The sequence below is a fragment of the Acidianus brierleyi genome, from assembly GCF_003201835.2.
Classification (GTDB): domain Archaea; phylum Thermoproteota; class Thermoprotei_A; order Sulfolobales; family Sulfolobaceae; genus Aramenus; species Aramenus brierleyi.
Map to the genome: position 1 here is coordinate 1,153,430 of NZ_CP029289.2, position 57,671 is coordinate 1,211,100.

General features: G+C 32.5%; 60 protein-coding genes and 2 pseudogenes (2 of these 62 running past the window's edge). 35 read left to right on the forward strand and 27 right to left on the reverse strand.

Features of this window, described 5'->3' with window-relative positions:
• Positions 1–966, forward strand: partial view of a peptide chain release factor aRF-1 gene (gene prf1 / locus DFR85_RS21845; RefSeq protein WP_110270089.1) — the 3' portion only. 120 nt of this gene lie to the left of the window's left edge; the window shows 966 of its 1,086 coding nt (coding positions 121–1,086); its start codon lies off the left edge, out of view; the stop codon is at positions 964–966.
• A gap of 4 nt (positions 967–970) precedes the next feature.
• On the opposite strand, the gene DFR85_RS21850 is transcribed toward prf1, so the two are convergent.
• Positions 971–1,591: a phosphoribosyltransferase gene (locus DFR85_RS21850; protein WP_110270090.1), complete on the reverse strand. Its 621-nt coding sequence runs from the start codon at positions 1,589–1,591 to the stop codon at positions 971–973.
• A gap of 83 nt (positions 1,592–1,674) precedes the next feature.
• Here DFR85_RS21850 and DFR85_RS21855 point away from each other — a divergent pair, with 83 nt between their 5' ends.
• From DFR85_RS21855 to DFR85_RS21870, 4 genes are read left to right on the forward strand one after another with little or no spacing between them, the layout of a single operon-like run.
• The gene (locus tag DFR85_RS21855; RefSeq protein WP_110270091.1) at positions 1,675–2,478 is read left to right on the forward strand and encodes an S-methyl-5'-thioadenosine phosphorylase; all 804 of its coding nucleotides are present in this window, start codon (positions 1,675–1,677) and stop codon (positions 2,476–2,478) included.
• Positions 2,445–3,224 (forward strand): hypothetical protein, encoded by a 780-nt coding sequence (locus tag DFR85_RS21860; RefSeq protein ID WP_110270092.1) that lies wholly within the window; start codon positions 2,445–2,447, stop codon positions 3,222–3,224. Before DFR85_RS21855 ends, DFR85_RS21860 begins: the two co-directional genes overlap by 34 nt.
• 12 nt (positions 3,225–3,236) lie before the next feature.
• On the forward strand, positions 3,237–4,085 hold the full coding sequence (gene gdS-2, locus DFR85_RS21865; protein WP_110270093.1) for a hexaprenyl pyrophosphate synthase: 849 nt from the start codon (positions 3,237–3,239) through the stop codon (positions 4,083–4,085).
• Positions 4,086–4,126: 41 nt separating this feature from the next.
• Positions 4,127–4,996, forward strand: coding sequence for an ATP-grasp domain-containing protein (locus tag DFR85_RS21870; RefSeq protein WP_349290777.1), 870 nt, complete (start codon positions 4,127–4,129; stop codon positions 4,994–4,996).
• A gap of 48 nt (positions 4,997–5,044) precedes the next feature.
• On the opposite strand, the gene DFR85_RS21875 is transcribed toward DFR85_RS21870, so the two are convergent.
• The 3 genes from DFR85_RS21875 to DFR85_RS21885 are packed head-to-tail and all read right to left on the reverse strand — an operon-like array spanning position 5,045 to position 7,006.
• On the reverse strand, positions 5,045–5,509 hold the full coding sequence (locus DFR85_RS21875) for an Lrp/AsnC family transcriptional regulator (protein WP_110270095.1): 465 nt from the start codon (positions 5,507–5,509) through the stop codon (positions 5,045–5,047).
• Positions 5,509–6,498: an NAD(P)/FAD-dependent oxidoreductase gene (locus DFR85_RS21880; protein ID WP_110270096.1), complete on the reverse strand. Its 990-nt coding sequence runs from the start codon at positions 6,496–6,498 to the stop codon at positions 5,509–5,511. The genes DFR85_RS21875 and DFR85_RS21880 overlap by 1 nt, the downstream gene beginning before the upstream one ends.
• A gap of 7 nt (positions 6,499–6,505) precedes the next feature.
• Positions 6,506–7,006 (reverse strand): hypothetical protein, encoded by a 501-nt coding sequence (locus DFR85_RS21885; protein WP_110270097.1) that lies wholly within the window; start codon positions 7,004–7,006, stop codon positions 6,506–6,508.
• 57 nt (positions 7,007–7,063) lie between these two features.
• Here DFR85_RS21885 and DFR85_RS21890 point away from each other — a divergent pair, with 57 nt between their 5' ends.
• From DFR85_RS21890 to DFR85_RS21905, 4 genes are all read left to right on the forward strand, one after another.
• Positions 7,064–7,876 carry an isoaspartyl peptidase/L-asparaginase gene (locus DFR85_RS21890; RefSeq protein ID WP_110271802.1) on the forward strand — a complete coding sequence of 271 codons (813 nt, stop codon included), beginning with the start codon at positions 7,064–7,066 and terminating at the stop codon, positions 7,874–7,876.
• Positions 7,876–8,412, forward strand: coding sequence for a metallophosphoesterase family protein (locus DFR85_RS21895; RefSeq protein ID WP_110270098.1), 537 nt, complete (start codon positions 7,876–7,878; stop codon positions 8,410–8,412). The genes DFR85_RS21890 and DFR85_RS21895 overlap by 1 nt, the downstream gene beginning before the upstream one ends.
• A gap of 69 nt (positions 8,413–8,481) precedes the next feature.
• Entirely contained in the window at positions 8,482–8,862 is a 381-nt protein-coding gene (locus DFR85_RS21900; protein WP_110270099.1) for a DUF5751 family protein, read from the forward strand.
• A 38-nt stretch (positions 8,863–8,900) separates the two neighbouring features.
• Positions 8,901–10,259 carry a digeranylgeranylglycerophospholipid reductase gene (locus DFR85_RS21905; protein WP_110270100.1) on the forward strand — a complete coding sequence of 453 codons (1,359 nt, stop codon included), beginning with the start codon at positions 8,901–8,903 and terminating at the stop codon, positions 10,257–10,259.
• On the opposite strand, the gene DFR85_RS21910 is transcribed toward DFR85_RS21905, so the two are convergent.
• Positions 10,233–11,822: a DUF2070 family protein gene (locus DFR85_RS21910; RefSeq protein WP_162582695.1), complete on the reverse strand. Its 1,590-nt coding sequence runs from the start codon at positions 11,820–11,822 to the stop codon at positions 10,233–10,235. The two genes, DFR85_RS21905 and DFR85_RS21910, sit on opposite strands and share 27 nt — an antisense overlap.
• A gap of 29 nt (positions 11,823–11,851) precedes the next feature.
• Between DFR85_RS21910 and DFR85_RS21915 the strand changes: the two genes are divergently transcribed.
• From DFR85_RS21915 to DFR85_RS21940, 6 genes are read left to right on the forward strand one after another with little or no spacing between them, the layout of a single operon-like run.
• Complete coding sequence (locus tag DFR85_RS21915) at positions 11,852–12,142, forward strand: hypothetical protein (protein WP_110270102.1); 291 nt, start codon at positions 11,852–11,854, stop codon at positions 12,140–12,142.
• A complete protein-coding gene (locus DFR85_RS21920; protein WP_110270103.1) occupies positions 12,126–12,917 on the forward strand; it encodes an HAD-IIA family hydrolase in 792 nt (263 codons plus the stop codon). Before DFR85_RS21915 ends, DFR85_RS21920 begins: the two co-directional genes overlap by 17 nt.
• 31 nt (positions 12,918–12,948) lie before the next feature.
• On the forward strand, positions 12,949–14,646 hold the full coding sequence (locus tag DFR85_RS21925; protein WP_110270104.1) for a succinate dehydrogenase flavoprotein subunit: 1,698 nt from the start codon (positions 12,949–12,951) through the stop codon (positions 14,644–14,646).
• Between the two features lies 1 nt (position 14,647).
• Positions 14,648–15,595: a succinate dehydrogenase/fumarate reductase iron-sulfur subunit gene (locus DFR85_RS21930; protein WP_110270105.1), complete on the forward strand. Its 948-nt coding sequence runs from the start codon at positions 14,648–14,650 to the stop codon at positions 15,593–15,595.
• A gap of 1 nt (position 15,596) precedes the next feature.
• Entirely contained in the window at positions 15,597–16,469 is an 873-nt protein-coding gene (locus DFR85_RS21935; protein WP_110270106.1) for a CoB--CoM heterodisulfide reductase iron-sulfur subunit B family protein, read from the forward strand.
• A gap of 9 nt (positions 16,470–16,478) precedes the next feature.
• Positions 16,479–16,823, forward strand: a complete 345-nt coding sequence (locus tag DFR85_RS21940; RefSeq protein ID WP_110270107.1) for a succinate dehydrogenase — start codon at positions 16,479–16,481, stop codon at positions 16,821–16,823.
• Between the two features lie 92 nt (positions 16,824–16,915).
• On the opposite strand, the gene DFR85_RS21945 is transcribed toward DFR85_RS21940, so the two are convergent.
• Both DFR85_RS21945 and DFR85_RS21950 read right to left on the reverse strand, forming a co-directional pair.
• Entirely contained in the window at positions 16,916–18,274 is a 1,359-nt protein-coding gene (locus DFR85_RS21945; protein ID WP_110270108.1) for a vWA domain-containing protein, read from the reverse strand.
• Complete coding sequence (locus tag DFR85_RS21950) at positions 18,271–19,428, reverse strand: AAA family ATPase (RefSeq protein WP_110270109.1); 1,158 nt, start codon at positions 19,426–19,428, stop codon at positions 18,271–18,273. The genes DFR85_RS21945 and DFR85_RS21950 overlap by 4 nt, the downstream gene beginning before the upstream one ends.
• Before the next feature lie 257 nt (positions 19,429–19,685).
• Here DFR85_RS21950 and DFR85_RS21955 point away from each other — a divergent pair, with 257 nt between their 5' ends.
• From DFR85_RS21955 to DFR85_RS21985, 7 genes are all read left to right on the forward strand, one after another.
• Positions 19,686–20,141: a single stranded DNA-binding domain-containing protein gene (locus DFR85_RS21955; protein ID WP_110270110.1), complete on the forward strand. Its 456-nt coding sequence runs from the start codon at positions 19,686–19,688 to the stop codon at positions 20,139–20,141.
• 32 nt (positions 20,142–20,173) lie between these two features.
• Complete coding sequence (locus DFR85_RS21960; RefSeq protein WP_110271803.1) at positions 20,174–20,455, forward strand: PqqD family protein; 282 nt, start codon at positions 20,174–20,176, stop codon at positions 20,453–20,455.
• A gap of 29 nt (positions 20,456–20,484) precedes the next feature.
• On the forward strand, positions 20,485–22,098 hold the full coding sequence (locus tag DFR85_RS21965) for a molybdenum cofactor synthesis domain-containing protein (protein WP_110270111.1): 1,614 nt from the start codon (positions 20,485–20,487) through the stop codon (positions 22,096–22,098).
• Between the two features lie 48 nt (positions 22,099–22,146).
• On the forward strand, positions 22,147–23,076 hold the full coding sequence (locus tag DFR85_RS21970; RefSeq protein ID WP_110270112.1) for a homoserine kinase: 930 nt from the start codon (positions 22,147–22,149) through the stop codon (positions 23,074–23,076).
• Positions 23,060–24,184, forward strand: a complete 1,125-nt coding sequence (locus tag DFR85_RS21975) for an aminotransferase class I/II-fold pyridoxal phosphate-dependent enzyme (protein ID WP_110270113.1) — start codon at positions 23,060–23,062, stop codon at positions 24,182–24,184. The genes DFR85_RS21970 and DFR85_RS21975 overlap by 17 nt, the downstream gene beginning before the upstream one ends.
• A gap of 130 nt (positions 24,185–24,314) precedes the next feature.
• Positions 24,315–24,959, forward strand: coding sequence for a hypothetical protein (locus DFR85_RS21980; RefSeq protein WP_110270114.1), 645 nt, complete (start codon positions 24,315–24,317; stop codon positions 24,957–24,959).
• On the forward strand, positions 24,956–27,220 hold the full coding sequence (locus tag DFR85_RS21985; RefSeq protein ID WP_110270115.1) for a hypothetical protein: 2,265 nt from the start codon (positions 24,956–24,958) through the stop codon (positions 27,218–27,220). The genes DFR85_RS21980 and DFR85_RS21985 overlap by 4 nt, the downstream gene beginning before the upstream one ends.
• Here the strand turns inward: DFR85_RS21985 and DFR85_RS21990 are convergent.
• The 3 genes from DFR85_RS21990 to DFR85_RS22000 form a co-directional block, all read right to left on the reverse strand.
• On the reverse strand, positions 27,191–27,505 hold the full coding sequence (locus DFR85_RS21990; RefSeq protein WP_110270116.1) for a hypothetical protein: 315 nt from the start codon (positions 27,503–27,505) through the stop codon (positions 27,191–27,193). The two genes, DFR85_RS21985 and DFR85_RS21990, sit on opposite strands and share 30 nt — an antisense overlap.
• Positions 27,484–28,014, reverse strand: coding sequence for a hypothetical protein (locus DFR85_RS21995; RefSeq protein WP_110270117.1), 531 nt, complete (start codon positions 28,012–28,014; stop codon positions 27,484–27,486). Before DFR85_RS21995 ends, DFR85_RS21990 begins: the two co-directional genes overlap by 22 nt.
• A 370-nt stretch (positions 28,015–28,384) precedes the next feature.
• Complete coding sequence (locus tag DFR85_RS22000; RefSeq protein WP_110270118.1) at positions 28,385–28,813, reverse strand: DUF973 family protein; 429 nt, start codon at positions 28,811–28,813, stop codon at positions 28,385–28,387.
• A 119-nt stretch (positions 28,814–28,932) separates the two neighbouring features.
• Between DFR85_RS22000 and DFR85_RS32135 the strand changes: the two genes are divergently transcribed.
• Both DFR85_RS32135 and DFR85_RS22010 read left to right on the forward strand, forming a co-directional pair.
• Positions 28,933–29,067 carry a hypothetical protein gene (locus tag DFR85_RS32135; protein ID WP_281351073.1) on the forward strand — a complete coding sequence of 45 codons (135 nt, stop codon included), beginning with the start codon at positions 28,933–28,935 and terminating at the stop codon, positions 29,065–29,067.
• Positions 29,068–29,271: 204 nt separating this feature from the next.
• Entirely contained in the window at positions 29,272–29,652 is a 381-nt protein-coding gene (locus DFR85_RS22010; RefSeq protein ID WP_162582697.1) for a hypothetical protein, read from the forward strand.
• Between the two features lie 28 nt (positions 29,653–29,680).
• Here the strand turns inward: DFR85_RS22010 and DFR85_RS22015 are convergent.
• Positions 29,681–30,915, reverse strand: a pseudogene (locus DFR85_RS22015) (IS256 family transposase).
• A 47-nt stretch (positions 30,916–30,962) separates the two neighbouring features.
• Here DFR85_RS22015 and DFR85_RS22020 point away from each other — a divergent pair.
• Entirely contained in the window at positions 30,963–31,211 is a 249-nt protein-coding gene (locus DFR85_RS22020; protein WP_168367139.1) for a hypothetical protein, read from the forward strand.
• A gap of 100 nt (positions 31,212–31,311) precedes the next feature.
• On the forward strand, positions 31,312–31,707 hold the full coding sequence (locus DFR85_RS22025; RefSeq protein WP_110270119.1) for a hypothetical protein: 396 nt from the start codon (positions 31,312–31,314) through the stop codon (positions 31,705–31,707).
• On the opposite strand, the gene DFR85_RS22030 is transcribed toward DFR85_RS22025, so the two are convergent.
• The 4 genes from DFR85_RS22030 to DFR85_RS22045 form a co-directional block, all read right to left on the reverse strand.
• Positions 31,690–32,385, reverse strand: a complete 696-nt coding sequence (locus DFR85_RS22030) for a hypothetical protein (protein ID WP_110270120.1) — start codon at positions 32,383–32,385, stop codon at positions 31,690–31,692. The two genes, DFR85_RS22025 and DFR85_RS22030, sit on opposite strands and share 18 nt — an antisense overlap.
• A 188-nt stretch (positions 32,386–32,573) precedes the next feature.
• On the reverse strand, positions 32,574–33,167 hold the full coding sequence (locus DFR85_RS22035; protein ID WP_110270121.1) for a DUF1641 domain-containing protein: 594 nt from the start codon (positions 33,165–33,167) through the stop codon (positions 32,574–32,576).
• Positions 33,164–34,294, reverse strand: a complete 1,131-nt coding sequence (locus DFR85_RS22040; protein WP_110270122.1) for an NAD(P)/FAD-dependent oxidoreductase — start codon at positions 34,292–34,294, stop codon at positions 33,164–33,166. The genes DFR85_RS22035 and DFR85_RS22040 overlap by 4 nt, the downstream gene beginning before the upstream one ends.
• Positions 34,295–34,931: 637 nt before the next feature.
• Entirely contained in the window at positions 34,932–35,168 is a 237-nt protein-coding gene (locus tag DFR85_RS22045) for a sulfurtransferase TusA family protein (protein ID WP_110270123.1), read from the reverse strand.
• A gap of 319 nt (positions 35,169–35,487) precedes the next feature.
• Here DFR85_RS22045 and DFR85_RS22050 point away from each other — a divergent pair, with 319 nt between their 5' ends.
• The gene (locus DFR85_RS22050) at positions 35,488–36,207 is read left to right on the forward strand and encodes an ATP-binding protein (RefSeq protein ID WP_110270124.1); all 720 of its coding nucleotides are present in this window, start codon (positions 35,488–35,490) and stop codon (positions 36,205–36,207) included.
• Positions 36,208–36,752: 545 nt separating this feature from the next.
• Here the strand turns inward: DFR85_RS22050 and DFR85_RS22055 are convergent.
• The 5 genes from DFR85_RS22055 to DFR85_RS22075 all read right to left on the reverse strand — a co-directional run bounded on the left by DFR85_RS22055 (position 36,753) and on the right by DFR85_RS22075 (position 42,562).
• Positions 36,753–37,751 (reverse strand): hypothetical protein, encoded by a 999-nt coding sequence (locus tag DFR85_RS22055; protein ID WP_168367140.1) that lies wholly within the window; start codon positions 37,749–37,751, stop codon positions 36,753–36,755.
• A 31-nt stretch (positions 37,752–37,782) separates the two neighbouring features.
• Positions 37,783–38,232 (reverse strand): hypothetical protein, encoded by a 450-nt coding sequence (locus DFR85_RS22060; protein ID WP_110270126.1) that lies wholly within the window; start codon positions 38,230–38,232, stop codon positions 37,783–37,785.
• 6 nt (positions 38,233–38,238) lie between these two features.
• Complete coding sequence (locus DFR85_RS22065; protein WP_168367141.1) at positions 38,239–41,283, reverse strand: hypothetical protein; 3,045 nt, start codon at positions 41,281–41,283, stop codon at positions 38,239–38,241.
• Positions 41,280–41,837: a hypothetical protein gene (locus DFR85_RS22070; protein WP_110270128.1), complete on the reverse strand. Its 558-nt coding sequence runs from the start codon at positions 41,835–41,837 to the stop codon at positions 41,280–41,282. Before DFR85_RS22070 ends, DFR85_RS22065 begins: the two co-directional genes overlap by 4 nt.
• Before the next feature lie 158 nt (positions 41,838–41,995).
• Positions 41,996–42,562, reverse strand: a complete 567-nt coding sequence (locus DFR85_RS22075) for an acetate uptake transporter (RefSeq protein WP_110270129.1) — start codon at positions 42,560–42,562, stop codon at positions 41,996–41,998.
• 90 nt (positions 42,563–42,652) lie between these two features.
• Between DFR85_RS22075 and acs the strand changes: the two genes are divergently transcribed.
• The 4 genes from acs (at position 42,653) to DFR85_RS22095 (ending at position 46,369) form a co-directional block, all read left to right on the forward strand.
• Entirely contained in the window at positions 42,653–44,584 is a 1,932-nt protein-coding gene (acs, locus tag DFR85_RS22080; RefSeq protein ID WP_110270130.1) for an acetate--CoA ligase, read from the forward strand.
• Positions 44,585–44,754: 170 nt separating this feature from the next.
• Positions 44,755–45,366, forward strand: a complete 612-nt coding sequence (locus tag DFR85_RS22085) for a hypothetical protein (RefSeq protein WP_168367142.1) — start codon at positions 44,755–44,757, stop codon at positions 45,364–45,366.
• Positions 45,367–45,536: 170 nt separating this feature from the next.
• Positions 45,537–45,911 (forward strand): hypothetical protein, encoded by a 375-nt coding sequence (locus tag DFR85_RS22090; protein WP_110270133.1) that lies wholly within the window; start codon positions 45,537–45,539, stop codon positions 45,909–45,911.
• Positions 45,911–46,369 carry a hypothetical protein gene (locus DFR85_RS22095; RefSeq protein ID WP_110270134.1) on the forward strand — a complete coding sequence of 153 codons (459 nt, stop codon included), beginning with the start codon at positions 45,911–45,913 and terminating at the stop codon, positions 46,367–46,369. The genes DFR85_RS22090 and DFR85_RS22095 overlap by 1 nt, the downstream gene beginning before the upstream one ends.
• On the opposite strand, the gene DFR85_RS22100 is transcribed toward DFR85_RS22095, so the two are convergent.
• The 4 genes from DFR85_RS22100 to DFR85_RS22115 form a co-directional block, all read right to left on the reverse strand.
• A complete protein-coding gene (locus DFR85_RS22100; RefSeq protein WP_110270135.1) occupies positions 46,361–47,515 on the reverse strand; it encodes an MFS transporter in 1,155 nt (384 codons plus the stop codon). The genes DFR85_RS22095 and DFR85_RS22100 overlap by 9 nt on opposite strands.
• Positions 47,516–47,652: 137 nt before the next feature.
• Entirely contained in the window at positions 47,653–48,579 is a 927-nt protein-coding gene (gene sor, locus DFR85_RS22105; RefSeq protein WP_110270136.1) for a sulfur oxygenase/reductase, read from the reverse strand.
• 138 nt (positions 48,580–48,717) lie between these two features.
• Complete coding sequence (locus DFR85_RS22110; RefSeq protein WP_168367143.1) at positions 48,718–50,910, reverse strand: tRNA(Met) cytidine acetyltransferase TmcA; 2,193 nt, start codon at positions 50,908–50,910, stop codon at positions 48,718–48,720.
• A complete protein-coding gene (locus DFR85_RS22115) occupies positions 50,897–51,838 on the reverse strand; it encodes a 2-hydroxyacid dehydrogenase (protein WP_110270138.1) in 942 nt (313 codons plus the stop codon). The genes DFR85_RS22110 and DFR85_RS22115 overlap by 14 nt, the downstream gene beginning before the upstream one ends.
• A 222-nt stretch (positions 51,839–52,060) precedes the next feature.
• On the opposite strand from DFR85_RS22115, the gene DFR85_RS22120 reads away from it, so the two are divergent.
• The 4 genes from DFR85_RS22120 (at position 52,061) to DFR85_RS22135 (ending at position 55,514) form a co-directional block, all read left to right on the forward strand.
• Positions 52,061–53,248 (forward strand): MFS transporter, encoded by a 1,188-nt coding sequence (locus tag DFR85_RS22120; RefSeq protein WP_110270139.1) that lies wholly within the window; start codon positions 52,061–52,063, stop codon positions 53,246–53,248.
• 108 nt (positions 53,249–53,356) lie between these two features.
• Positions 53,357–53,749 carry a universal stress protein gene (locus DFR85_RS22125; RefSeq protein WP_110270140.1) on the forward strand — a complete coding sequence of 131 codons (393 nt, stop codon included), beginning with the start codon at positions 53,357–53,359 and terminating at the stop codon, positions 53,747–53,749.
• Between the two features lie 41 nt (positions 53,750–53,790).
• Positions 53,791–54,741, forward strand: coding sequence for an ATP-binding cassette domain-containing protein (locus DFR85_RS22130; RefSeq protein ID WP_110270141.1), 951 nt, complete (start codon positions 53,791–53,793; stop codon positions 54,739–54,741).
• A 5-nt stretch (positions 54,742–54,746) separates the two neighbouring features.
• Positions 54,747–55,514 (forward strand): ABC transporter permease, encoded by a 768-nt coding sequence (locus DFR85_RS22135; RefSeq protein ID WP_110271804.1) that lies wholly within the window; start codon positions 54,747–54,749, stop codon positions 55,512–55,514.
• An 80-nt stretch (positions 55,515–55,594) separates the two neighbouring features.
• Here DFR85_RS22135 and DFR85_RS22140 read toward each other — a convergent pair whose 3' ends face one another.
• The 3 genes and pseudogenes from DFR85_RS22140 to DFR85_RS22150 form a co-directional block, all read right to left on the reverse strand.
• A complete protein-coding gene (locus DFR85_RS22140) occupies positions 55,595–57,001 on the reverse strand; it encodes an APC family permease (protein WP_110270142.1) in 1,407 nt (468 codons plus the stop codon).
• 189 nt (positions 57,002–57,190) lie between these two features.
• Positions 57,191–57,499 carry a hypothetical protein gene (locus DFR85_RS22145; RefSeq protein WP_110270143.1) on the reverse strand — a complete coding sequence of 103 codons (309 nt, stop codon included), beginning with the start codon at positions 57,497–57,499 and terminating at the stop codon, positions 57,191–57,193.
• A gap of 156 nt (positions 57,500–57,655) precedes the next feature.
• Positions 57,656–57,671: pseudogene (locus tag DFR85_RS22150) on the reverse strand (IS110 family RNA-guided transposase); it runs 1,041 nt beyond the window's last position.

A 57,671-nucleotide genomic window follows, 5' to 3' on the forward strand; every position in this document is an offset into this window, starting at 1 on the left:
TTAAGGCAAGAAGCGTCAATTTCTCAGAACATTAAACTGAAACGAACAAGAGACGCAGTAGAATCTGCTATTAGTTCAGCTATAGATAGACTGATGTCCTTTAATAAAGTACCAGATAATGGACTTGCTATATTCTGTGGAGAGAATTTTGATACTGAGGAGTTTAAATGTTATGTCTTCTCTCCTCCAGAAAAAATAACAATTTACTTCTATAGAACTGATAAATATTTCCATACTGAATTTCTTGAAGATATGGTGGAAGAAAGCGAGATTTATGGTCTGATAATTGTTGAAAGAGACCAAGCTACTATAGGTATATTAAGAGGATCTAAAATAGAGGTTTTAGAAGAGGCTGAAGGATTTGTACCTGGTAAACATATGATGGGAGGTCAGTCACAGAGAAGAATTGATAGAATAATTGAAGAAATGTATGACAATTTCCTTAAAGAGACTGGGGAGAAGGTTAATCATTATCTCTTACCTTATCTAGAGGAAGGTAAACTTAAGGGCATATTATTAGGAGGTCCAGGTTACGCTAAGAAAGATTTCTACGATGGTGAATATATTGACTATAGACTGAAAAAATTAATAATGGAACCTTTAGTGGATATAGGAGATCAAGGAGAAGCAGGATTAAGAGAGATGGTAATGAAATCTAGAGAACTGTTAAAGAGCCAGAAATATGTTGAAGTGCAGGATCTAATGGAGGAACTTAAATTCCATCTTGCTAAAGACGATGGTCTAATAATATATGGATTGGAAGAAATAAGAAAAGCTATTGAATTAGGGGCAGTAGACAGTTTAATAGTATATGATGAAGATAATCCAGAATTACAAAAAATTACTCAAGAAGCAGAAAAATATGGTACTAAAGTATATGTTGTTGGCGACGAACTACCAGAAGCAGAATGGGTAAAGAAAACTTTTGGTGGAGCTGTAGGTAAATTAAGGTATAGAATATCGTAAAAAATTATAAGATTTTTCTTCTTTTCATTTCTTCCATTATTTTGCTTAAAGGTATTGGAGGTAAGATACCATAACTATCCTTAAATTCTTTTTCTAATTCTGAAATTTCCATGTGTCCTTTTTCGTCCAATATTTTTTTAGTTAAGTTAATTTCGTCTTCCCAATAATTCCATGGGTACATAAACCACGTCCAATCTGTTACGGTTTCTGCATAAAAATCTGGTTCATACTTGGAAGCAGTTTTTATATGCTGCATAGTAGCTGTTTTAATTTCAGAAGGGTTAAAATTCTCCTTAACATATTTTTCTGCTATTATAAGGCTATCTCCTGTATCGGTTATATCATCTATTATAATAACTTTTTTTCCACCTAAATCCACCTTAAATGGATACTTTATTTTTGCCTCTGGAGTGTGGGAAGCAGTAACTACCCAATGCTCAACCTTAATCGAAATTAAGTCGAGAATTCCTAAAACGTCAGCTACTATCCTAGCCGGTACTAATCCACCTCTAGCTATAGCTATTATCATATCTGGCGAATAAGAATCTCTAATTTTATCTGCTAATCTTGTAGACCATTCTACTGCTTCTTCCCATTTTACAACCTTTACGGGAATTTTTGGCAAATTCCTTACCCAAATATTATATTAATAAACATTAATCAAACTTTTGGTTTAGAGTTTAATAATCCATTCAATAACATTTCTTTATGCTAGAATACGAAAAAGTTCCAATAGCGATAATCGGAGGTTCCGGTGTATACGATCCTAAAATTTTTTCAGATACAAAGGAAATAAAAGTGTATACTCCTTACGGTGAAACGAGTGACCTTATAACAATAGGTACAGTAGAAGGAAAAAAAGTAGCCTTTCTACCTAGACATGGAAAGAGGCACAGAATACCGCCTCATAAAATAAATTATAGGGCAAATCTTTGGGCTCTTCATGAACTAGGGGTAAAATGGGTCATTGGCGTCTCTGCGGTAGGAAGCTTAAGAATGGATTATAAACCTGGAGATTTTGTAATTCCTGACCAGTTCATTGATATGACCAAAGGAAGACAATACACTTTCTTTGATGGACCAGTAGTAGCTCACGTATCAATGGCAGATCCTTTTTGTAACCATTTAAGAAAGATTATTATAGATTCTTCAAAAAGTCTAGGAATACCTACTCATGATGTTGGTACGTATATATGTATTGAAGGGCCAAGATTTTCTACAAGAGCAGAAAGCAGAGTATGGAGGGAGGTTTTTAAAGCTGATATAATAGGAATGACGCTAGTTCCAGAAATTAATTTGGCATGCGAACTTCAAATGTGTTATTCCACTATAGGTATGGTTACAGATTACGACGTTTTTGCAGATATTCCAGTGACTGCAGAAGAAGTAGGTAAAGTAATGAACGAAAATTCAGAAAAGGCTAGGAAACTTTTATACGAAGTAATAAAAAGAATTCCAGAAAAACCAGAGGAGTGTTCATGTTGCAATTCTCTAAAGACAGCTCTAGTATAATTTCAAAGTTAAAGATTAAAGATATTAATCTTGGAAATTATTCCCTAGTAGCTTATGGTAAAGGTATGGAATTACCTGCGTTTACTTATCAGAGAGCTAAAATTAATCTTGAAGGAAAGATTATAAAAACTATACCTATATATGAATTACTTTTTCTTGAGGACGCTTATGCTGATGAAAAAAATCTCTTAATTTTTTTAAACGACGTTTCAGAGTCAAAAGAAGTATTGGATAATTTATGGTCTTTAGGTATAAACGCAGACATTTTTACATGTCAAAAATTAAAGGAAAAAGGTAATACTAAAATTACTGAATTTGAAGGTGAACTATGTGAAACAAATCTTTCCTTATCTATATTAAATAATATAGCAAAATCATTAAATTCACCTAGATCTAAAAGAATCCTTGAAGAACTAGATTTTTCAGATTTGAAAGATTGGATAGAAAAAAAATCTTCTGAAGTGGATTTAAATTTACCAGAAATAATAATTTCTCCAGTATTATTGCCATCTAAATACTATATAGAGGAAAATTTGGGCAAAATAGTTAAAACTTATTATGATACAAATTTTTCTAATTCCACACTTATATATACTGGGATAGATACATTGGTTATGAGAAGAATTTCGTTTGAGCTCAAAAAGAATAATTATAATGTCAAAGAGCTTCTTCTAGATACTGAGCCTCTTATGGCACCTATTTATTTAACAATAATATCTTATATTTTAAAAAACAAAATTAAGTGAGAAGGGATATTTGTGGATCTATTAGAGTTTTGGACAAAAAGTAAGGAAACAATAGACGATCTAGTAGGGAAGTTTATGAATGACCTTAAAGATTGGGAAGTTCTCGAGATGAGTAAATACATTATGCGAGATGGAAAGAGATTTAGAGGTACGCTTTTGTTTCTTTTAAATAACGCTCTGGGTGGAGATGAAAAAGACGCTTATCCAGGAGCTTTAGCTACTGAAATTTTGCATTCTGCTTCGCTTGCTTTAGATGATATAGTTGATTACGATGATTATAGGCGAGGAAAAAAAGCTGCTTGGGCTATATACACTAATAGAAGAGTAATTTTTGTATCAAATTTTCTAATTCCTACAGCTTTGAACATAATTTCGCAGTATGGTGATAGGGCCCTTAATATTAGCATAGAATTATGGAAAGACACCGCTGTAGGAGCTTTAAAAGATATGTATGGAGAAAGTAAAGATTATTTTAAAACTATAGAGTTGAAAACTGCAAGTCTGTTTAAGCTTCCTACGATGCTAGCATCTTTCTCATCTGGTAAAAGCAACGCAGTAGATTTAACTATGGATTTAGGAAAATATTTAGGAATAATCTATCAATTAGTAGATGATTATGTTGATTGTGTAAAATTGGAAAGAGAAAAACTCGTAGGTAGTGCAAAACAACTCTTCCAAATAACTGAGGGAAGAGTTGATTCTTTAGTAGCAGTAGAATTTGATAGGAATAAATCAGAGTATTTAAAAATACTAGATTCGTTACCTATTGAAGAAAATTATAAAGATTCTTTATCCTCGTTACCTGATTTTTTAGCATATGGTTTACTGTCAGAAGCGGGAATAAAAAATAAAATGTTTTAGGTTGCGTTAAATCTTGGTGAAGATTTATAAAAATTGCAGTTATTCACGAATCTCAAAAAGTTACTGAAGCTTCTAAACAACTACTTCTCGAGATAAAGAATAGAGGTCATAATGCTTACTATATAAGACCATCAAAATTAAACGGAATAATAGATAAACAAGGAATAAGATTTACATACGTAGGAAAAGAAGTAAATATAGATGGAGGAATTCTAAGAAATCTAGGGTTTATTCTAACCACAGAGCAATTAATGAAAAGAGTTGACGTTTTAGAGGAGATGGAAAAAAGTGGTATAAACATAATAAATAAGCCCTCTTCAATGCTATTGGCAAGAGACAAATTCGAGAGCCTAATAAAATTAAGAAAGCATGGAATTCCTGTTCCAGAGACAGCAATAGTAGAGGATCCTTTTGAGGCAATGAGACTTACACAAGAATGGGGAGAAGTTGTAATAAAACCAGTAGTAGGAAGCCTAGGATTAGGATCTGTAAAAGCCAGCGATCCAGATATAGTATTTAGAATAGCTAAGTCTATTCTTTCAGTGAATCAACCAGTTTACATTCAGAAATACGTGAAAAAGCCCGATAGAGACATTAGATCGTTCGTAGTAGGTGATAAAGTTATAGGAACAGTGTACAGGATTTCTCAGGGAAGTTGGAAAACTAACGTAGCCCAAGGAGCAATAACGCAAGTATTAGCTCCTAGTAAGGAAATAATAGAAATGAGCATAAAGGCTACTCAGATTTTAGGGCTTGATTACTCAGGGATCGATATAGTTGAAGATATAGATGGAGGTTATAAGATTTTAGAAGTTAATGGCGCACCATTATGGAAGGGCTTTATGAGTGCCACTTCAATAAATCCAGCTAAATATATAGTGGATCATGTAATAGAAAAAGCTAAGAAATGAGGAAAAAAGCAAACCGTCTGAAAAAATGATGTAGAGCTCTCGCCCTGATCACTTTTCGTCTTCATCAAACATTCTTTTTTCCTTTATTGTTCTTAAAACAAACATAGTATAGGTAGATGTAATTCCTGGCATATTACCTAACTTGTCTAGTACTTTAGCGAGTTCTTCCTTACTTGAAACTCTTACTTTTAGTAAAGCATAATATTCCCCAGTAACATCATAAATTTCATATATTTCTTTCATATCATATATTTCTTTCAGTATTTCTTCATATCTCTTGGGATCTGCTTTTATAAGAACGAAAGCTAATACGTTTAAACCTACTTTCTCTAAATTGACTTCTATTGAAAAATTCTTTATTACGCCAGATTCTCTTAATCGCTTTAATCTCATATGAATAGTTGATTCACTTAAATTCAGCATCTTAGCTAACTTTGAATATGATATTCTTGAATCCTGTTGTAAGATGGAAAGTATTTTCTTATCTACATCATCAAGATAATAGAAATCCATTAAAAAATCATCCTCCCGAATAATTTAAGCAAATCTATTTTAGTGAAATCCCCCATGGCGAATTTTATTACCAAATCTGGATCTGCCTTCAATAATACCCTCTCTAAACCTTTTATAGAATTAGATTTCTTTGCGGACTTAATAACGCTAGAGTGAGTCTTAAGACTAGAATATAGCCTGCTTTTTTTGAATTCTTCTTTAAAATCTTTATTTTCTAATAAAGAATCGGCTAAGATTTTAGACGATATTATAGAAGGTCTTATTCCCTCACCGGTAACTGCATATACTGTACCCAATGCCTCACCCACATATTCACCATTTAATCTTTCTTCTAATACCCCATAATCGTTAACCCTAGCTCCTTGAAACCTCTTTATTTTGCCTTTAACTAAGGAGTTTAGCTTTTCTTTTAAGAAATCCACTTTTGCGTAACCGCCTATGCCTATTTTTGAGCCTCCTTCTTCTGGAAATACCCATCCATAGCCTAGTAAGTCACTATAAAAATACATTTCTACAATTTCAGGATCTATGTTATAATCTGTAATATACTGAATAGCTGGTATGGTTGTTTCACTGGGCAAAGAATAATGTCCATTTGCAAATATTACCTTATCCGCATATTCTTCTTTTCCATTTATAAGAATTTTTCCTTCTTTTGAAACTACCTTAGAATTTAATCTTAAATCTATATTTTCGGATAGTATTTTTAGAAATAAAGGTTTATTTATTATATATCCTAATTTTTCTTTTTTTCTTATATCGTATAATAACTTGTTATCTAAATAAATCTTAAACCCCTTAATTTCACTTATAATACTTTCCTTTGGAACATGTATAATTTTTTCAATATCAGAAAGAACTCCCCAAGCACATGGTTTTAAACCTAAAGATCCTAGACCTTCATAGACTGTCGCATCAATTCTAGTACCCTTTAAAAATAGGGCTAGAGAAATGCCTGCTGGGCCTCCACCTACTATTGCAAGCTTCATTTCCTAATCACTCTTTAAAATAAAGATAGGCTATTATTCCTAAGGCAACAAATCCTGAATATATTATTATAAGCTCGTAGAAGTTATGGAAAAATCTTCCTACTATTGCTCCTATTATTACAACTATTAGAAAAGCTACATATCCATTAGCGAACTTTAATACGTTCTTTTGGAAGAACTTTCCTAAGAATAATCTTGCAACGAAATAAAAGCTTACAAAGAAAGGTATAGATTCTACTAATGCTACGCCGGCATAAGCTCTAGGTTTAAGAGGAAGAGTTAAGAAGACTGCCATTGCTAAACCAAAGGCAAAAATTCCCGTAAAATATAAGGCTATTATAGCATTATTTGAGTTTTCCCAAGGTCTATATTGAGCAAACAAGTAAATTACTATAGCAAGACCTACTATTGATGCTCCCAAATAACCATAAAAAGAGTGAAGAAAAGCCGGAATAGTTGGCAACAGTATAAGTAAAATTGAAATTCCTGCTGTTTCGGACTGTTTCATTTTTTGCTCTTGCTTATTAGTTAACAAAAATAAAAATAACTAATGGTAATATATCTTGTGAAGTACAAGCAACCAATACTTTTAATTCATGGTGGAGCTGGAAGTTGGGAAACAAAGGATGCTAACATAGTAAATAGAGAAATTGAAAAAGCGTTAGATTATGGTTATGATCAATTCTCTACTGGAAGTTCTATTGAGGCAGTAGTTGAAAGTATATCGTATATGGAGGATTCTGGATACTTTGACGCTGGTAAAGGGAGCTATAAAAACGCAAAAGGAGAAATAGAAATGGATGCGGGTATTATGCATGGAAATAATTATAGTGTTGGTGCTGTAGCTGCGGTAAAGGTAAAGAATCCAATAAAAGAAGCATTAAAGGTCATGTTAGATGGTAGACATGTTCTTATGACTGGTAAAGTCGAAGAGGTAATTCCTTCAGAAAAGGCAATTCACTACGGTGATACCGTAGGCGCAGTAGCATTAGATAAAGATGGAAATATAGTAGCTGGAACTAGCACTGGAGGTATCAACGGCAAACTTCCAGGGAGAATAGGGGATTCACCAATTCCTGGTGCAGGATATTACGCTACAAATAACGTTGCGGTTTCAAGCACTGGTATTGGGGAAATAATACTCAAAATACTCCCTGCTAAAGAAGTAGATATGTTAGTTTCGATGGGATTTCCTATATGCGATGTTGTAAAAAGTGTTATAGATAAAATAACATCGATATTTGGGAAAAATAATATTGGCATGATAGCTATAGATAAAAGAGGATTCGCTACAGCATACTATAACACCAGAGGAATGCCTCGCGGAATCAAAAATCCAGAGGGGAAGAAAATATTGATGTTTGAAGGTGAAATATAATGAAAATACTTGTAATGAGTAATATAAGATTCCCAGAGCCTCATATTGAAAGCACCTTGTCAACCATAATAAAGAAAGAAGAACCTGAGGCAATAGTATTAGATGGAGATACTACACAATGTTATTGGGATTACGAATGTCCAAGAGTAATTGACGTTCTATATGTTATAAGAAGCATAGCACCTTGGGCTCAAATAGTTTATATCCAAGGAGATATGGATCCCCACGCAATAAAATGCATAATGGCGGAACCAAGATATAGAGAAGAAATTATAGGAACTACGATGTATATAGCTGACGTATCTTCAGTAAAATATTACATAATTCATGGACATCAAGGTGATGTCGATCAATTAAGGAAAGACGTAGGAGCTGGACCATGGGATTGGATAGTTACTGGACAATACAAAAAACTTGAAATAGACAAATTAGCTAGAGTAATATACACTGGAGGTATTACAAGAGAGTTTCCTCCAGAAAGTAGAGGCTACCTAGTAATCACCGATTCTAATCATTACATTAGAACGTTAAGTTAAACCAAAGTTTTATAGCGTATTCCTGTTTAGAAAGGTCAACGTTTTTAATTTAATTTCATTTTATCCTTTATGGAAACAGACTTTAGACCAATAATAGTCTTATTTTCTGCTAAAAATGAAGAAACTACTGAACTATTCAGAAAAGTATTAAGAGAAGCGAAAGTTTTAGGAGGTAAAAAATTGATAATTCATGTGATAGAAGATGTAAATTATTGGGATTTCTTTTCAAACTCTAGAGAGGCAATTTTAGATAATCTTGATTTGGGAATTGAAATATATACGTGGAAAACAACAGATACGGAAAATATGATCAAGAAAATAGAAGAAATAAATAACCCTAAAGGAATTGTAACTTTTTGCAGTGACGATTATAAATATATGATGAGAAAAATAATAGATAATCTTCCCACATCACTTAAGGCTAATATAATAAAAGACTACTGTAAGTAATTTTTTAATGTTTAAAAGAAAAGGAAAGGCGAAATAACTTGAAAGAACTAAACTACGATATTCTAATTATAGGTGGAGGTTTTGGAGGAGCCACTACAGCGTGGCATCTTGCAAACAAGGGTCTAAAAATTCTCCTTATAGATAGTAAACCTTGGAATAGAATAGGAGATAAACCTTGTGGTGATGCTGTAAGCAAAGAGCATTTTGATAATTTAGGTATGCCTTATCCTGAAGGAGAACAACTAGAGCAAAAGATAGAAGGAATAAAAATTTACAGTCCAGATAACGAAACATCATGGAAAGTTGAAGGAGAAGGTTTCGAAATAAATGCTCCGGCATATACTCAAAGGCTACTTAAAGAAGCCCAAAACAGAGGAGTAGAAGTATTAGATTTGACAACAGCAATGAAACCAATATTCGAAGATGGATACGTTAAAGGAGCAGTTCTTTTTGATAGAAGAAGCAATCAACAATTAGAAGTAAGAACAAAACTTGTTATTGAAGCAACTGGTTATTCTATGAGTTTTAGAAGTAAATTACCTAAAGAATTACCAATTACAGAAGAGTTGGATGAAAAAGATTCAGATATAGCATATAGAGAGGTAGGATTTACAAAAGATGATATAGAGGATGCTGGATATTTAAAAATATTTATAAATCAGAAAGCATCACCAGGAGGATACTGGTGGTATTTCCCAAAAGGAAAGAATAAGGTTAATGTGGGCTTAGGTATACAAGGAGGAATGGGGTATCCTAGTATTTATACTTTTTATCAAAAATTCTTAAATGATTATGCTCCAGATTTAGAAAAGGAAAAATTAATTGTAAAAGGTGGAGCATTAGTCCCTACTAGGAGACCCTTACCGACACTAGCATGGAATGGAATAATTGTTGTAGGAGATTCCGCATATACTGCAAATCCAGTTCATGGAGGTGGAAAAGGTTCAGCTATGATATCTGGATTCTGCGCCGCCAAATCAGCATTAAACGCTTTTGAAACAGGTGATTTTTCAGCAAACTCCTTATGGGGAACTAATTTATGCTATATAGAAAGATATGGAGCTAAACAAGCAAGTTTAGAGTTGTTCAGAAGATTTCTCCAAAAATTATCTGATGATGAAATAAATTATGGAATGAAAAGGAGGGTTATTAGAGAAGAAGATCTACTTGAGACTAGTCTTAAAGGAGATTTCCAATTATCCGTAGTAAATAAAGCAATGAGAGTAATATCAGCATTAGGTAAACCATCACTTCTCTTTAAATTAAAAACTGTTGCAGAATACATGAAAAAGATAAAAGAAATATATAACGAATATCCATCTTCACCAGAAGATCTAAATAAGTGGAAAGCCAGAGTTAACGATACTCTACTAAATTTTGATCAAGCTATAAAATAAAATGAATATTAACAATAACAGATATGGAGATATTATTGGTATCCAGAATGTCCTAAGAGTATAACTTCCAACTTTTTCCAGTCCTTCGACCATCGAAGATATTATTTTACCTATAACTTTAGTTCTTATTTTCATTATTTTTTGTTCTGATTTAACTTCCTTCATGTTTTCTATAGCCTTGATCCCTAATTCTCTGGAAATGTTTATTAGATTTACACAAGGCTGTGAAGGAACATAAAGGCTATATAATGAAGTACCCGTACAAGTATGGTCATCAGGTGTTACTAAAATTACTCTATCCGCCAAATCTTTTAGCTTATCCTTTAATTGTTCACCAAGTTCAACTGATGCATTATTACCAAAAACATATATAATCAATATTTTCTTTTCTCCATCGCCTATAGCCATAACTTTTACCTTATTACAACATATTCCTTCACACTTCTCGCTTAAAGTGCCCTCAGCATAACCAAAGTATAGAGGTTTTTTAAAGCCTGTTTTTTTCTCTCTTATAAATTCCCTAATTGTAGAGATTTCTTCTCTAGAAAATTCCTCTTTTAAGTTTTCATTATGACAATCGATCAAGAAATTATTATTTTCGACCATATCTTTCCACAGGGAAGTTGGCATATCATCTATTCCTTTCCCTGGCCTTTCTACGAATGTTAAAGAAGATTTATCAAAAACAAGAGTAGTAAGCTTGAAACTTCCTCTATCATTAAATTCTATTCCATAAAATGAATTAGGTTCCATGCCCTTATCAGTTTCGGCCTTAATATAACTTGCAATTATATTTGAATAAGATCTGGAAGGAAGATCTATATCATGACTACCAGGCCCATGAAAAACTACTACATTTTTCATTTTTTCTTCTATAATGTATGGTAATTTAGAACTTCCTACACTGCCATAAAGACCGTAATGTATTTGGGGTAAAATAAGTAATCTATCGGAAATTTTTAATGTATAGATATTAACATAATACGGTATAGATAATTTATCGAGAAACTTCTCTAACTCATCTTCCCTCTTATAATTTATTGCTCTTAGGAATGGTCTTACTACGGTAAGTGAAGAGATTCCAAGAAGTTTTGTTCCCTTTCTATCGATGGAGTATATATAAAGATATGTTATTAAGGCTACAAGAAATATGTAAAGAAAGACTCTAATGTCATTAGGTACAGATATAATTACTGGTATAATAGAAGCTCCAAAAGATATCAGAGAGGAATATAGAGCTTTGTAATCTATAAGTAGAGAGTAATCTAGAAACGGAAGGAAGATCCCGTAGGAATAAAGATAAAATTCTGGAAATAATGAAAAAATAAGATATATTATTGAAGAAAATGAAAAGATTGTAAGTCCTGTCTTAATTTTTGATCTAAATATTACAAATAAAATAATACCATAACTAATAAAAGAATAAATAAAAGCCAAACCAATTTCTAAACCTCTAAATAGAATCAAAGCAGACTCTATGCCATCCACTCCAATTAGTAACCTTAGACTAGGAAGACTAATTATCTTCGAGTAATACTTTCTGGTAATTTTTTCAGAATCCACTTGTAAAAGAAAGTAAAGGGGGTTAAAAATTGATTGAACTTGATAAAGAATATTTAGGCGTTAAAAAAATCATTTATAATAAATTAGATGAATGCGATCTTTACGTCTTAGAGAACGATAATGAAACTTTTTTGCTTTTCTTTTTTAATGGTAAAATTCCTTATTTTAAAATCATGCCAATATTCTCAGGGAGATGGGAGTGTGAAGAAGCAATATATAATCCAGTAGGATTATATGGCTTTATTATAGATAATGAAGATGTTAATGCTAAGATAAAACAAAAACTGGAGGAATTGAAAGAAAATGTTAAGAAATTATGATCTAATAATAAGCGATGTTGACGGAGTAATAATAAGGGAAGGCGAACCTATATGGGAAAATATAGAAGCTTTAAGATTCCTACAGGAACTTGGTAAAAAAGTAATATTTGTAACCAATAATTCTGGATTTAGTAGAGTAGTTTTATCTAGGCAATTAAATTATTTAGGTCTTTCAGCAAATCCTTCACAGATAATAACAAGCGGATTAGCTGCGGCTATCTATATGAGAAGAAAAATGAAAATAAATTCAGTTTTTATTATAGGAGAAGAAGGACTAATTGAAGAAATGAAAAATTTCAATTTTAAAGTAATATCTATGAGTGAAGTTGATATTAATAATCCCGACGCTGTTGTTTTAGGTTTAGATAGACTAAGTACATACGATAAGCTTTCTGCCGGAATGCGTTGCGTAGCCAGAGGATCAAAATTTATAGTTACGAACATGGATAGGCTATGGCCATCGAAAGACGGCTTAAAATTAGGTGCAGGAGCATTAGCTAGCGTAATAATTTATGCACTAAAAAGAGAACCTGATTTCATAGCAGGAAAACCTAACAAATGGATAATAGATGTGGCTATGGAGATCTCAGGAATACGAGATTTAAAAAAAGTTGTGGTAATAGGAGATCAAATAGATACTGATGTTAGAATGGGATTCAATATAGGAGCTGATACTGTCTTAGTATTAACAGGAATTTCTACAAAAGACGATGTAGAGAAGTCAGAAATTAAACCAAAATACATTGTAAACAACCTTTCAGAAATTGCTAATTAAAGTTTATTTTTTTAACTGATAATAGTTTAGCATGGACAAAACTTCTTATGATGCAATCGTCGTTGGAGGAGGACTAGCCGGTTTAATGGCAGCACATGAAATAGCAGTCTCTGGATATAAAGTAGCAGTAATCTCAAAGGTATTTCCTACTAGATCTCATTCTTCATCCGCAGAAGGAGGAATAGCCGCATATATACAAGGAAATTCAGATCCCAATGATGACCCACAGTATATGACATACGATACTGTCAAAGGAGGAGACTATCTTGTTGATCAAGACGCAGCAGAATTACTTTCAATGAAATCTGGGGAAATAGTAAGAATAATGGAAAGTTGGGGTACTCTATTTAATAGACAGCCGGATGGCAGAGTAGCCGTAAGATATTTTGGCGGACAAACATATCCAAGAACAAGATTCGTTGGAGACAAAACTGGTATGGCATTACTTCACGCATTATTTCAGAGAGTATCTGGACTTAATATAGATTTTTACAACGAATGGTTTGCTCTAGATCTAATCAGAAATGATAAAAAAATTGTAGGATTAGTAGCAATGGAGATGAAGTCAATGGAACCGACTTTCTTCAAAACTAAGGCAGTAGTCATGGCTACTGGAGGAATGGGTATGCTATATGCACATTCAACTAATGCATACATAAATACTGGAGACGGGTATGGCATGGCTTTAAGGGCTGGAGCAGCCCTTAAAGATCCAGAATTTGTACAATTCCATCCTACGGCGCTATATCCGTCAGACATTCTCATAAGCGAAGCTGCTAGAGGAGAAGGAGCCATACTCAAAAACAACAAAGGAGAAAGATTCATGACTAAATACGCACCCAAAAAATTAGATCTTGCACCTAGAGATATAGTATCGAGATCTATAATCACAGAAGTCAAAGAAGGTAGAGGATTCCCGGGAGGATATGTAGGATTAGACCTAACTCATTTAGGTGAGGAATATATAAAGGAAAGACTTGCGTTAGCATACGAGGCAGCATTAAACTTTGCTGGAGTCGATGCAACAAAAGAGCCAATACCCGTAAGGCCTGCGCAACATTACTATATGGGAGGAATAGACGTAGATATTACAGGGACTAATTATGATTTGATAGGTTTATTTGCGGCAGGAGAAGCTGCATGTGTATCAGTTCATGGAGCAAACAGATTAGGATCTAACTCCCTTTTAGAAACTTTGGTATTCGGAAGAGAAACAGGAAAAACTGTAGTAAAATTCCTTTCTTCAGCTAATGAATCTTCAGAAAGTCTTGATAAAGAAGCTGAAAAAATTGTGGATGAAGCGTATTCTTTTACAAAGAGCGAGAGTGGAGTTCACTTTGGTGTAGTCTTGAATAAACTCAGAGAAACTATGTGGGAAAATATCGGAATCTTTAGAGATGAAAATGGAATGAAAACTGGACTCTCAGAGATAATTAAGCTTAGAGAAATGGCTAAAAACATGTATGTTACGGACAAGAGTAAAACTTACAATACTGAATTTTTCAATGCCCTAGAATTAAGAAATATGCTTGATTTAGCCCTAGTTATAGCTAACGCAGCTATTAACAGAACTGAATCAAGAGGTGCTCATTATAGAACAGACTATCCAGAAAGAGATGATAAAAATTGGCTAAAACATACTATAGCTTACCTAAGAGGAAATACAGTCGAAATAGGATATAAACCAGTAAAAATTACAAAATGGCAACCAGAAGCCAGGGTGTATTAAAATGAGCGAAAAAGAACAAGAAATAGTTGTTAAAATAAAAAGGTTTAGTCAAGATAAGGGAAACTATTGGCAGGAGTATAAGGTTAACGTAGACAGATTCACTCAAATGACAGAAGTTTTAAGAAGAATTAAAACTGAACAAGATCCTTCACTCTCGTATAGGGCTTCATGCCATATGGCTGTATGTGGAAGCTGTGGAATGAAAATAAATGGAGAGCCTAGATTAGCATGTAAAACCTTGGCTTTAGATATAGTAAAGAAATACAACTCCAATGTAATAACCCTAGAACCTATGGATTATTTCCAGCCTATAAAAGATCTAGTAGTAGACTTGGACGATTTCTACGATAGAATGTTTAAAGTAAAACCTAGATTATATCCTGATAAGGAAGTACTAGAAGGAAAGGCTGAACAAAGACTAAAGCCTGAAGATCAGAGAGAATTATGGAAATTTGAACAGTGCATATGGTGCGGCTTATGTGTATCAGGATGTCCATCTGTTCGTAATGATCCAGAGTTTTTAGGACCTGCCGCCCATGCTAAAGGTTACAGATTCTTGGCAGATCCAAGAGATACGATTTATGAAGAAAGATTAAAAATACTTATAGATAGTTCATGGAGATGTACTTATTGTTATCAGTGCTTTAATGTATGCCCGAGAGATGTAGAACCAGTAACTACTATAAAGAAAACTAGAGCTCACACTAGATTTCTTAAGGATAGAAGTGCCGTAGCTGAAATTGGAGAAAAACACATTGAGGCCATAGAAGAGTCAATAAAAGATTCAGGAATGATTAAAGAAGCTGAAGTTTACTTAAAAACATACGGAGTGATAGCGTCATTAACTGATCTTATTTATGCATTCCAGAATGGAAAGCTTAAGTATGCATTTGTAAAAGAGATGAAAGTGAAAAACATGGATCAAATAAGGAAAATTATGGGTGATTAGAATGAAAGTAGCTTATTATCCTGGATGTGCTACTCATGGATTATCTAAAGATGTTGACATAGCAACTAAAAAAGTAGCTGATGTTTTAGGTTTAGAGTTAGTAGAGGTTGAAGATTGGAATTGTTGCGGAGGAGGATTCTTAGATGAGAGAGATGAAAAAGTTCATACAGCCTTAAATCTTAGAAACCTTTCTAACGTCGAAAAAATGGGTTTAGAAAAAATGGTAACTCCTTGTAGTGTTTGCTTGCAAAGCCATAGATTAGCTTCGACCAAATATAAAGAAAATAGAGACCTTAGAAAAGAGGTAGATAAGAAATTGAAAGAAGCTAATATTAATTATTCTGGAAAAGCTACAGCAGAACATATAGTTTGGATTCTTGTAAGAGATGTCGGTTTAGAAAAAATTAAATCAAATGTTAAAAAACCTTTAACTGGATTAAAAGTAGGAGCGTATTACGGGTGTCAAATGCTGAGACCAGAACAAGTAATGGGCTTTGAGCCATCTTTCCATCCTCATAGCATGGAAGATCTTATTTCTGTTACAGGCGCTACTCCAGTATCTTTTCCTATGCAAACAGCATGTTGCGGATTTCCATTAATGGGTAGCAATCCAAAGATCGGTTTAAAACTAGCATATAATGTAATGAATTCTGCAAAAAGCAAAGAAGCCGATATAATGGTTCACCCGTGCAGTCTATGTCATCTGCAATTAGATGTAACTCAACTTAAAGTTAAAGCAGAATTTAACTTACCGTGGACTATGCCAGCAATTTACATTACTCAATTACTAGGATTATCTTTCGGATTTTCTGCAGAAGAATTAGGTATAAGTAAAATAGCACAACAAATCCTTAAAGAAAAAGGTGTAATTTAGGTGAGTAAAATGATAGAGGATGAAATAGTTGAAAGCCTAAAAAAGGCAGGAGCAGAAGTAGGTAACTGGTACGATGTTTCAGAAAGACCTGGAAAGAAACCTTTTGGTAAAGAAATAGAATATAAAATAGATGAAATAATGTGGGGTAAAGTTCATTTAAGGATAGAAGGAGATGTTTATATTCATATTATCTCTAAGATTCCGTTTAACTGGAAGGAGAGAGTAAAAGATTTGAAAATATCCGGAGAAATAGAAGATTCTGCAGGCGGATTATTATGGATAAAGGAAGATCCAAAAAATATTGAAAAGGATATGAATATCATTAAACAATATCTTTTAAGTATTAAAAAATAAGGAGAGGAGGCCCCAACATCACTCTGCCACGGTTACGTGGAATGTCAGCTGGGTATGGCTATTTAAATTTAAGAAATTTTATTTAAAAAAGTTTATGCTTCGACTACTTTAAGTAAATCGTTCTGGTCTAGCTTATAGACAACAAAATAATTGTCAGATATCCTCCTAAGATCTGCATTATCTCCTCTTATCATTACACTAATTAACGTAGCGTTTGCCTCCTTTAAAGACCTTCTAACAGTTGTTTCTGCTATTTTATCTTCACCGTCTGTTAAGATTATAAGTTCACTAACTCCTTTAACATGACCTTCCTTAACGTCTTCACATGCGGATATTACTGACCTACTTATATCAGTCCCTCCGCCTCCTCTTATCTTTCCTATGTATTCAATCATTTTTATAACGTCCTTACTTTTAGCGCTTTTAATTACCTTTATTAAGGGATATGGTATATTATCGAAGAATCTTAAGTAAAAGTCTCTATTTTCTCTTTTTGCCCTACTGTACAGTGCTAAAGCTACTGCCTTAGCCCAAAGTATTTTTTCTCCATCCATGCTTCCAGATTTATCTAAAAGCAAATATATTGGGCCTAAAGTCTCCTTAATCTGTTTCTGATATAGCAATAGCTGCCCTTCAGCTAATCTAACATAAAATAATTCCTCTGGCATAGCCAATTCTGATGGAACTAATCTTTCCAAATCTGTACCTTCCTCATATCCAAATAATTCACCTTTAGCATACCTCGTAGTTTTCTTTTTAGTTAAACTACCTAATTTTGGTATACCGCTTAGGAATTCAAGAATCTTCTTTATTTCAGTGTTTCTAGCTAATCTTAAAACTTCATGTATTTCTCCCTCAAAATTAAGCACACTACCAGTACCTGCCCCATTTCCACCTACTATTCTTTGCATACTTCTTACAGCATTTGCGTCCTCAGACGCTTTTGATAAGGCTTTTTCATGAGCCTGTTTCATTAATTTCTGCATTGATTGCTGATTCTGTTGAGTCTGCTGTTGTTTTTCTCCTCCTTCCTTTCCCATACTTCCTTTCATTAAACCATTCAATATCTGTTCAGCAGCTTCTCTTTCTTCAGGAGATTGAGAAGTTCTCCTTATTCTTTCTAGCTCTTCGATTAAATTTTGTATATAGCTAACAGACAATGCCATGCTTACTGCAGAATTAGCTACAGAATAATTCCTATTCCTCATTACGACTTCTGAAGATAAGGTCATATCTAATAATGAATATTTTATATTATCTTCCTGATTAACATCTGATTTTGGTTTCAATAATGGTAACGGTAAATAATGTACATAATACGTATCAATTAAAAACATGGAATCTATATTTGACTCTTTCCCAGAAATTTTCCTTAAAGTATACGATATTCTATCTCCCCTATATTTAACTATAGGATCCTCATAATCTATTCCAATTAATAAACCACTCATGTATATATCCCCAGCTTTTTAGCCACTTTTTCTAATAGCTTATCTATCTCAACTCCTACCTCTTTGGAAAACTCCTCCACTTTTTCTTCTCCGCTCTCTTTGCCTAACGCTATTACTCTATCTCTTGTAGCCCTTAAAGTTCTAATTAGATCTATTAGTCTAGGATCGGATTCTGTAGCAGCGTCTACATACTTACTAGCTTCTTTAATATTATTATAAATCTCATTCAATTCCCTCATATACTTTATTGGAGTCTTTAGTTCCTCAGATAATAAAGCGGAAACTTTTTCGAAATCATCTATTTCCTTTGGCGCAATATATTTCAAAACTATCAAATCTTCTTCAGTAGCTTTAGTTCTCGAATTCAATATTGAATGAGCCGCAACGATTTTTAGCACTTTCCCTTTTCTTCTATCACTTAAATGTATTCCTTTTTCTTCGAGCATAGCATATAATTTCAATAACTTTCCTTTTATTGGAGTTAAATCCACTTCTGATAGATACTCATATAAATTATCTAAATCTTGAATTGACATAATAGGAGAACTTACCTTCCACTTATCTGTAAATTCTAAATCCCATGACGCATCTATTAAATTTTTCCACATGTCTTCTCCTATAGGTCTAGCATAATGTCTCAATAGAAGTCTATCATATAAAGCTTCTAACTCAGGTTCGTCTGGAACCCTATTACTTGCACTTATTAAAGTCCTTAATGGAACGTTTATTACATTATATCCGTCATATATTACTCTCTCGTTAAGTAAAGACAATAACGCGTTCAATATTGCTGAATTAGCATTAAATATTTCGTCTAAAAATGCTAATTCACTCTCTGGTAATCTTTCTTTAGTTATTCTTTTATAAATACCTTGCTTTAATGAATTTATGTCTAATGCACCAAATAATTCTGCTGGCTCAGTATATTTGGTAAGCAAATACATGAAGAATTTTGCATTAAGCAATTCTGCAGCTCTTCTAGCTAGAGCAGACTTTGCAGTACCTGGCTCTCCTATTAGAACCACATGTTCCTTGGTAAGAAGTGCAAGTGTTATAACTTTAGCTTCTTCTTCTCTGCCCACAAAAGGAGCAGACAAAGAATCAAGAAATTTCTTTGGAAGTTCTATTAGTCTATTATCCACTACTTCTCCCATATATTTTATCTCAATTATAGCTTATAAAGAAAGGTTAAGAAAATATAACGTTACTGTCTATTGTAGAGATAATGATTTAAAAGATTAATGTTGCAAAACAGCAAACAATAACATAAATACAAAAATTAAAAAAGTTATATTGAATACATCATATAAAATTGAATTTTAGTACGTCTTATTCTAATATTCCTCAGAGCCAAGATTTAAATATTTGAAATGAGTGTAGTTATTTAACAAATCGTGTGAGTCGGTATATAATGGATGAAAAGATAGGTAATCTAAAAGGTGGAATGGAAAACGTAAACGTAACTGCAAGAGTTCTCCAAGTAGGGGATCAGAAAACTGTTCAGACAAGAAATGGTCCCAGAACTCTTCGTGAACTAATTGTTGGAGACGAAACAGGAAGAGTAAAGCTTACGCTATGGGGAACTCAAAACGAAGATGTAAAAGAAGGACAAGTAATAAAAATAGAGAACGGATGGACTACAGTTTTCAAAGGACAAGTACAATTAAATGCAGGTAGTAGATCTAAAATATCTGAAGGAGAAGATTCAATACCAGAAGAATCAGAAATACCTGAAACAATGCCTACTGACAACTCTTTCCAACCAAGAAGAGGCGGATTTAGAGGCAGAGGCGGTGGAGGAGGAGGAAGAAGATTCAACAGAGGAGGATATAGAAGACAACCAAGACAAGAGGAGGAAGAAGAATGACAGACGAGTTTAAAGGAGACGAAAAGAAAACAATGAGCTATGACGATATAAAAGATAAGAAACCAATGAAAAAAGGAGAAGTAGTAGACAAAGCAGAAAACGGCGAAAATTACATTATAAAGCTTGAAGAGGACAAAGTTTATGAAGTAGCCCCAATAGCATTTTACGTATGGAATATGTGTGACGGAGAAAAGACTGTAACTGAAATATTAGACGAGATAAGCAAAGAAGCTAATCTAGAAACTTCTCAGATCAGAGACCCCATAGTTACAGTTCTAGAACAATTACAAGAAGCCGCGCTTATCTCATTATAAAATATAAATATTTTTTCATATTTTTCCCTATGAGGGCTATTTTACCAGAAGATAATTTACTATTTGCAGAAGAAGCTTTTAGAAAATTCACCTCAGAAGTTTCACCAAAACTTTGTATAAATGAAATACCAATTCTTGATTCTCTAAATAAAGTAAGTGGTGAGGTAGTTTATTCACCTATAGATCTTCCGCCATTTTCTAGGTCAACAGTAGACGGTTACGCAATAAAATATGAGAATACTCCAGGTAAATTTACTATTATAGGAAAAATAAATATAGGAGAATATAAAGAAATTGAGATTAAGGAAAACGAAGCAGTAGAAGTAGATACTGGGGCAATGCTACCTGAGGGAGCTAACGCAGTAATAAAAATCGAGGATACAAAAAGAGAAGATAATATTGTCTTTATAGACAAAAAATTGAGATTCGGACAAAACATTGCATGGATAGGAAGCGATATACCGAAAGATTTTGAAATACTTAGAAAAGGAGAAAGAATATCTCCAGAAAAGATAGCAACATTAGCCTCTGTCGGAATAAATAAGGTCAAAGTTTACAGCCCAAAGGTTTACGTTATAACAACTGGAGACGAATTAGTAGAGCCTGGAGAAAAATTAGATAAAGGAAAAATATACGAGAGTAATCTATATTATCTTTTAACAAGGTTAAGAGATTACATCATAGTAGGTAGTTCTTTAGTTAGAGATAGAAAAGAGGATATCGAAAAAGAAATTGAAAAAGCTCTGGATCTTGCAGATGTCCTTATAATAACTGGAGGAACAAGTGCAGGAGAAAAAGATTACGTGCACCAAATAATTAGAGAAAAAGGGAAAATAGTAGTTCACGGAATAAAGTTCAAACCAGGAAAACCAACAATTTTAGGTCAAATTAAAGGAAAACCAGTTTTCGGATTACCAGGGAATATAGTATCTACTATAATGGTTTATGAACAATTAATTAAAAAATATTTAGACCTAATGAGTAATAGTGAACACGAAGAAAATAAGAAAATTAGAGCAAAAGCACTAATTACAGTAGAGGCTGATAAAAAGAGATTTACATATATTCCAATATACATTTTAAGGAGTAATAAAGATACTTACTTTCTTCCAATACCTTTTGACAGCTATATGATAGGAACTTTCTCTTCTGCAGACGGATATATAGCTCTTAATCCTGGAGATAGAATTGAAGAAGACCAAGAGGCAGAGATTATTATAAAGAATATTGACGAAAGACCTACATTACTTGGAGAAGAAGACCTAAAAATGAAAAACATTAATGTAAGAAAAATAACTTTAGGATCTTATCCAGCTTGTAAAGCGCTAGAAAAAGGGGTAGGAGACATACTAGTAATAAGTTCGCTTATGTGTACACCAGATAACTATGATTTTAAGTTTGATAGGGAAATTCTAACAAATGGAAAAGGACCAGAAATAGGGTATAATGATTGGATAGGTATAAGTAAAATTATTAAAAATCCTACAGTAAAGCTAAAATCTCCTTCCACAGTAGAACATTTCCTAGGAAAAGCTAAGGTTTACGCTCCAGAAGGTTACATAAAAGGGGATAAGTTTTATACCGAAAGACTCTACATAGTAACACTAAATAATTCAAGAAAATTCCTACAAGGAATTTTTTAAAACTTTTCAACCTAAAAAATCTTTTATGTATAATAGATAGTTTATCCTATGTCAATTACAGCAACAGCATATTCAAGCTCAGCAAACTTAGGCTCTGGTTTTGACGTACTTTCTATGGCGCATAAAGCCTTTAAAGATAAAGTAAAAGCTACGTTAATAAGTGAAGGAAGAAATTTAAAAATATCAGTTTCGTCCAAAAATACGCCAGAAAATGTAGAAAAGAATTCTGCCGGTTTCGCAGTTAAAAGGATGTTAGAAATACTTGGAATAAATGCAGAGATTTCATTAGAAGTCATAAAAGGAATTCCTTACGGTTTAGGTTTAGGAAGTAGCGGAGCTTCAGCTTCTGCAGCTATAGCTGCAGTAAATGAACTTTTAGACCTTGATCTCTCATTAAACGAACAAGTCGAATTTGCAAAAATTGGAGAAATAGCATCATCAGGATCACCGCATCCAGATAATGTAGCTGCTAGCACATTTGGTGGTATAGTTGCAGTTACCTCAGTATCTCCTACGAAAGTGATTAGAGTTCCTAGCAATTTAAATTTTAAAATACTCTTAATAGTTCCACAAAAAACTCAAGAAGGAAAAACAAAGAAAGCTAGAGAAATGCTACCAAAAGAAATCGAAATAGAAAGATATGTTTATAACTCAAGACATTTATCATCGTTATTAATAGGTCTATCTTCAGGGGACAGAGAATTAGTAAGAGAAGGATTAAATGATGAAATTTTTGAGGTTTCTAGACTTCCACTTTTCCCTTATTATCCTAAAATAAAAGAAAATGCTATCGAAAAGAACGCTATAGGAGTTTGTGTAAGTGGAGCTGGACCATCAATACTTGTTCTTTACGATAATAAAACAGATCTAGAAGGTATTATTTCGTCTTCTAAGGAAATTTGTACAAAAAATGATATAAATTGTGATTTTATTCAAACCGAATTAGCTGGAGGTGTAGAAATTGAAAGAGGGAACTAAAGTAGTTAGAGAAGATTTTGAAGATAGCACTGGAGCTATAAATACACCTATTTACCAATCAACTGCCTTCCGTTTCCCAGAAGGCGAAAAATACAGATATTCTAGGGAAGCTAACCCAACTACCTTAGAATTATCTAAAAAAATAGCAGAAATTGAAGGAGGAGAAATAGGCGTATCGTTTTCCTCAGGAATGGGGGCAATATCTACTACTCTATTAACTTTGCTAAAACCTGGAAGTTCATTACTAGTCACAATGGATATGTTCGGAAGAAGTCTAAGATTCTGTAATGATTTTCTTAGACAATGGGGAGTCGAAGTTGAAGTAACAAAGCCAGGAAATACTAATTTACTTGAATCATCAAAGATTCACCACGACGTAATTTTCGTGGAAAGCATAACAAATCCTTTACTCAGAGTAATAGATATAGAAGCACTATCTAAGATAGCAAAAGAAAATGGGAGTCTCGTCATAGTAGATTCAACATTCGCTAGTCCAATAAATCAAAAACCTATAGAATTAGGAGCTGATATAGCTCTTGAAAGTGCATCGAAATTTTTAGCAGGACATAATGACGTAATAGCTGGTGTTGCTGCAGGACCTTCCTCTATAATAACAAAAATAGATTTAATGAGAAGAACTCTAGGGACTTCGCTAGAACCACAACCGGCCTATTTGGTATTAAGAGGATTAAAAACTTTGAAAATAAGAATGGATGTAATAAACAAAAACGCTATGCAAATAGCTGAATTTCTGGAAGATCATCCCAAAGTTCAAAAAGTTTACTATCCAGGATTAAAATCTCATCCAGATTACTCAATCGCTAAGAGAGTTCTGAAAGGTTTTGGAGGAGTTGTAAGCTTTGAAGTTAGAGGTACCATGAATGATGCTATAAGAGTAATGCAGAATCTTAAAGTAATAATTCCAGCACAAAGCCTTGGAGGAGTAAACTCGCTAATTTCCCATCCACCGACAATGAGTCACAGAACCTTAACACCAGAAGAGAGGAAAATCGTAGGAATAAACGAAAGTCTATTAAGACTCTCAGTAGGAATAGAAGAAGTAGAAGACTTAACTGACGACTTAGATAAGGCATTAAATTCAATTTAAAATCTTCAGAATAAAAAATCTCTGCATAGGCAACTTGCAGGATAGATTTAATATAAAAATAAATCAAAGAATAACATAAAATTAACATATACTAGCAAATTATATATAGACATTATCCGATTAATTTACTATGAATTTGCACTTACTTTTCTTTTTATTCTTATTACTTTCACCTCACATGTTCGTAGAATATAAAATACATTCTACGATCTCTAACGAAGTAATATGCAATGTAATATTAGAAAATGTAAGTAAAACTTTCCCTAATGGAACCTTCGCATATACAATTCAAGTATTTTTCATGAACTACTCAAAATATACTCAGCCTTCTATTGTTTACGACAATCTAACAAACCCACAAACATTCTTTTATATTCCAAAAAATGAACTAGGTAAATCCGCAATTGATAGACAAATTCCTTTAACTCTGGTTAACGAAAGTAACGGAACTTACGTGTATTTCGGTAAACAATTTGTTGATTATGTAGAAATAGAAGATTATTATTTTGTTAATAGCACTGGTGTTCCTTCCAAAATTGAAATAATTCAGATAGGGGAAAATGGAGGTATAGTAAGTGTAACAACTTACACATTAATTAGGACTAATATTTTTCAGAACGAAACCCCATTTATGCCAAAAGGTTTTAGCTTAGAAAATTCGTCCCTTAAATTACCAAATCAATCACTTTCAGATTCTTTAGGTACATACGTTATCCTCTTCAATATTATTGTTATTCCACTACTTTTAACTTTATATAAGGTGAGGAAAAAATGAAATATAACATTATAGAAATTTTATTTGTATTAGCTCTAACAGTTATTACTCCAATTGTAGCACTTCATTATTTAATATTCCATGTAGGTTTTATTTATAATAGAGACTCTTATCCAGCCTTTTATCAAAATGGACCCCAAACAGCACTTTCTTTACTAACTTTTCCTCAAGTAATAGATAATTCTTACATCCCAATAGTAATACTCCTTTATTTTAAAATAATATCTCCAATGGTAGCGGACTGGGTAAGTTACCTTATTTTCCCATTTGCTATTTCAATTCCTTCTATGTATTGGGCTTCAAGACATTTCCTAAAAAAATTTGAAAAACTCGATTTCTGGAGAACTCTATCAATTTCAATGATTATAGCTTTTCTTTACGCAGTTACCCCAACAGCTTTCTATTTCAGTCATTGGTCAAATTATGCAGGATTTTACGCATTATTGCCTGCATTAATAGCAGGAGTAGATTACTCAATAGATAAGAAAAGTCCAATAGCTTTGGCATTTTTCTCAAGCCTAACAACTACAGATCCAAGAGGCTTTGTTTTCACTTTATTCATTGTCATAACAATGCTCATTTTCAGAAAGAACGCAAAAATTTTCTTAATCTCAATACCATTCTATATCCTTATAAATATTAGACTGTTCCTTTATTTATTTATAAATTTCCACCAATACTCAACAATAAGCTTTTCAATATCTCAAGAACAACTGTGGTTAAACTACCTTAATTATCCACTCCTAGATTCAATGAGGGGATTAGGTCTTTTCAGACCTTTAGTACCATTTTATTCTGGAAACAAAGAATTAGATTTCATATTTTCATTCTCCATGATAGAGACAGGGATATTAGGATATATATTCATAAATAATAAAAAGAAAAACATAGCTACATACTTACTTATAATATACTTAATACTTGTTCTCGTTATTTCATCATATTTCCCATTCTTTGGAAATTCTATACAACTTAACGTACTTTACCCTCTCTTAAATTACCTTTCAAATGGATGGGCTTACCAATATTTATGGATATTTCTTCCAACGTATCTTTCAGAAATGGTTTTAGCTCCAATATTTCTCTTAAGCGCTTTAGTTCTAGCAAAACTAAGTAAAAACAAATTACTTATACCATTAATGATTTTTATAATAGTTTCACAATTAGCGTTCTCCGCACCTACAATAGCAAGTGGAAATTATTTCAATAATTATTTACCTCAAACGCCTCCGCAGTCATTAATTCAAGTAGCCGACTTTTTAGAAAATCACGGAGAAGGTAACGTAATAACTTTAGGAAACGTAAACCCAGACATAAAAAACTTTTACGGGGTTTTACCGAGAGAAATAAGTTTACCATTCAATATTCTAGAATATAATAATACTGCAAAAATATTGAATGCCTTTGGAGTACAATACGTGGTAACGCCACAAGATTTTAACTTCAATCAAAATGATTTTAAAGAAGTTTTCAACAATAATGAATTTATCATATATCAAAACGAAGATTTCAACTATAAAATAAATTCACCAATATATTTGTATAATTTCCCTCAAGATGTAGAGTATTTAAATAATTCTAATGCTCTTCCGTTTTATTTAATGTATTCAATACCGCCAAAATATTTAGGGGGAATAATAGGTAATTATACTCAAGCTGAGTACATAGCTTTTAAGGCATATAAAGCTGGAATATATCCCATTAATCTTAAAGTCAAACATTTACCTTCTCCAACAAATTTTACTAACTCTATTCCAGTAAATGTAAATGATATAAATATTCTTTCAAATTATCCTGGTATATCTTTTATTACAGTAGGAAGCCCTTCCAGCCTTAATATCAAAGTTAAACCCGGATTTTATACGGTAATAATTGAGTATATTACTACACTGAATGGAGGAACTTTCTGCCTAAGTAATGGAAGCGTAAAACTTGGAGTAAGCACATCCTCTTTTTACAATAATATTAACTTTACTATACTAGGAAATATTTCTACTAACGGAAATTTAACTCTGTCATTTAGAGGAAATTATCAATCCTACTTATTAGGAATAATTCTCGTGCCTAAAAATGAAAATTTTAATGTAGATTCTCACGTAGATTCCCAAAACATTACGTCTCTTTCATATTCCGGAAACGGATTAGGAAGAATTTATGGAGAAGAAGATAAAGAATCTTTAATCCCAATTTACATAAACGTCATAACATTTTTAATTGTAATTTTTATAGTCTTACAAAATCGCCTTCACTTCCCTTTTTAATTCCTCTTCCAACATAGTTTTTATTTCTTGCCTATGCAACCTCGTCAAATGAAGGAAAAGTCCCTTCTTTGTAAAAGGTCCCCTATTACACAACTTACAGTACAAGAGGCCATTCTGTTTTTCAGAAAGCCAAAAAGCTACCCTATCAACTACCTTCTCCGCCATCTGTTTTGAAGAAATTCCTACTATTTTTTCCAATTCATCATTCTTTACCGTAATGAAAGAGGCTTTCTTTGCAGTATAATCTATTAATTTTTCTGCAGTTATTGAGATTCCGCTATCCATTTCTTATCCCACACAGAAGCTATACCAACTGTTAAAGTAAATATGGAGATCAACCTAGAAAACCTTTCGGTTATATCTGAAACGTCAAGAATTCCAGAAAATACGTTAATGTCTATACCTAGAGACCTTAATACTCTCTCAATTCTAACTTCAATTTCATCATAATTATAAGTTACTTCTCCAGAATCCAAAGATTTCTTAAAATCAGAAACAGCTTCCAAAGTTTCACCCAATTCTTTTTCAGATATTTCATCAAAGATTTCAGTTATCCTCCTCTTTATTTTACCCCCAATTATTTCAGCAGTCCCAGGAATATATTTTATAGGAACCATTTCAGATATCCATGCATCTACGTATCTCCTTACAGTTTCTTTAACATCGTCTATTTCTCCATCTATGGACTCAACTATTGAAGCAGCCGCAATTATATGAGCTACAGCTTCACCAACTTTTACCCCAAGCACTTCTTCATTTACCTTATTATTAGATTCAATACTCAACGTAACCACTTAATCACAATATTAAAGTAAGATAAATTAAAGAAAGGAATCCAATAATACTCAAGTTACTTAGATGAGACCCAAATAGAAGAAGATTAAAATTGATAACGTATAAAGAGCAAAAAGAGATTTAAAAGAAGTATTGTACAATTATAAAATAATAATATGTAAAAATTGAATAATAATATATTTATTCCAATTAAAGCTCTTTTACTATATCGCATAAAAGTGCTATCATAAAGGAATACTACTAATATTACCTCTCTATTCTAGAGTATAATTATAAAAAAAGCTATAAAATCAGATTTATATTATAAAAAATCTAAATATATAGTATACAAATAATATTTATAATTTAAATAAAAAATTATTTAGCGTTTTACGTTGTAGTATATACTGCAGCAACTGCTACTGATTGCCCATCGTTTAAACCTAAATCAATAGTATATGTCTGCCCTGGTGTCGGCGTAAAGCCAGTAGGTAAAGTTATACTAATGAGATTATTGCCAGAAGATAAGGCTGTAGAAACACTTGTAGTATAACCGTCTACTGACACTGAAACCACAGTTGCACTACCAGTACTATCTAATACTACAGTTAATGTATATTGGCCGGTGTTGCCAATTTCGCTAATGCTTCCAGTACCAGCTGCGGTAACACTGGGCGTTGAAGTAACTGCCCCAAATATTCCGAATACAAATCCTACTACTACAATAGCAATAGCTACGCTCGCTATAACTAAAATTAAAGCAGTTACAGCTCCTGATAATCCTTTTTGATTCCTTCTTTTTCTATTTATAGTTTTCATCTTTCTCAACTTATATAAGGCTAATGTTCTATAAAAATTTTTCGCAATTATATACGTTGTGGTTGCTTCGAGTCTGGGACAAAAAATTTAGATACCCTCTTATTTTGTATTATGAACCTATGAATAAGAAGTTAACTCAGAGGGACTTTGACAACTTTAAGGAGTCCATATGGGACTTGATAAAGTTGTACAAGGAAAGCAAGCTCAGTAAGATGGGGAGCTATGAGGAGAGCAAGGAGGAGAGGTTAGGTTAAGGAAGTTCGGTCAAGAGTTAAAACAAGACTTGAAGGAAGCAGCAAAATTCGTGAAGGTCAGGAAAGGGCAAGGAAGGAGAAGCAAATTGACCCCAAAAGAGAAGGCGTACATACTAATACTCAAGGAATACTTAGGCTTATCGAACAGGGAGACTGCAGAAATGGCGTCACTACTGAACGAAGGAGGAGATAAGCTACAAGACCGTGGAGAGGTTATACTCCAACCCAGACGTCTTCGTTATCCTCTACAACCTGCTCTCAAAGACCGTAGAAGGGCTCAGAGTAGACGCTGTCATTGACGGGACCGGTTACTCCCTAATAATAAGCAAGCATTACAGGACTGAGAGGGAGAGGTCAGGAGAAGAGGTTAAGGAATGGAAGGACTTCATGTACTCCTTCTTCATCTTCGGCCTGGGCAGTAACTTGATTGTCGACGGTTATTCGCTCAAGAGTGAAAGGGAAGCCTATGAGATGACCCTCAAGATCCTGAGGGAACTTGGCGTACAAGTGGACTCTTTGAGTGCCGACAAGTACTATGGTAAGTCGACCCTTGATGACTTCCCTGACTGGGGCTACCAGTTATAGTTGTGTAAGAAAATATATAAGCAGAAGGTTAAAAATCTTCATCAAGGCTCACCTGGAACCTCGAAGCGTGGAGTTGTTTGAGGTGATATGAGTGATGCCTTATCACCAACATGGGCCTGAACTTCCATCGGGAGTTGCTTTCCTGTATAGAGACGTAGAGGTAGACCTCCAAGGAGCGAAGAGAGGGAAAGTAACCTCCAAGCTCTTCCTCGAACCTAGCTAGGATCGAGTTGAAGCTCTCCGACGTATTGTTGGTATAGAAGTAGTGTCTAACCTCCCTAGGGAAGTTGAGGAAGGCGCAGTACTTGTCAGCAGCGTCAAGAAGCCTCTTGGCTCTGGCTGGAGAGAAGGGTTGGACGAGTTGGCTGAGGGATGAGATAGCCTTCCTTCCCTCCTCCACGTTCCTGGAGGACTTTAGGTCCCTAACTCTAATCATGAGTTCCTCCTTCTCCTTGTCCGGGAGGACTCTCATGATGTTCCTAACCATGTGGGTTATGTAGAGCTGGTGTTAAGGGGAGGGGAAGAGCGTGGACACGACGCGATTAAGTCCCGAGAAGTCGTCGCGCACTATTACGTCAACCCTGCTGACTCCCTTGCTCACGAGTCCGCCCAGGAAGGACTTCCAACCGTCAAGATCCTTCCTATCCCTAACTTCGTAGTCCAAAACGAACTTGTTCCCCTCTAAGTCAACTCCTATGGCAATGTAAACGGCTCTCTCCATAATCGACTCGTTGATTCTGACCTTTACGAACTTCACATCGACGTAAAGGGCCAAGAGATCGTGAGGTAGTTCGCGGTTCTTGAATTCCTTGAGTTTATTGGATATTCTCTCGGCAACCCGATCCATACGATCTCACTATACGGTATTCCCTTAGCTGCTAACACGGCCTTAACTTGGCCCGCAGGCATGCCTGAAAGAACGAGCTGCTGGAGGAACTCCTCGTAATCCGGGCTCGTCCTTTCGTACTTCTCCGGAAGGATCTTGGGTCTGAAGCCACCCTTTCTGGTTCTCGATACTCTGAGCCTTAATACTCCGTTTCCAGTCCCCAAATACCTGAAGTACGTTCCGTTCTTGTCGTTATCCTCAACTTCCAAGTAGGCCTCCCTCTCTTCCATCATGGCCTCTTGCAAGATTATCTCCTCTATCTCCCTTAGGCTAACTCCTTCCTTGACTGCCTTCTCTCTTATTTTCTCCATTACCTTCATGGTATTACTCTCCCTTATAGTATTACCCCCTCTGGGGTTATTTTTACTTTTTACCATTATTTTTCACCTTTGACTACCACAACTATAACTGGTAGCCCCTCTACTTGATACCTAAGTCTAACGCTACGATAAAGGGAGGGAAGAGATGGAGGGAGACGGTATTGAGGTTCATGAGGAACCCGTTGGACTATTTGGAGGAGTACTTCAAGCGCGAGAAGGCAGAGTCTCTGATCTCATCCATCAAGAGAAGGACAGGATGGATTATAAACAAGGTTAGGGAAGAGAGGATCCACCTAACGGTCTTGGCGAGGGTCATGATTCACGACCTACTGTGGTCAAAAGCGTTAGACTAAAAATCTTAAAATGCTATATAGATTTGGAACCCATTAGACTAATTTGTCCCAGACTCCAAGATATAGATAAACTTATATAGACTTTTCACAACTAATAATTGTGAAGAAAGACAAACGAGCTTTATATACAGGAATTACTGCATTTTTATTAATAGTTGCGTCAGTTTTAATTACGCTAATAGTCTTATCCTTTGCATACTCCGTATTAGGAGGTTATAATTCTGTGTATCCTATTGTAAAACAATCTGGACCAGGCGAACTAAAAAACAATTATTTATATGTATATCTCACTTCTTCTAGAAATATAACAATAATAAGTATTTCAGTAAATGGTTATACTTCGTCTATATCAGTACCTTTATCGGAAGGTTCACAATTAGTAAAAATTCCGTTACCTAAAGGATTTTATTATACAAATGGAACATATTATAGTATAAATCTAGGACTTTCTGATGGAGAAAGTGTTGTAGTATCAGCATCATGTCTTTCTAGTTAAAAGGATTACAAGAACTAAGAGAAGAGCAGTAATTGCAAATATTTTTATCAATTTATAACCAAGATTCTCATTAAGTCCAGCTCCCGGTTTTATGGAAATAGGTTTCTTATGCCCAACATGAAATATTGGAAGCGTAGTATTGGAGAATATATTATCTTTCCATAATATATCAACACTTTTACTTATTATATTACCATTAGTTTGATAATCTATTGATTTAACGACTACTCCTGAGGAATTAAAATATAATATGAAATCATTCTCTACTCCTTCTATATATGAGGTTACATAATATTGAAAAAGACCATTTTTAGTCTCATTAAATATTAGAAACCCTTTCCCGTAAGAAATATTTTTACCTAAAAGTGACGGATTAACATAAAAGAATGCACCATAACTCGACTCGTTTTGTATGCACAGTGTTGAAGGTAAGGTAGTATTCTCACTTAATGCAATTATTGTTGAATTAACTAGCATAGAACCATTATCAAATACTTTTTCTATTTCTTGGATTATTATAATTTTTTGAACAAAATATTTTGGATAATATATATATGATGTTTCATTATATATTAGGAAAGAATCGGGCTTTATAGAATAACTTAAAGAATTAACATTAAAGACATTAAAGAAAAGTATTATGAACATAAATATTAAGAATAAACCTAAAATTCTCATAATATCTTATATAGAAATTTAAGCTTATATTTTTATGACTAAAAGCTATTTGATCTTCTAAAAACAGATTTTACTATCTTTTCTACTGAATTTCTTTAATTCTATAACGCTAAAATTCAATTTAAAATTTCTAATCCTACAATATATTAACTTAGATAATTCCAAATAAATTATTAAGAACTTTAAAATTAAGATTTGCCTAAAGTTTTTACTAAGGACACTATAATACCCATTCCTTTCTGAAATTCTGGATCTCTAAATGCTGAAATTAAACTTCCTAAAGTAACGCTCTGAGGATTTTTCATAGCAGTTGAAAATCCTTCCAAAACTGGAGAAATATTGTTCAGAAATTCAGTGGCCTTAGGTAAGAAATCTAAAAGCAAAGAAAGTGTTGCACCTAAGTTAACTATCATATCGTCTGTAAGCATGTCCTTAAGAGATTTTAATGCATAAGTCAAGTTAACTAAAGTATCTAAAGCTCCCGATTTTCTCATTTCCTCTATTTTTTGCATTAAATAGTTTAATTCTTCACTCTTATCTATAACTTCTGTAACGTCCTCCTTTTTCTCGTTTATCTTATCTACTACTAGCGCAATTGATGAAATTTCTTCACCAATGTTTTTTATCGATTCGTCATTTACCATGTCTTTAAGGGATTTCAGGAAAAAGCTTAGATTAACTAAAGTGTCTAATGTTCCGCTTTCCTTTAGCTGATTTAATTGCTTTATAATCTCGTTTATAGTAGGTAAGTTTTCCATTATTTGTGAAAGATCTTCCGTCATACTATCGCCTTGGCTGTTACAGTCCAGTAAAGTTTATTATACATTAGCTTTCCCCACCAATGCACATAAGACGGCGGTGGGGGTATTGGAGGACTGGAATAGTTAAATCTTATATATGTTCCACTGTTTAACCCTGTTGCGATGTAGCAGAAAACTGACCCGTCGAACATCTTTTTGCTTTTTGTCCCCCTAATTTCGTTTTCAATATTCCCCGCTACTACGTAAGATTCGAAATCTGCAGTTGAGCCTGCCTTAGAGATTGGAAGATCTGTAGTATCCCCAATTACATATACGTCTGAATGATCTTTCATTCTTAGGGTAAACTTGTCTGTAGGAACCCAATTTCTTCTATCTCCCAATTCAGAATCACCAATTACTTTTGCTCCAGTATGAGGTGGAACGCCTATTGCAAGATCAAACTTTACTTTATCTCCTTCTTGAGATTCGATTACATTTTCGTGAACTTCTTTAACGTTAAATGGAGAAATTATCTGAATTCCTCTTTCTTCAAATATTTTTATCATAACATCGTTTGTTGTCTTTATCCCGAAAATTCCTGGAACTGGATAAGTATAGATTATATTGGTTTTTTCTCTTAATCCCCTCTTCCTTAAGTAGTCGTCTAACATTAGAGTTATTTCCATTGGAGCTACTGGACATTTGTGAGGAAGTTTTGCTACGTTTATGACTATGTTTCCTCCAGTAAAGGATTCTAAAGTTTCCCTCAGTTTAATAGCGCTATCGAAATCCCAAGGAGAGTAAACTGACCTATATCCAGGTATTTCGTCCCACTGTAGATGAGATCCAGTAGCTATAACCAAGTAATCATATGGATAATCCTTCCCTGCTTTAACCAAGTGATTTTGAACATCTATTTTTTCAATTTCCTTATTAACAAATTTTATTCTTCTATCTAATAGTTGCCTTTCTTCTCTTACTAGCTCTGATGAATCTGAAAGACCTATAGACATAAGAAGCTGCCCAGGCTGATATACATGCTTATCACTCTTCTCTATTACTTGTATTTCAACTTCTCCCTTATCTATTTCCTCAGATAAACTCCTAGCTAACCTATTTGCAACTATTGTTCCAGATATTCCTCCTCCTGCTATAACTATTCTCTTCATTTACTAACACCTTTAACAAAATTATTTAATAATACATTTTGAGCATTTAAAAAATAATTCTCATTCATATGAGTAATGAATATAAAAGTTACTTATAAATTTTTTCTTAAAAATCTTATAAAATTAAAAATAATTGATCAGTTTAAAAATAGGGTTATGTTCACAAGAGAACTAAGAAGTTAAGGGCAAAGTAGAATAATTTTAGATAAATAGAGTAATAATGGATAATAGTCATAATTATAAGAATTTTAACTGTTGTACTCAATAATTAGAGCATAAAGGAATATTTTAGCTGATATCTACTATTTATTGAATTATATTAAGAGTTTTAAAAATGAGCTAATAAAGCCTTATTTTTTAGTTTTTACCTGTTGATAATCTGGTTGAAATGAGAAAATATTGAGTAAAAATCTTTATGCTATTTATTTTTTCTATAAAACTACATTATAAGTAATTCTTAGAATTATTTAGATATGAGGATGATTTGTCCAGTTTTCTAAAGTAGAAGCGAAGATTATATAGAAATTCTGAGGAATAACGAATAAAACATAGAAATTACCTGTTAAACGACTATTATAGAAATATACTCGCAATATTCTAGTATATTAGCTTAAAGTGTCTTTTTATTGACTTTTTCCTATTTAGCAAGAGTTATTAATAAAATATAATTTTTTCCATTATTTTTCTCTTCTACAATTTTCCAATCTCTTAGTGAACAAAAAGATTTTACTACTTCAAGATTTTCTGGAGATATTATGGCCTCTACTGCTTCCCCTTCCTTAACTTCATCCATTACTCCAGAAAGTTCTCCCAAAGGACCAGAACAAGTATTGCCAGTAAGATCAATCGTCTTATATATCTTAAGCTGAGTCATATTATTTCATATGATTTTTTAGTTAAAAAGCTTTTGTTATATTTCCTATATTCAGTAAAAAATAAACTATTTAGTAATACGATCCTTAGATTTTCTAGGCTAAAAAAGAATCTGAGAGCTATATCTTTTTACCAAAATTGGAAGAGATTATTAGATTTCGCTAATTTATGATTACGAAATATTGTGCAATATTAATAATTATAAAAGTTTTATCTAACCTACATTAAATATTAATTATCTTTAAGATATTTGCCTTGCTAAAATCTTTCCTATTACCAAGTAAAATATTTTAAAAGCCTTTTAAGATCTATTCAAATTTATGGATATTGGAATTACCCTTGATTCTACAGAAATCTTAAGGAAGTGTATAGCAATACTAGGAATAAGAGGTTCAGGAAAATCTAACACGGCAAAAGTACTTTCTGAAGAATTAAACAAGGAAGGAATACCTTTAGTTATAATAGATCCTGACGGAGAATATTCAATAGATGCAGACGTTATAGATAACTTTTCCTTAGATGAAAGCATACCTACAGAAAGGGTATTAAAAGAAGGAAAAAGTGTAATTCTAGACATGAACGATTGGTCAGAAGAGTCTTTTAAATTTCTACTTCGTTTCCTTAATTCATTATGGCTAAATTCCAAAATATACAAAAGAAACTTTTTTATACTTTTAGAGGAAGCTCACGAATTTATACAACAAGGAGAGAGAAATCAACTGAGCGACACAATAGTTAGAATAGCCCTCAGAGGAAGGAAAAGAGGAATTGGTATGATAATTGTAAGCCAAAGATCTGCAAAAGTTAATAAAGACGTATTAACACAAAGCGAAATATATTTTCTCCATAAGGTGGTACATCCTGTAGATCTCAAAGTTTATAAGGAAATCATTCCTTGGAAGTCAAAAGATGTCGAAAATGAGGTAAAAAAATTAGAAACTGGAGAAGCACTTTTCTATTTTAATGGTGAAGTTAAGAAAATAAGAATAAGGAAATTTGAGGAAAAAATTAATGGAGAAGGACAAGAAGTATTAATATAGAAATAAAACAATGTTGTTTGAAAATTAAAAATTTTTCAAGTATAAAATGTTGTTTCTCTCGATTCACACTACAAACCAACTATTGCATATTTACATAAAGATAGTCTTCAAATTTGGATCCCTAGTAATTCTTTAATTTATTTTAGATATTATTTAATAAGATTTAATAGAATATTTAAGACTTAACAGATAAATGAGAAATTAAATAAAGACAAAAGAAGATAAGTTAAACTAATCTATAAAATTAATATTTTAATTATTATACCATGAATACGTAAAAGACTAAGTATGTTGAAAATTTATATAATGACATAATTATTAGTTCCATCTTCAGAAATTAACGTTACATCACCATTAACTATTATTACTGCATAGGAGGTCTCCGAAGGAGGATTATAGGGAGATACCATATAAACGTATAGAATATAATAAGTATTTGTAATACTAGTTAGTTGAGGAGTATCATTATATAAATACCCATTTTTATATATAATATTGTCTACAGCCTGAAGACTACTACTCTCATCCTTATCAGCAGCAAAAAATTATGACATAGTTGCTACATTTCCATCTCCTTCAAGTAGTGTCAAATATAAAGGACTTTTAGAATTTGGAGCCTCTTTAGAATTTAAGTTAAAAGTTAATTGAGTTGAAGAATTAATTGAACTAAAAAGCCATTTTCTAGAATTATACCTAGCATCAAAATAGTACCAAGAATTCTTACTAATTGCGACGGTGAAACTTCTTTTATATATTCCGTTTTCATAAATCGTAGTATTTATGTGACTATTGATTAAATATATGACTATACTTAAATTAACTTTATTTGCTGCTTCGTACGTGTAGTTTGATAGAATAATATTTCCAGTACCTATTTCTTCAAACCAAAATCCAAAACTATCACCAAGCTTACTATGAGGAGTTACTGCAGAATTAGAGAAAGATGATACAGTATATGATCCTGAAGTTGTAGCTACATATACTCCCAATCCATAATCCCAAGGATTTACATATGGAGTTGCTATTCTATAAAGTATCCCGCTAATATTTACAATAATCCAAAAATATATTATTTCATTGTTTTTCACAGTAGCTGTAATATTGATCGTGTTGCCATTGTCAATTTTGTAAGCATTCACGTTAACTAACAATCCTCCTCCTTGCGGAAATTCTATTTTATTTATAGAAACTGATGGAAAACTTAAATGAATCTCTGCATTATTTGATGGAATATAGTAATAGTAGTTAAGTTGAGGGGATGCTATAAAAGGAACTATATAAATGTTCCCATTATAATTACTTATTGAAGGAATAAAGAGAAAATTAACTGTATAATTACTTTGAGAAATCGTTTTTCCAAGATTTACTTTATACGTTATTGGAGAAACTGTTGATGTAAAACCTTCAGTTAACGACAAAGCTTCCTTTTGAATAGAAGAAGCCGAAATAGTGAATGTAGTTGAAATAAAATAGAGCGATGAAGCTATTAACGACATGAGAATTACTGTTATTATTATTATTAAAAGTAGAATGTTATTCTCCATAAATGTTATATAGATAATGCTATATAAAAAATTAGCTTGCTATTCCAGTCTCGTTAGGTAACATGTATATAAAATTAGTAGTGTTAAACGCTCTAATTTCAAGTAATATTGGCATTTCGTATATTGGCATCTTGCCAATAGTATTGGGCATTGTAAAATTATATATTAGAGGAAGAGGTAAAGCTTTCGAATTGCCATATATATTTTTAGAAATATTTACATATACTGAAGTTTGAATGAAAACTGATATTAAGGTATAATTTGAGTTAGGTTTTAAAATTTCTATTTCTGGCTTTGTAGGAGAGGCATTATAGTAAATAAGAACTGTACCACCATTTACTTCATTAGATATAAGTTTACTGTAATCAATATTACTAGATTGTGGATATATTGAGTTTAAATATAGAAATAAAGGAATTACTGCTCCTACTATTATTAGAAGAATTATAATAAAAGCTAGAAAATCGGAAAGAGCCCTCATTTATCATCACGGTAATTGTTGAATATACCCAAAACTCCAATACGCTTCAATACTACCTGGACCATCAATATATACTATTGTAGATCCTAAAGTGTAATTTTGAAAATATATATTAGTAGAGTGTCCCCAATAATCGAAAATTGTCGCTTTGACAATCCCCACGTATCCAAAAGCCAATATGTTATACATACCTTCTTTGATCCAATATGATCCAGAGCTATAGGTAGTAGAATTTAAAGTTAAGACTGGATTATAGCTAATATTATTGCTTATTGATATCGTATAATAATTGTATAAATGTTCATAATAAATTGAGATCGAAGCAGGGGTAGAATTAGGAGGAATAAAGAGCAATATTGAAGGTAGTATAGTATAAGTTTTTCCGTATTCCCATCCATCAAAACCATAAGTACATATCTCTGTACTTTTGGTAATGTTATATGCTGGAGTTAGTTCTGTTAAATTCACATAACCTGCAGTAACAGATATTATTTGTTCACCATTAATTTGATATTTATGTCCATCTATTCCTATATATATTGGTCGGGTGGCATTAGTATATAATGTAAGGTTAATCTTGGCATTTATCAGCGTATAGTTTGCTATTAGTGATACTCCACTTCCTTCTAATGTAACTTCTATATCAGAAGATTTTGTACTATTAACTTTAGCATTACCTAAAACTATCCAATTATGGAAATACCCAGTATAAGGAAAACCCGAAGCGTTAATAGCATAAGCATATTCTGGAGCGTCTACAAAGAAAGATCCAGTATCATTAGTAAAAGTTACTGGTGTTGTAAAATTTTCCTTTTTAGTATCTATATTTGTTGTTATATTAACTCGCGTTGTATATATTCCTTTATTACCTTGAATCTGAGAAAGAATTATTACCCCACCTTTAGTACTTTGCAGAGGCATTGGACCAATGGAAGAATTTAGAACTAAATAGAACATATTCCCATATTCCGATATTATTACAATAGGATCTCCTGATACAGACTTAGGTATAGAAAATTCAGAGTTTTGAGTTACAGTTATAGGATAATCTATTGAAGAACCATTAGCAAACGTAGTAAGATTTCTCCATATTCCATTAGTAAAATAATCTATTTGACGTATTTCAAGATTTATAGGAAAAGATACTGTAGAATTGACATACAAGAAATCTATAGAACCATTGTAATTATAATATATACTAGGATGACCTAGAGTAACTGATTTATATTCGTCGTTCTTTATTGTTACATAATTATTAGTAATGGTGTTCTGAACAATAGAATTTTGATGAAAAGTGCTTTCATAAAGTAATAATGGAACTCCAATAGCTATAACAATTATTAGTAACATAAAGAAGGCTATTGCATTAGTTTGGCCTTTATTTTTCCTTATCAAATAAAATGGGAAAATTACCAATGAATAGAGACTATTAAAAGAATTAGACAAAATACTACTAGGCAAACTACCTGTTGGATTACTACTAACGCCATATTTCCAACACTGATTATCCACTACTATTAGGGGAGAATTAACAGTAAGAGCAGTATAATTACCAGTTCCGTTTCCTAATATATTGTCAGGATTTTCAAAACCATAGTCTACACCTATTGGATAAGATATTATCAATTGATAAGTCTGATTAGAACTTACAGGCCAATCAAGCCAATTATAATACTCAATAGTAAAATTACCATTTAACTGAAATAAATAATTATATGTTACATTATAGGAGCCTTGTGCTAAATAAACTTTTTCAAGTTGATAACTATTTATTGGACCAAAAGTTTCATTTTTACCATTTATACATAATTGAAGAAGTTGTCCAGCTATATCCCCATATACAGGCGATGTATTATGTATAAATATTGCATAATTATGCTGAAAAAAAGAATATGGCTGAATCAATTGAAAATTATTTTTAAATTCCACTAAATAATATCTTTCTTGAATACCATAATTAATATTCAAATATCCGCTAGAGTTTACGTAAATGATAAATTCATTATTAGATTTACTAATCATATAATTTGAATTATAACTATTTATTTTATATTCGTCTATTTCCCCATCTTTTACTGTATAGCCATATAACGTGTAATTATATGTTATATTTACAGGAGAAGGAAAAACTATTATATGATAACCATAAGTTAGATTAACTGTTATTTTCTGTTCTAGGCTATATGTTATATTATCTATAGAAATTGGTATCGATGCATTAAGAGATGAAATACTAGGGCTGTTTCCATAATTATTTTCAAGTATTATCCCTTCTTGGCTTATAGTAACTGGATATTTTTGAGTATTCATTAAATATACTATAGTAACTAGGCCAGTTCCGAATACTGTCAATTCAGTACTTTTACTTTCAGTATCACTTACACTAACTCTACCAATTGTAGTCCAATTTTCGAACTTTCCTGTTAAACTATATTGAGGAAGAAATATTGTAGAATTCGGAGTGGAAAGAATATAAGTTCCAGACTTCATCTCACAAATCACTGGAGTGATCTGAGTTTTTCCACTTATATCTATATTAATAGAAACTGCAAAAGTCTTACTTCCATTTATAGCAATTCCTATGAACGCTACATCAGGTTTAGCAATTCCACTTATAACTGAAGACATTATAACACTAGTATTAGGATTTAATAGAAAAATATTACCTAGCGATGTTATTATTAATATTGGATAGTTTTGAACATATTTCGGTAAATATAAATTATAATTACCGCTTACTATAATATTTCCTGTAGCTGCACTCCATGTACCATGAAAATACATTATTGAGGTAATATTAAAAGGAATAATAGTAGAATAATAATAAAATCTAATATATGGAAGTGAAGAAGAGTTGTAATAAATAAAAGGATTTCCCTTGAGTACTTCATTTACTTGATATCCTTGAAGTTGTATTGAAGGATCATAAGCTGATTTACCTTGCTGTGAAGATGAAGGTGTCGAATTCATAATCATAAAAAAAGGTACTATTACAGCTATTATTAAAAAAAGCATTATTATTGCAAAAATAACCACTGCTTGAGCTTTCATTGTGATACGCCTGAATAAGTATAATATATTCTAAAATAATAATTACCTGATTGATAAATAATCCATACTACAATAATATCACTACTATTTATTAAACCGGTAACTGAGGTAACTGAAAAAGCTTCGTTAGAAGGGACTTCATAACCAACCTGGTTTGTAGATAATATCTCTCCAGAAGTAGAATATATTGTACTAAATGTTTTTGATAATGGTATTTTTCCATTAGTCAAAAAAACATTAAGAGTAGACACGGAATAAGAAGGAGTTATTGTACCTATAGAAGCTATATCACTAGTAGGTACTGCAAAAGCTATTACAGTAAAATTACCAGAATACTGAGGTGAATAAATATAAAATATACTAGATCCTTTGCCATTTTCTAAAAATAGAGGTCCTGCTGTTACGCTTATATCAGACCCCATATTTTTTGCAGTCTGTTCTGCATTTGTAAAAGATAATTGGGGAACAAGAAACGCTGAAACAAAACTAAAAATGACAAGACCTATAATTACTGTAACAGCTAAAATTATAATTTCCCCTACACCAAAAGCCATATACTTTATTTAATATCTGTTCTATATAAGTCTTTTTAAAACAGTCAGTGGCATAACTAAAACTATTTTTAACCTAAAATATTAGGCTTAATTTTACAAAATAGAAATAAAAACAATAATTTTCAAACATGATTTAATATCTATAATTTATTAACTTATTAAGATCGTTTTAATAACGGATTCCCTAATGGAGCTTTTTTACCCCAGACTTCGGCAACTACTGCTACTAATCCCGTATACCACGCAGCTATTGCCGTTAATATACCCATATAACCTCCAGCATGTACTAATGAAATTGAGTTTTCCATATTTCCAATGCCTAATAGGAAGAAGGTTATCCATAATAGTAGAAATGTTGTAAAAAGACCTAAATTAAGCTTGAAAGTAGCTATCCACATTACTAGTGTAAATATTCCGAAGGCTACTAAAACTAAACCTATAGATGCAGAAGTTATGTTTCCAAAAATTCCCATAGCACTTAAGAAAAACCATTCCCAAAATGCCCCATAAGTAAAGAACGCAGTATATCCGAAAGTATTGCCTGATTTAAATTCAAAAATTCCTGCTACTATTTGTGCTAATCCTCCATAAAATGCTGCTAAACCTAATACTGCGCCTGCTCCTTGAGATATTAGTCCGGCATTAAACGCACTTAAAACTAGAGTCGTTAACGCAAAACCTGAAAGCCCAAGAGGGGCCGGATTTGCTCTTTTTTCTTCAGTCATGAAGAAAAACAAAATGTATAAGTATTTAAAATTTCCTTAAGCATTATAAAAAGCTATATTTATTTAAATCTCTTTTACGCAAATATCCTCATGTCACAACAAGAAAACCTTCCCTTTGACGAAGAGTATTATCAACCTCCTTATAAAGCAGTTTATAGAGAATCAATTGAAAATGCTGAAAAATTTTGGAGAAAAATGAGTGAAGAATTAGAATGGTTTTATCCATATGAGAAGGTTCTTGATGAAACTAACGCTCCTTTTTATAGATGGTTTAGTGGTGGAAGAATAAATATTAGTTATAATGCTCTAGACAGAAATTTAAAAAGTAGAGGAAATAAAATAGCTATTTATTGGGAAAATGAAAAAGGAGAAAATATAGGATTAACTTACTCTCAACTTTATAATGAAGTCAACAGATTTGCTAAGGTTCTTCAAGATTTAGGAATAAAAAAGGGAGATAGGGCAGTAATATACTTGCCTTTAATGCCAGAACTTCCTATATCAATGCTGGCATTAGCGAGATTAGGAGCAATACATAGTATAGTATTCTCTGGCTTTTCGGTTCAGGCATTAATAGACCGAATTAACGATGCAAAAGCTAAGATGGTCATAACTACTACGCACACTATGAGGAGAAATAAAAGAGTTGAATTAAAAGGAATAGTTGACCAAGCTGTTGAACAGACGCCGTCTGTAGAAAATGTTCTTGTAATAAAAAGAAATGAAGAACCAGTAATGAAAAAGAAAGACGTACTCTATCAAGATCTAGCCAAAAGAACTGGTTATAAAAAAGTTGAAGTTGAAGAGACGTCTTCTACTGATCCTTTATTTATCTTATATACCTCCGGAACTACTGGAAAACCTAAGGGAATATTCCATCTTCATGGAGGATATGGAATATGGACTTATCTAACTACAAAATGGGTATTTGACCTTAGAGATAACGATGTGTTCTTTAATACTGCAGATATAGGCTGGATTACTGGACATTCTTACATAGTTTATGGACCTTTACAAGCTGGCGCTACAGTTCTAATGTATGAAGGAGTCCCAGATTATCCAAATCCTGATAGATGGTGGGAATTAGTTGAGAAATATAATGTGACAGTTTTCTATACTTCTCCAACAGCTATAAGGTCTCTGATGAAGTATGGGGAGGACTGGATAAAGAATCATGATTTATCGACATTAAGAATTTTAGGAAGCGTAGGAGAGCCAATAAATCCTGAAGCATGGAGATGGTATTATAAAAATATCGGGAACTCCTCTTTGCCTATAGTAGATACATGGTGGCAGACTGAAACTGGAGGAATAATGATTTCCGCTACGCCAGGCTTAGGAAATTACATGTTAAAGCCTAGCGCCAATGGGTTACCTTTGCCAGGAGTTGATGCTGACGTTTTTACAGAAGAAGGAATTCCTACTAATCCTAGAGAAAAAGGCTATATTGTTATAAAAAGACCCTGGCCTGGAATGCTAGCAGGAGTATGGAACGATCCAGATAGATACATAAAAACATATTGGTCAAAATTCCAAGGAGTGTACTATCCAGGGGATTACGCAGTAAAGGATGAGGATGGCTTCTTCTTTATACTAGGAAGAGCAGATGAAGTGTTAAAGATAGCAGGACATAGAATTGGAACTAGGGAAATAGAGGATATATTAATTTCTCATCCTGCAGTAGCTGAGTCTGCAGTAATTGGTATCCCTGATCCAGTTAGAGGTGAAACTGCAGTAGCTGCAGTAGTACTTAAACAAGGATATACACCGTCTTCTCAACTTAGGAAGGAATTGGAAGATTATGTTAAGAAAACCTTAGGTTCAATAGTGATATTTGGAGGAATATATTTTGTTTCTAAATTACCTAAGACAAGATCAGGCAAAATAATGAGAAGATTGGTAAGGTCAGTAATTTCTGGACAGACACTTGGTGATGTATCTACATTAGAAGATGAAACGTCAGTAGATGAACTAAAGAAAGTCATAGAAGAGTTCTCTAAAGAAATTAAAAATCAATCATAAATTTTCACAATATACTAAACGATTAAATTTTTATTTTTAAATATTATCTCGTTTTAGAGAAGCATCTCTGAATTTTATATTTGGTATACTAAATTATTAAAATATACTAAATCTAATTACATTAACTTTTTATAGAAAAACGTATAAGTTAAATTTCTTTATTATAATTTATGATTAGTAAAGAAGTTAAGATTAACTTGAAGAACGCTAACAGTAAGGTTATTCTAAACGAGATATTTGATATAGATAACCTCCCTAAATTATGGAAATACCTTCAAAAAGTAGAAAAAATAGATTCCATCTCGTATATAGCAGAATTTAAAGTATTTATGAGATTTAGATTCTTAATGAAAAGAGAAATATCTGAATATTCGGTAGTGCATTCTGGTGTAATGAAATTCCCTAAAGCTTCTTTTACATTTTCTGTAAATGTTATACCTTTGAGAGATGAATCATTAGATATGATCGTTAGAGGTGATTACCAAGGTCCCTTAGAAAGATTAGCTGGAAGTCCTATGCAATCGTTTTTAAACAATTTTGTGGAAAAATTTTCTAATAAGATCCATTTTCAGACTTTCGAAAATTTTACAACTCTGATCAATGAAGGAATAGAACAAAGTAAGAATTATGATGGAAAGATAAAAATTTCTGTGGATGAATGTGAAGCATTTTTCGAAAACGGAAAAATTGTAGAGATAACATGTGGAAGAATTAAAGACGATGATGCAATGAAAGAACTTTCTTCTAAGAAGATATATAACGCAATTATTGATTATTTATGATATAATACTTACAATCAAACTAAATCGATTTAAATAATAGTATATACTATTAGAATTCTTTGTATCATAAAAATATAACTAAATAAAAACAGGAATTTTTAACTCTGTTTAATACATTGAAATAAACTTATAATGACAAAATATATAAGGGATAATCTGTAGTGACTAATATGCTAAGGCCATTAGTAGCAGTCGATTTAAATTCTCGGATTGACTATCTAACGCTATACAAATTTATGGAAGGATTATTGAAGAAATTTAAGGTAGTAGATACTGTGTTCATAATGGATGACAAAAGTATAGTTGAAATAGATGAGAATAAAGTCTTTAGAGTATCAGATTCTTACTCTTTTGTGGAGGTAGTAAGAAACTTAAAAGAATTGTCAGAAAAGAAAGGCACACTTGACTTGAAAAGTTTAATTATGCTTCAAAAAGAGTTGGGGAGAAGTCTAGTAGTACTAGTGAGTAATAGGAAAGCTAGATCTCTTGGTAACTTGTTAATAGTTTTTGATGGAAAGAAAGTAAAGACCTTGGCTGGGAACTGATGAAATTTTGTAAAGAAAATGGAAATTACGGAATAGAATTTAATGGGAATTACGTATCCCTTATTTCGGGAAAAATATTTTTTGAAGCTATAGATAACTGTTTTGAAATACCAATAGAAATTGATGAAAGAAATCTTTTTTATAAAGAATTAAGAGTTCCATTACCTTACAATTTAAAGGCAAACTTAGCTAGAGCTCTATTTATATTGCTAGGTGAGGTATCTAACGATATTTTCTACTATAGAAGAACCAAGATATTTATTGACTCAAAAATGAAGGATATAGATCTTAATGCTGAGAGAAAATTCTCAAAAATTTGCGGCAACTATGGAAGCACAGTCATGTACTATTGTATAGGAAATGAGACTTTCGCCATATTATCTCCTAATAAAGAAGAAGGAGAAAGCGCTTTTCAAAATTTTAAGGAATTTTATTATTTCGTAAAATCTTTAAGATAGTATTATCTTATCGTTCCAGAACCTAGCGAAGAACATTACTGCAGAGATAACTACTGGTATTACCAACACTAGGAAAGCATATCCTAAGCCTATTATTTGCGAAAGAGCTCCTACTATTATTGGTATAGATACAAATAGAATATTATTGTAAGCCAGAAAATAGGAATTAACAGCATTTCTTTCTATTTGTGAAGTTGACCTAGCTATCATTATAGTAGACATTGGAAATATTGAACCGTGAGGAATTCCTAAGATTGCCATGAAAATCAAAAAGCTGTAAAAACTAGGAGATAGTACCATCCCAGTTAAACCAATTAAGGTTATTAAAATTGAAATCAAAAGAGGATATCTTAATGAGTTAAAAGGTCTTATTGTCATGGAAAGTCTAGTTAAGAAGGATATTGTAAAGAATGGTATGTAAGAAAAGTATGCTAAATCCTTTGGAACGCCAAATTTTTCAATAGCGTATATTGTCAAAAACGCTGTTAGAGCAGCAAAGGGAACATTATATGTAGTTATAGAAAGAACTGAAGATATGAAACCTTTGTTCTTTATTGCACTCATACCGTGAGTTTCCCTTTTTACCTCAGGGAATTTAACATACCACGAAAGACCGAAAGCTAGAGCACCTAGAGGCAAAAATGCTAGGAATACAGATTTATACCCAAACATTGATAAAACATAACTTTCTAAAGATGGCCCTATTATTAAACTTATACTTAAACTAGTGGAATAGAGCGAGAGTAATCTTTCTGCAGTTCTTTTATCGTCAACAAGAGATGCTGAAGTAATTAAATTAGGTAATATAAGACCAAAAGCTATCCCAGCTATACCAGTTATTATCCATATTATGACTGCGTTAGATAGATAAAAGATACCTAATAAAACAAATATTATCAAATTGGCAGATATGAATGCCTTTTTTCTGGAAGAAGATTGCAACGTAGGATTAATGTAGGAAGTAGAAATAAATGTTGAGAGAAAGACTACAGCATCTATAATTCCAGCTAACAAATTGTCAAAACCAAAGACATACTTTCCCAAAGGAGCTAAGGTTGTTGTAACCATATTATTTGTTGCTCTTGTAGCTATAGTAATTAATGATAAAACTAAAGCCATATATATGAAAGATCTTTTGTCACTCATTGCAGTAGATATAGGTAACTTTGTTACTTAAAAATCTATTCTTCTTGTTTATGCATTATTAGAAAAGTAATATAACATTGAAAAAGATAATGGCGAAAATTTAAAATAAAATTATAGAAAAATAGATGTTAAAAAATTTACTCGTTTAGGTATTCTCTCCAGAATGTTCCTTCCATGACTGGGTTAATTATCCTTATGTATGGTCCGTAAATTAAAGTATCCAATGCCTCATCATGAACTTCTCTATACTCTGGACTTAATAATACTCTACCCATTCCGAACTGTAACGCATCTAGATTAGCCCATTCTACGTGAACTATGTACTGTGGTGGTGTTGGTTTAGCTTCTGGTACCTGATACATTACGTTATTTGGATCTGGCTCTAATGAGCCTGGGCTCTCTAATAACTGATGGAATCCTTTTGACCCGAATTGGAAGCTTCCTATTCCAGAGACGCCTATTTCTTTTAATAACATTGCACCTAGGAATCCTGGTGCTCTCTTAAACATCTCTAAGGTCTTTATTATTGCATCTTCAAATTGCTTTTCTTTTCCTGGAATTACTGTATGTTCTCCAAATGCTACTACTCTTTTTCCATAAGGCTGTGAGATTACTGGAATTTCTAATGGTTTTCCTTCTGCAAATTTCTTTCCTACTACTGCAGTGAAATCTGTCATCTCAGTGTTTATTGGCATGTCTGCATACTTTATTTCGTAAATTGGTTCCCAAGGTCCCCAAACCATTTGTGAGGCGCATGAGTAGCAAAGTCTAAATAGGTAACTCCAGTTTTGTCTGTGCATTTCTTCATGATCTTTCCAATCTTTCCACATTGTGTATTGTAAAACTCTTACAGTACTACTTTCCTTAGTCATGTCCATCTTAGCTCCTCCAAATCTTTCGCCAAACGGTAATACTCCTATTTGAACGTGGTTTTGGAATCCTACGAAACCCGGATGTCTTGCTGTTACCATGCACACTTTTGGTCCTACAGCTGAGAACATTTCAAAAGTTTTAGGTTCATTTTTCAAATCTGCCATGTTTATAGCTATGTAAGGTTTAGGCATATTTGTTCACAAAATAACATATCTCACCATGTCTATTAAACTTTGTTTAGTAAAAAGTATATATTCTACAGAAAAGTATAACCGCGTAAAAACAAGAATCTGTAACAAATTATAATTCCTTATTTAAAAAGATTATGTTTAAAAAATGGCGAAATCTTCAAACGAATTATAATATTTACTAAATATTTGTGATATAGCACTCTTCATATTTTCCTCGACTTGTCTTGGTTTCAATCCTAACGATAAACCTGCATGATACCAGCTCTTACCTTGAAATGTTCTTGCAAATAATGAAGCTAATAAAACATCGTCTATATCAAATTTATTCTCAAAAAAGTACTTTGTAGCTAAAGCATGAATAGCTTCAGAAACTGAATTATAAGGTAAAATACCATTTAAATATGAAATTATTTTGGCCTTATATAGGTCTGAAATATTGCCATATTCGATCGAGGGAGTTGATCTTAAAATTTTGACCAAGACCAATGGACTTACATTAAAATACACTTGATGTGATGTTCTTAGAATCTTATCTTTTAAATTCGCAGATAAGAAAGAAGTAATACTCTTCCCTTTTTCTGACATTCCTTTTAATACAATTATGGAATATCCTCCTAAGCCCTCATTTTTCCTTGATGCTAAATATACTGGAGTAAAACCGTTTCTAAGCCAAAAATTAAGAACCTTTAATTCGGATACAAAAGACGAACCTACCCAATCTAAAGAATAATTTAATGCAATTTCAGTAACTTTATTTAATAATAACGATCCAAGTCCCTTATCTTGGAGAGAAGGTATTACAGCAATTCTCATTATTCTCCATCCTCTTAATTCTCCAAAATTTTTTAGTCTTTGATATTTTATTATTCTATGTGGAATCAAATTTCCCTCATTTCCCTCAGCATATAACATTGATTCTATTTCACTATCGTTAAGACCTCCTTCTTCAACTATTTGAGCTACTGCAATGCCAGGATCAATTGTGAAAATTTTTTGAAATGCCATGTCTCCTAAAAGCATTAAATCGTCTGGGGAGTTTCTATAATGGGCGGATACTAATATCCCATATATTTGCCTAAGTAATTGCTCATCACTAAAAAGAGTCTCTTGACTTATTTCAGTTAAATTGTTTGTTGATTCGGCAACCTCTGGTTCAACATCTAAAAGCATTATGTCGTATATTAATTTCTCTACAGGATCTCCTCTTGCATATCTTATTGGATAGTCTAACTTAACCATTTGTAACTTAACATTTTTTTCTAGGTTGTTAATGTATTTTAGAAAAGCTTTTCCAGAACCTTCGTACCCATGAACTGTGGTTATCATAACAACTTTTTCCCATCTTCTCAAAATATAATCTAAATTTTCTATACCTAAAGAAGCTGCTTCATCTATAATTATTATGTCTCCATCCTCGTCTTTAGCGATTTCTGGGGCAGTCCATCTGATCCTAACATTGCCTACTCTTATTGACATTATTTTTCCTTCTTTAGATCTCAAGACCTTAATGTCAACTTTAAACAATTTTAGACCTCTAACTAATGCTTCAAGTAACTCTTTTGCAGAATAATAAGAAGGAGACGTTACTATAATATTGATAGTATTTTCAATATTCTTAATCATGAAATTTGATAAGGCAAATCCTACAGCAACGCTTTTTCCCCTACCTCTAGGAGCTATTACAGTAAAAACTCTCTTACCTTCCTCTTCTATGAAGTTGAATTCCTCTATAACTTTAGCTTGATCATCGGTAACGCAAAGATCGTAAAGCCTTTTGGGTATTTTAAAAATACCCTTCTTTTTAGGTAATGAAGTCTCTGAAGAAGAATAAGGTCTAATTATTTCCTTATCTCCAAGATAAATTATTCCTCTATTTTGAAGTAACTTTTGTAAGAATCTTTTCTCAAAAAGGTCTTTTACTATATTATGTCTAGTTAGTGACGATTTATAGAGCTTATTTTTAAATATATTATCGGAATATAAGAGAACTAACCCTCCTCCTCTAGCCATGTCTGAAAGTCTTGCTATATAATTCGGTCTGAAATCGTCTATACAATCTAATATTACTACGTCAAAGGTGCTTCCCAAATATTTCTCTGAAGAAGAATAATCAATGTCGTTTACATTAGCTACATTCATAAACTTCTTTAATTTTTCCTTACTTCCTTCTATCCATGGATGGAAAGCATAGGCAATAGTAGCTCTAGGGTTTATTTTCAAGTACTCTTTTAAAATTACAATAGCCTTTGAAACACTATCATCACCTTGTATAAAAGCTAAATTCCTATAATACCCTTTTTTAGCATCTAAAAACAAATTATCTAACTTCATAGATTGGTTTTTCACCTCTTAATGCTAAAATCAAGTTTTTTACTGCTATTTCAGCCATTTTGTCTCTAGTCTCAATTGTTGCACTACCTAAATGAGGAGTTAAAACAACATTGTTCATAGATATTAATGGACTATCTTTAGGTAATGGCTCGTGTTCAAATACATCTAATGCAGCGCCTCTTATCCAACCTTCTTTTAGAGCTTTTATTAAAGCATTCTCATCTATTACTGGACCTCTAGAAGCATTTATTAAAAAAGACGATTTTTTCATCAATTTTAATTTTTCCTCATTAACTATATGATAAGTAGTTGTGTTTAAATCTACTGCGATAACTAGAAAATCTGATTCACTGAATAATGTATTTAAATCTACAAATTTTGCATCTACATCATGAGGAGCTCTACTATTGTATATAATGTTCATGTCGAACCCTTTTGCTCTCCTCATAACAGCCCTAGCAATTCTTCCCATGCCTAATAAACCTAAAGTTTTTCCATATACTTCACTTCCTAGCATAAAAGTAGGATACCATGAAATTTCCCATTTTCCTTCTCTAATTAACTTATCTCCTTCAACTATTCTTCTTGAGACTGCAATTAATAGACCAAATATAAGATCTGCCGTAGCTTCTGTAAGAACTTCAGGAGTATATGTTATAATAATCCCACGTTTTTTTGCATATTCTACATCTATATGATCAAATCCTACACTATATGTACTTATTACCTTTAGTTTAGGTGCTGAATCTATTATTTCCTTGTCTATTCTTTCTGTTAATGTTATTAGAATCCCATCCTTATCTCTTATGTTATCTATTATCCATTCTTTGGGTGGAGGATAATTTTCCTCCCATAATGCAACTTCTACATTTTCTGATAAATAAGATATCCAATTTCCAGGGAGCTTTTTTGTAACTAAAACTTTCATAAAAATATCTTGTGAAAAACCATTAAAAAGGAAATTAGATTGAAGCTAAATTATATCGAATTAACATTAACATAATGATAGATTGAATAAAATATTTTTAAATAAACGTAAAGAGTATATTCTTCACAATTTAAATTGTGTACACTATGCATAAAGTATAAACTATCTTTTTAATGTCAAAATAGAGCATCTTTATATTTTAAGTTAAAGTCTGCTAAAGTTATGAAATCCTATATACATGCTACGATATCATCATCGTTAGCATGGGCAGGAAATATATACGACTTATTGTTAATGACATACGTATATTACTACATAATGAGAGCATTCTCATTATCATATTTTGAAGTATCAATATTGTTCGCATTGGGATTAATAGGAAGAGTTATAGGAGGAATTATTTTTGGAAAATATGCTGACAGTATTGGAAGAAAGCCAGTACTTATTATTGGAACAGGGGGCTATGCAATTTTTCAAGGTTTAATGGCTTTTTCTCCTAATGTTTTCCTTCTTTTTATATTTAGAGCTATTGAAGGGATATTCATGGGCGCAGAATGGACTGCTGGAACTGTAATAGCTTATGAACAAGCGCCTAGATCCCTTAAAGGTTTTGTCACAGGAATAGTTCAAGCAGGCTATGGAATAGGTTATGCTCTTACTGGGATAACATACCTAGTATTTCTATCAATGATAAGTGATTGGAGATTATTCCTTTTAATGGGTGCAACACCTTTAATCTTACTGCCTTACGTTCAACTTAAAGTTAAAGAAAGCATTGTAAAAACTAGTAAAATAAGAATAAATTACAAGGGATATTTAAGTATACTATTAAAAGCTACATTAGGAATGTCTGGAATGTTTATAACATACTTTGCAGTATTTGGAAATTATCCTACTATAGCTACTGATTATGCAAAAATGCCAGAAGCTATCCTAGGAATACTCATGACAATAGCAAACTTGCTTCTAGCGTTCTCTTTCATATTATTTGGAAGATTAGCTGATAGAGTAAATAAAAAGAAGCTTATACTTATGGGTTTAATAGGATTATTAGTATCTCTCCCACTTTCTGTTCCTGCACTTTCCCAGTTAGTAAATCTCTACATAATGGTACTAGGCACTCTCATGTTCTCTTTCTTTACAGGTTTTTGGCCAGTAATGCCTCTATTATTAGCTGATGCAGTACCATTAGAGGTTAGGGGTTTCCTATCTGGATTTGCCTATAATTTTGGCGGTCTTGCAGGAGGAATTGCCAACATAATACTAGGAGCAATTGAATCAATTTACGGCATAGACGCTCTTAGTAAAGCTATTAATATTATAGGCTTTACTGCAATAGTAATGGTATTTGTGAGCATAATCACTTGGCCAAAGAGCGGAAGTAAAGCAAAAATTATTTTACAGGCATGATATTTTTTAGCAAATCCTTTTTTAATTAAAAAGCAAATTATACAATATAAAATGTTTAGTGATATTGATGAAAATATTTAAATAACATATATTATACTCTTTCTCTAAATGAAAATAGTTTTAGCATATGATGGATCTGAAAATTCAAAAAAGGCAGTTATATTTTCCTTGCGATTTGTAAAAAAAGAGGACGAAATACACGTTGTAACTGTAGTAAAAGAAGCTCCCAAATCTCCAGAACAAAAAATAATAGAATCCGAAGAAAAAGGAGCCAAGACTCTCGAAGAGATTAAAAGTGAAATGGAAGGATTCAATGTTAAAACTAAGGTCCTAGAAAGTACTGACGTTTCCGATGCCATAATAGAATACTGTAAGGAAATAGGCTGCGATCTAATAGTAACAGGAAGTAGAGGATTAACGGGGATTAAAAAAGCCATTATGGGCAGTGTGTCTAGCAGTCTTGTTAATAAATCTCCTTATCCTGTACTTGTTGTTAAGTAAAAGATATATCTTTTTTAACTTAATATAACAGTGTTAATAATATGAGCTCTGTAATAGCTAAGAATTTAACAAAGAAATATGGGGATTTTACTGCAGTAGATCATATTAATTTTGAAATAGAAAAAGGAGAAATTTATGGATTATTAGGACCCAACGGAGCAGGGAAAACTACTACAATAAAAATGTTAACTGGTCTAGTGCCGCCTACAGAAGGCGATGCAATAATAGCTGGCTTCAGTGTTAAGGAAAAACCTATAGAGGTAAAAAAGAGAATAGGTTGGATCTCATCTGAGGTAATTTTAGACGATGAACTCACTGCATGGGAAAATTTGGAAATACAAGCAAAGCTAGAAGGCGTTAAGGATTGGAAGGAGAGAGGAGATCAATTATTGGACTACTTTGGAATTAAAGAGTTCAAAAATAGAAAAGCAGGAAAATTTTCTACTGGTATGAGAAAAAAATTGGAGGTATCTATGGCATTACTTAACTCTCCAGAAATTATATTCATGGATGAACCTACTATTGGACTCGATGTAAACACTAGAGCGTCTATGTGGAAATTAATAAGACAAATAAATAAGGATTACTCAGTTACTGTATTATTAACCACCCATTATATGGAAGAAGCCGATATGCTTTGTAGTAGAATAAGCATAATTAACAAAGGAAAAATAATAGCTACTGGAACCCCGGAGTATCTAAAAGAAAAATATGGGGGAGATGTAATAGAAATAGAACTTAAAAAAGATATTGAAGTGAAATTACCTTATACTATAGTTAAAAAAGATGGAACTTTAAGAATAAAAGTTCCTAATGCAGAAAATACTCTTTTAGAAATAATAAACACTATAGGAGGAAATAACATAAAATCTCTAAAAGTAAATAAATCGAGTTTAGATACGGTATTTCTAACGCTAACTGGAGGAAGTATAGAGGAGGAAGATTTTGACGCAAAGAAATTCTATGCAATGTTAAGAAGAGCAAGAAGGTGATCATGATGATGGAAAAACTCTCTGCACTATATATGAGAGAAATTAAGAGAATTTATAGAAGTATATACATGTGGATAATGCTTATTTCTCAGCCTATAATGTGGTTAGTATTTTTTGGAAGTAGTTTTTCTGGAGTACCCAAAGAGTTTCTTCAAACATTCTTTCATACCGATAACTATATTGCATTTATCTTACCTGGAGAACTCTCTGTATCAATGCTTTTTGTAGGTATGTTTAGCTCTATGAGTCTTATACAAGATAAAAGATTTGGATATCTCAAGAGAGTTTTAATAACTCCTACTCCAAAGTATAATATATTTCTAGCCAAGGCACTAGGAGGTGCAACTAGAGGAATACTTCAAGCTCCGATAATGATTATAGCTAGTTTAGCACTAGGAGTCTCATTAAATCTTACACCTATGTCAATAACAGTATTATTCTTAGCGTTATTCTTTGTAGGTATAGGATTTTCATCACTGTATTCAGTTCTTACTGTAAAAACAAGTGATTGGCAGGCTCCAGGGGTAGTGGCAAATCTAATAAATTTACCTCTGATGTTCTCAAGTACTGCATTATTCCCTAAAACATTTTTCCCAGTATGGCTTAAGCTGATAAGCGACGTTAATCCTATCACTTATTCTGCAGAACTGGGCAGAGAAGCATTACTTTTGAATGATCCAAACTGGACATACTTAGCATATCTAGGTATATTCGCTTTAGCAATGTTAATTATAGGATCTCTAATAACGGATAAAGAAATGACTGCTGAATAATAACTCAAGAATTTTGTTTTTAATAAATTATCCCTTATGTTATTTAATGAAATAATATTAAAATAATAGTTAAGGATAAACTATGCGGTAGCTTCGACTTTTTTCTTTATTCGCTCAATATATTCGTCTATATTTATTAATTCATTATTTTCATCTACAACTAAACTACCAGGTTTTCCTTTTCTACCTTTAAATATATACCATACTAACATTATGGATAAAGTAGACGTTAAAAATAATGTCTGAGGTAAATCTGGAGCTTGCAAAGAAGTCAATATTCCCCATAAGTTTAAACTTGTTGCTGCTATAGGAATTATTATTGTAGATATTCCTAATTGTCTTATTCTATAATAAAATACTGGGACTCCAAAACCGTCTACAACTCTTCCGCTTAACCAAAGTAAACTACTTATTACACTTATTTCTAAAAATGCATTTGTTATACCAACCATAAAGACAGAAGTAAAAGCAATTATGCCTGTTAAAGACCCCACAAATAAAGTAGCAAAGAGAGGTTCTCCTGACCTATTTACTTTTGAGAATATTTTAGGTGCTGATCCTTCCCTAGATAGATTAAATATAATTCTTGCTGCGCCTATAGTTGTTCCTATGTTAGAAGATAATAAACTGTTTATAGACAAAATTAGGCCTATTACCATTGGTATTGAACCAAAATAGAACATCTCATAAAGCAAAGGCTGTGGAGAATTGGCTAAATTAGAGAGAGAACCATGCCATAATGCTACTAATGCATATGTTCCTAAAAGCATGGAGATCCCTCCTACAAGTAAAGAAATCCACATTCCTTGCGTAATAGTTTTTGTAGGTTTTTTAGTCTCTTCTCCTAAATACGTTGCAGCTCCAGCTCCAGAAATACTAACCATAGATAATACGAATGCATCTGCTAGATTTTGGGCAGAAACCCCACTAGGTACAAAGTAATTACCATGAATACCTCTTGATAATGATGTTGCAAATAAAAATATTAGAAGAGCTGCTTCTAATGTAGCACTAATTGAAACAACATAACCTAATAATTGTTTTATGTGAGTAAGGGAAATTAGGGTTGGATATAATATTCCGAAAATAAGAACAGAATAACCAACCCAACTAGGCATTGAATAGCCTAGTATTTCGTAAGATATTGAAACCAATAAGTAGAGAGTGATTGCATTTACTGCGTTTAGAAAAGAGTAAGCAAATGATTCTGTTAACGCTTCAAAGAAAGATATTCTCTTGGACTTCCATGCACTATATCCATATGTGTAATATCCTCCTGCAGAAGCTATTTTCCTTGTATAACCAGTTAATGTAAATATCCATAAAGCACTTCCTAAAAGAGCTAATAATGTGGTAAATACTACAGAATATCCAGCGTAAACTATAGCCGCAGTTGATGTAGATACTACACTGCCTAAAGGCGCAGTAACAGCCATAGCTTGGCCGTAGGTTCCCCTTAAAGAAATAGAAGCTTTGTTGAGTCTCATAATCTCCCTTTAAGCTTTTCGCTCCTTAGACTTTATAAGTCTTTCCTACTTTGTTATCATCAATTTCATGAAAGCTTAAAAGACAATCCTCATAAAAAGTATAAATTTGGCTTAAAGGGAGACTAAAAATCTTTTAGTTAAATTAGTTCATAGTTTTCAAAAAATTTATTTCCACTAAAAAAAGTATTTTCATTCTTTAGAATCGTTAATACACTCTTCTAATGTTTTCTTTAGATCTTCAAATCTTATTTTCATTTCTGGAGGGAATGGTTTTTTAGGCTTTATTGAATTTAAAATGGAAATTGCTTCTTGAACGAGCTTTATTGAGGCATCTTTATTTTTAGCCTCATATGCATCTCTAACCTTCTTTGCTGCTAATTTAGCATTTTTTAAGTCATCCTCAGTTATTTCTCCGTCCCTAACTAAGAAAGTTTCCATGTCAGTTAACACTAGTGGAATTTCAAGATCTATGGCCTTCCATAGTTTTTCGTAAATCATCAAGATAAATAACAAAGAGAGATATATTTATCTTCTAGTCATCTTTATCAGATTCAGGGGGGCGTTCAGTAATAAATATTTTGGTTGAACTTCAAGCATAATGTCAACTAAGATTGCCACGTGTACCTTTCAATCCACGTGGCGATTTGGGGAGGATCACTTAGGCTCATAA

Coding starts and splice junctions, on each gene's coding strand:
- DFR85_RS21855 (WP_110270091.1), top strand. CDS start 1,675: ATGCTAGAATACGAAAAAGTTCCAATAGCGATAATCGGAGGTTCCGGT.
- DFR85_RS21860 (WP_110270092.1), top strand. CDS start 2,445: ATGTTGCAATTCTCTAAAGACAGCTCTAGTATAATTTCAAAGTTAAAG.
- DFR85_RS21875 (WP_110270095.1), bottom strand. CDS start 5,509: ATGGATTTCTATTATCTTGATGATGTAGATAAGAAAATACTTTCCATC.
- DFR85_RS21880 (WP_110270096.1), bottom strand. CDS start 6,498: ATGAAGCTTGCAATAGTAGGTGGAGGCCCAGCAGGCATTTCTCTAGCC.
- DFR85_RS21885 (WP_110270097.1), bottom strand. CDS start 7,006: ATGAAACAGTCCGAAACAGCAGGAATTTCAATTTTACTTATACTGTTG.
- DFR85_RS21895 (WP_110270098.1), top strand. CDS start 7,876: ATGAAAATACTTGTAATGAGTAATATAAGATTCCCAGAGCCTCATATT.
- DFR85_RS21900 (WP_110270099.1), top strand. CDS start 8,482: ATGGAAACAGACTTTAGACCAATAATAGTCTTATTTTCTGCTAAAAAT.
- DFR85_RS21920 (WP_110270103.1), top strand. CDS start 12,126: ATGTTAAGAAATTATGATCTAATAATAAGCGATGTTGACGGAGTAATA.
- DFR85_RS21925 (WP_110270104.1), top strand. CDS start 12,949: ATGGACAAAACTTCTTATGATGCAATCGTCGTTGGAGGAGGACTAGCC.
- DFR85_RS21930 (WP_110270105.1), top strand. CDS start 14,648: ATGAGCGAAAAAGAACAAGAAATAGTTGTTAAAATAAAAAGGTTTAGT.
- DFR85_RS21935 (WP_110270106.1), top strand. CDS start 15,597: ATGAAAGTAGCTTATTATCCTGGATGTGCTACTCATGGATTATCTAAA.
- DFR85_RS21940 (WP_110270107.1), top strand. CDS start 16,479: ATGATAGAGGATGAAATAGTTGAAAGCCTAAAAAAGGCAGGAGCAGAA.
- DFR85_RS21945 (WP_110270108.1), bottom strand. CDS start 18,274: ATGAGTGGTTTATTAATTGGAATAGATTATGAGGATCCTATAGTTAAA.
- DFR85_RS21950 (WP_110270109.1), bottom strand. CDS start 19,428: ATGGGAGAAGTAGTGGATAATAGACTAATAGAACTTCCAAAGAAATTT.
- DFR85_RS21955 (WP_110270110.1), top strand. CDS start 19,686: ATGGATGAAAAGATAGGTAATCTAAAAGGTGGAATGGAAAACGTAAAC.
- DFR85_RS21960 (WP_110271803.1), top strand. CDS start 20,174: ATGAGCTATGACGATATAAAAGATAAGAAACCAATGAAAAAAGGAGAA.
- DFR85_RS21965 (WP_110270111.1), top strand. CDS start 20,485: ATGAGGGCTATTTTACCAGAAGATAATTTACTATTTGCAGAAGAAGCT.
- DFR85_RS21970 (WP_110270112.1), top strand. CDS start 22,147: ATGTCAATTACAGCAACAGCATATTCAAGCTCAGCAAACTTAGGCTCT.
- DFR85_RS21980 (WP_110270114.1), top strand. CDS start 24,315: ATGAATTTGCACTTACTTTTCTTTTTATTCTTATTACTTTCACCTCAC.
- DFR85_RS21985 (WP_110270115.1), top strand. CDS start 24,956: ATGAAATATAACATTATAGAAATTTTATTTGTATTAGCTCTAACAGTT.
- DFR85_RS21990 (WP_110270116.1), bottom strand. CDS start 27,505: ATGGATAGCGGAATCTCAATAACTGCAGAAAAATTAATAGATTATACT.
- DFR85_RS22000 (WP_110270118.1), bottom strand. CDS start 28,813: ATGAAAACTATAAATAGAAAAAGAAGGAATCAAAAAGGATTATCAGGA.
- DFR85_RS32135 (WP_281351073.1), top strand. CDS start 28,933: ATGAATAAGAAGTTAACTCAGAGGGACTTTGACAACTTTAAGGAGTCC.
- DFR85_RS22030 (WP_110270120.1), bottom strand. CDS start 32,385: ATGAGAATTTTAGGTTTATTCTTAATATTTATGTTCATAATACTTTTC.
- DFR85_RS22035 (WP_110270121.1), bottom strand. CDS start 33,167: ATGACGGAAGATCTTTCACAAATAATGGAAAACTTACCTACTATAAAC.
- DFR85_RS22040 (WP_110270122.1), bottom strand. CDS start 34,294: ATGAAGAGAATAGTTATAGCAGGAGGAGGAATATCTGGAACAATAGTT.
- DFR85_RS22045 (WP_110270123.1), bottom strand. CDS start 35,168: ATGACTCAGCTTAAGATATATAAGACGATTGATCTTACTGGCAATACT.
- DFR85_RS22050 (WP_110270124.1), top strand. CDS start 35,488: ATGGATATTGGAATTACCCTTGATTCTACAGAAATCTTAAGGAAGTGT.
- DFR85_RS22055 (WP_168367140.1), bottom strand. CDS start 37,751: ATGGAGAATAACATTCTACTTTTAATAATAATAATAACAGTAATTCTC.
- DFR85_RS22060 (WP_110270126.1), bottom strand. CDS start 38,232: ATGAGGGCTCTTTCCGATTTTCTAGCTTTTATTATAATTCTTCTAATA.
- DFR85_RS22065 (WP_168367141.1), bottom strand. CDS start 41,283: ATGAAAGCTCAAGCAGTGGTTATTTTTGCAATAATAATGCTTTTTTTA.
- DFR85_RS22070 (WP_110270128.1), bottom strand. CDS start 41,837: ATGGCTTTTGGTGTAGGGGAAATTATAATTTTAGCTGTTACAGTAATT.
- DFR85_RS22075 (WP_110270129.1), bottom strand. CDS start 42,562: ATGACTGAAGAAAAAAGAGCAAATCCGGCCCCTCTTGGGCTTTCAGGT.
- acs (WP_110270130.1), top strand. CDS start 42,653: ATGTCACAACAAGAAAACCTTCCCTTTGACGAAGAGTATTATCAACCT.
- DFR85_RS22085 (WP_168367142.1), top strand. CDS start 44,755: ATGATTAGTAAAGAAGTTAAGATTAACTTGAAGAACGCTAACAGTAAG.
- DFR85_RS22090 (WP_110270133.1), top strand. CDS start 45,537: ATGCTAAGGCCATTAGTAGCAGTCGATTTAAATTCTCGGATTGACTAT.
- DFR85_RS22095 (WP_110270134.1), top strand. CDS start 45,911: ATGAAATTTTGTAAAGAAAATGGAAATTACGGAATAGAATTTAATGGG.
- DFR85_RS22100 (WP_110270135.1), bottom strand. CDS start 47,515: ATGAGTGACAAAAGATCTTTCATATATATGGCTTTAGTTTTATCATTA.
- sor (WP_110270136.1), bottom strand. CDS start 48,579: ATGCCTAAACCTTACATAGCTATAAACATGGCAGATTTGAAAAATGAA.
- DFR85_RS22110 (WP_168367143.1), bottom strand. CDS start 50,910: ATGAAGTTAGATAATTTGTTTTTAGATGCTAAAAAAGGGTATTATAGG.
- DFR85_RS22115 (WP_110270138.1), bottom strand. CDS start 51,838: ATGAAAGTTTTAGTTACAAAAAAGCTCCCTGGAAATTGGATATCTTAT.
- DFR85_RS22120 (WP_110270139.1), top strand. CDS start 52,061: ATGAAATCCTATATACATGCTACGATATCATCATCGTTAGCATGGGCA.
- DFR85_RS22125 (WP_110270140.1), top strand. CDS start 53,357: ATGAAAATAGTTTTAGCATATGATGGATCTGAAAATTCAAAAAAGGCA.
- DFR85_RS22130 (WP_110270141.1), top strand. CDS start 53,791: ATGAGCTCTGTAATAGCTAAGAATTTAACAAAGAAATATGGGGATTTT.
- DFR85_RS22135 (WP_110271804.1), top strand. CDS start 54,747: ATGATGGAAAAACTCTCTGCACTATATATGAGAGAAATTAAGAGAATT.
- DFR85_RS22140 (WP_110270142.1), bottom strand. CDS start 57,001: ATGAGACTCAACAAAGCTTCTATTTCTTTAAGGGGAACCTACGGCCAA.
- DFR85_RS22145 (WP_110270143.1), bottom strand. CDS start 57,499: ATGATTTACGAAAAACTATGGAAGGCCATAGATCTTGAAATTCCACTA.